Below are 41,989 nucleotides of genomic sequence, written 5' to 3'. Positions count from 1 at the left end.
ACTCTTAGGCAGTACAATGACGATAACCGATATCAGATAACATATAAACGATAACCGATAACCGATAACCGATAACCGATAACCGATAACCGATACCATACCCATTTCTTACGTAATACCTAAAAAGGTAGGCCCCGGATATGCACCCAGGCGGTGGCATATGCGGGGCCTACTTACTTCCATGGATTATTGCGGGCTATTGCTGTCTTCTTTGGCATTCCGTTTGATCAGCAAGGCCAACCGCCGATATCCAGCAGGGCACTCATGATCACGGTACGGAGGAGGTAGCGATAATCATCAAAATAGAATATAAAGAATCCCTTCAATAAAAAAACCATAGCGATAAATTTGGGCAAAGGACTTTTCCCTATTTAAAGCGAAATATGTTTGTGAAAACTACCTCGTTTTTCGATGAGGTTATTGTTTCGAGAAGTTTTTGTTTTAGGTTTAAACCAGGGGCTCCTGTGGGAGAAATAAGGCGGCGTGGGAGACGATGGACGTGAAACGGTGGTTTTCGAAAGGGAAAGAGCTATTTGATATTCGAACACTGCGAGGACTTTTTCGTTTTTTCACTCTCTTTTTAATGGCTATTCCGGCACTTTTGACAGTATTGATTGCCTATTATGAATATGACGAACATAAGCACGATGCGATCCATCATATCAACCATACCGTTTCCATGCAAAATGCGATTGTCGACAACTGGGTTACCCAAAAGGCGTCTGAGTTACGAGGATTAGCTCAAATGGAATTCGTCCAGCACTTGAATAAACCTATGATGAACCAAAATTTTCAGGCCTTTTTGAGCAATTATACCGACTTTAGTTGGGTTGCTTTTGTGAATAGAGAAGGGCTGGCGGAAATCGAAAGTCCTCGGGACAAACCTGTGGACGTGCGGGAACGCAATTACTTTCAGTTGGCTTTACAAGGACGAGAACATATTTTCGATGTTCTGATTAGCCGAGCCACGGGGGAGCCGGGGGAGCCCGTTGTTACCCTATCCTATCCCCTATTCAGAGAAACTGGAGAATTAAACGGGTTGATCGTTGGAACGATTAAGCTGTCAACGATTTCCAAACTGATGGAGAATTACCGTTTTGGTGGAGAGGAAGAAACCTATCTCGTTGACGGGGAAGGAAAAGTGATCACCCGCTCCGGTTTTTCCCAAGACGATAGAGGCCAAAATCCCTTTCCCGAGCAGAACATGGTCAATACAGAAGGGTTTCAAAAGGCACTGCGAGGTGAGACGGAGGGCTCTGCTTACTGGGACTACCGGGGTCAGCGAGTCATCGGGGTCTCTCAATTTATACCGAAACTGGGCTGGGTCGTTATCAGTGAAATGGATGAGCAGGAACTGTTGGGCCCCTTTTATCGGAAGCTTGCCTTTTTCTTTGGCACCTATGTAATCCTTCTGCTGGTGGTTCTACCGTATATACGCCGGCTATCTGATCGGATAGAGATACCGATCCAACGAATGATGTTAGTCTCTCGAATGATACAGGCGGGAAAGTTTGAACAACTGAAGTGTGACGATAGCTGCGACTCGGAGCCGCGAGAGTTGAGCTTGTTGTGTCAAACGATTCAGCAGATGGCGACGACGATCGTGGGGGACATGGAACTCCTTAATCAATCAAACCGGACCTTGATGGAATCGGAAACGAAATACCGGAGTCTTGTTCAAAACACGATCGTCGGTGTTTATGTCCTGCAAAATGAACGTTTCGTTTTCGTAAACCCCCGGTTCTCTGAGTTTTTTGGCTACACCGAAGAAGAAGTTCTAGCTATGTCCAACTATCTGCAACTGATCCACTCGGAAAGCCGAGAGATGGTTCAAGGAAATGTTCACCGCCGACTGACAAGCCAGGCCGAACCGAATCCGTACGAGATTCGAGGCCTTAAAAAGGATGGCACATCGATTTATCTGGAAGTATTGGGCACACCGGTCAGCTACGAAGGGAAACCAGCCATTTTAGGGACAGTCGTTGACATTACTCGGCGAAAATTGGCCGATGAAGCGGTACGGGAGAATGAAGCACGCTTTCGTACCCTCGTCGAGTCTATTCGTGATCTGGTCTTTACCTTAGATATGGGTGGACGAATTACTGGCATTTATGGGGAATGGCCGGAGACTTCGGGTTACAACCCGGCTCAAATCATTGGAACGCATATCAGTCAGGTAATTACTGATGTCGAGCCCTTTTGGGACCACGAACGGCCCCAGTTGCAGACACAGTGGGGGGGACCCATTTTTGTAGAGTGGACTGTGCACCTTCCGGAAGGTGTACGCTTCTACCATATTTCCCTGTCTCCCATCGGGACGTCAACAGGTGATGTGATCGGTATGGTCGGAATCGGTCGTGACATGACCGAACGGCGACAGATGGAGGAACAACTTCGCTATTATTGCTCCCACGATCCGTTGACGGGTTTGTACAATCGAGCCCACTTTCAAGAAGAAATGAGTCGTTTGGCTGGATCTACATCGCCGGTCGGAGTCATTATTTGCGATGTCGATGGGCTGAAAAGTGTAAACGATACCTTAGGACATCCTGTGGGGGATAAACTTTTGACAGGTATTGGCCAAGCGCTTACGCGCTGTGTCCGTGCGAGCGATGTGGTGGCACGCATCGGAGGGGATGAGTTCGCCATCCTCTTGCCGGAGGGAGACGGGAAGGCGGCACAACGAATCAGCCAACGAATTCGCCTCGCCGTTGACGCACTGAACGTGGTCCATCCCGAACTGCCCCATTATGTGTCATTAGGGTATGCCGTAAAGGGCGACGCCGAAAAAAGCATGATAGAAGTGTTTCGGGACGCTGATGATAACATGTACCGGGAGAAGATGCGCCATAAGAGTCGGGTCCGTAAGATCATCCTTCGAGCGCTGACTATGAAACTGGACACGAAAGAAAGGGACTTGATGGGCCATATGCAGCGTGTCGGTGATTTAGCAGCCCAGCTCGGTGCGGCGGCCGGATTACGAGCAGACCAGGTCAATAATTTGCGCTTGGCCGGTCAATATCACGATATTGGTAAAGTGGCCGTCTCCCGGGAGATTTTAGGCAAGCAGGGTATGTTGGCGCCAGAGGAGTATTTGGAAGTGCAGCGCCATAGTGAAGTGGGCTACCGGATCGCCCAGTTGAAGACGGAGATTGCCCATGTGGCTGACTGGATTTTATTTCACCATGAGCGTTGGGATGGCAGCGGCTACCCGCAACAATTAGCCCGTGAGGGAATCCCCTTTGAATCCCGTATACTAGCGATCGTCGATGCCTATGATGTAATGACCCATAACCAGCCCTATCGGCATAGCTTGACTCCTCAGGAGGCTGTCGCAGAGTTGCGGCGTTTTTCGGGCACACAGTTTGATCCGCGGCTCGTCAGTATTTTTGTCGGTCTGATCGAATCGATCATTGAATCGACGGAAGTAGGGGAGAGTTAACCTTTTCCGATTCCATCGACGAGGTGCCAAAAGGCCAGGATGGGATGTTTCGTCAGCATTTTAGGTCCAGAAAAGCGCATGACCGCGGTGATTTTCTCCCGCATGTCTTTTTTGTAGCAGTGAACCGGGCATTTACCGCAAGTCGATTTTTGTTCACCAAATTTGCATCGCTCTAAGCGGGCGAAGGCATAGTCGATCAACTCTTGGCAATCAGGGCAGAGGCCGCCTTTCTGGCCATGGTGGGCGTCGCAAAAGAGCTGAATCATCGCCTGAACGGTTTTCTTTTCCCGGGTGATCCTTCCGTTGTTCTGCATAGTAAAGTTCCTTTCTTTTGTGGTAGGAGGACTGCGGCTGTGATCGGTAGAATTGGACGGGTATGAGGAACACACGAATTCTATGGAACTTTTCAAGAAAAAGGATGGAGTTTCAATGGTTGAAAAAATCGTACTCGGAGGCCAGGCTATCGTCGCAGGGCGAGGCGCCATAGAACACGTAAAAACGCTGGATGCCAAACGAGCCATGATCGTCACCGGCGGTCAATCGATGTTTGCCAACGGTGCCATCGGACGTATTGAAGAGATATTTCAGCAAAAGGGATGTGCCACGTCAGTCTTTATGGGTATCGGTCCCAATCCAGACACCAGCATCGTGTTACAGGGGCTCGAACAGATGCGAACCTTTGGGCCGGATGTGCTCATCGCCATCGGGGGCGGATCGGCGCTCGATGCGGCCAAAGTGATGAGCCTGTTTTATGAATACCCTGAGATTTCTTTTGAAAACGTCCTCACCATCCCGCTTCCTGAGCGGCGGCAGAAACTGACCTTTGTGGCTATCCCATCCACTTCCGGCACGGGAAGTGAGGTAACCAAAGCGTCAGTTATCACCTTCAAAGAACAGAACTTAAAAATTGGACTGAAAACAACAGCCATGATCCCCGATATCGCGATCCTGGACGGAGAGATTACGATGTCCATGCCGCCCCATGTGGTTGCCGAGACGGGTATGGATGCGCTGACGCATGCCGTCGAAAGCTACATCAACCGGAACATGGGCCCATTTATGGAGCCCTTGGCCCAGGGCGCTGTAGAGGGGATCTTTGCCAACCTACCGGCTTCGTACCTGGAAAAAAGCCCGGAAAGCCGCGATAAGATGCATTTGTACCAGTGCATGGCCGGGTTAGCTTTCAATCATTCTGGATTGGGAATGGCCCATGGGATCGCGCACGCTGTCGGTGGCAGGTTTGGTCTCGGTCACGGGTTGCTCAATGCAATTTTATTGCCTTATGTGCTGCGGTTCAATCGTCGTGATAGAGAAGTGACTTTGAAATTGCAGCGATTAGCCCATAGCATCGGCAGTGATGACTTTGTCGATTCGGTCGAGCAATTGAACAGGACGCTGCATATTCCCTCCTCCTTCCGGGAAACAGGAATCGTCCAAGAGGATTTTGAAAAAGACTTTGCGGACCTTGTGGAAAAGGCCATGAAGGGATCGACCCGTGTCAATCCGGTGCCGGTGAGGGCGGACCAGATGATCGCCTTTTTACAAGGGGTCTTCCAGGGGGATGTAACGGCTATTGAAGCGATCCCTCAGTAGGCCGCCCCTATTCAGCATCGGTTGTGCCTATGGACCCCAGTGTATCACTAAGAAAGCTGGCCGGATGACTCTTCCGGGCCAGCTTTCTTTTGTATTTACCGGGCCAGGAAAAGACACAAAAGGCTTTTGTAAAGAAATCCAGTCACCAGGTCGTTGACAAAAGCCAAACACTTTTGTATTATGTCTATGTATTAATGGACTAAAGGAGATAACATCTATGAGTAATGATTATTTTTGGGAAGCTAGCTTGGACGAGATAAAACGTGGATATCGCTGGGATGAAAAAATGAAAAGCTTTGTCTGTATTGTTTGCGGCACCGCTTTTTTGCAAGGACAGGTTTTTCCGATAGAGGATCGCTTTTTTGATGCGGAAAAGTCGGCAGAGCTGCATGTGGCCCAGGAACATGGCTCAATGTTTCAAGTCCTGCTCGAGTTAGATAAAAAGTACACGGGAATCACGGATCACCAGAAAAAACTGTTGACGTTCTTCTATAACGGCTACAGCGATAAAGAGATTTGTGACGAACTGGGCGGCAGTGCCTCAACGATACGAAACCACCGGTTTAACTTAAAGGAAAAGGAACGGCAGGCCAAAGCCTTTCTAGCCATGATGGAGTTATTGAAAGACACCCTCGATAAGGGAGACAAATCCGAGGACACCAAGGGGAACCCGAAAGGCGGCCCTGTATCTCCAGTGATTACAGAGGCAGAGGCGGAGAAGGTGTTGCGCAGCTGTTTCAAAGAGGGGCTAGAGGGACCGCTGACTCGTTTTCCAGACAAGGAAAAGCGAAGAATCATCATCCTGAACCACTTAATCAGGAAGTTTGCACAAAATCGAAAATACAGCGAAAAAGAAGTCAACGAGATCATTAAAGAAGTTTACCCCGATTATGCCATTATCCGCCGTTGTTTCATCGACTATGGTTACATGGAACGAGCCGACGATGGCAGCGCCTACTGGGTCAAGACCGACGTGAATGCGGATGATAGTATGGAAAAAGTTCAAGCGGAGAAGGGAGACAGCATGGATAAGGAACGACGTTCTCAGATTAAAAGAGAATATAAAGAGTCTTTTCGAGATATGGGGATCATTCAAATCAAAAATCAGCAAACGGGGAAGGTCTTTATCGAGACCAGCAAAAATCTCTCGGCCGCCTTCAACAAAAACCGGTTTACCTTAATGCATGGGGCTCACCGGAATAAAGAGTTGCAACAAGATTGGAACACCTATGGAGCGGATCAGTTTACCTTTGAAGTGCTTGAGCAGATTAAACCGACGGAAGAAGTCAACCGCGATTATACAGAAGAGTTGAAGATGCTCGAGGAAATCTGGATGGACAAACTGCAACCGTACGGGGATAAAGGGTATCATAAAATGCCGAAGGAGAAGTAAGACCGAAAGAGAAGAGCGATTGGGGAACAACACCGATTGTTTCATAGCAGCAGTAAGGAGAGCGACGTAAAGCATTAGGTCGCTCTCCTTATGTTTTTATTCGGTTGCATGTATATATTTTTGAAAAAATTACAGAAATTCCTTAAAAACACTTTGGCATAGGTGTTCGATATGATATAAGTAATTTGAATGAAAAGCGGCAGAAGAATATGTAATTGTGCGAACTTAACTATCTGAATAGTGATATAATTCACTTATACGTAATACTACTCGTTATACTGAAATGTTCCGATTATTGTCTGCGGCCAATGGAAAGGAGCGCTTTTATGGAACGACTCGATGATCTGAATAAAATCATCAGCCAGTACAAGGATAGCCCAGGCCAGCTGATTCGCATTTTGCAGAAAGCGCAGGAACTGTATGGATACCTCCCGGAAGATATCCTCGGCTATATCGCCGATAAAGTCGGCCTGCCTCTCAGTGAAGTGGCCGGTGTAGTCACCTTTTACAGCCTCTTTACGACGAAGCCGAAGGGCAAACATACGATCAGCGTCTGCCTTGGAACAGCCTGTTATGTTAAGGGTGCTCCCGAGGTGCTTGAAGCGATCAAAAAGGAACTGGCCGCTGACATGGATCAGACGACGACCGATGGTTTATTTACGTTGACTAATACACGCTGTGTCGGTGCTTGCGGCTTGGCGCCGGCAGTGCTGATCGATGGGGAAGTTCACGGCAGGGTCAAAGCCTCTGACGTACCTGAACTGATTCGGCAATACCGGCAGCGGGATCAGGAGGGTGCCACAACAACGGAAGCCGACACAGGTATCGATACTGTCACCGGTAAAGCCGACCGTTTGAAAAATCACCTACCGCCGACTCAGGCAGAACCGATCATCAGACCCGTACTGTCGCCGCAAAGGTTAGAACAGATCCGCCACAGCTATGCTGCGCGATACATCCAGCGGATGCACCCTGATCAAGTACCCGATTGGGTATTCCAAAAAGCCGACGATGCCTTGGCAGCAGAGCCAGCGGCCAAGCTATACCGGCACCAGATCCTCGTCTGTGCTGGTACGGGCTGTACGTCGTCTCGCAGCGTGGAAATCCAGTCCGCTTTGCGGCGGGAACTGCTGGCGCGGGGCTTAGATGGAGAAATCGCTGTTGTACATACAGGTTGCTTCGGCTTTTGTGAACTAGGACCTATCTTGGTCGTTCATCCAGAGCGCGTCTTTTACTGCCAAGTGACTCCCAACGATGTGCCGGAAATCGTAGAACGCCACATCGTTCAGGGACAGACGATGGACCGCCTTCTCTATAAACACCCGCCCGAAGGGGCGTCTCGAAATACCATCGATGAAAACGAGTTCTTCCATCCTCAGATCCGGGTCGCTTTGCGCAACTGCGGCATCATCGATCCGGAAAACATCAATGAGTATATTGCCAGCGGCGGTTATTTTGGCCTGGCGAAAGCGCTCACCGCGATGAAGCCTACAGAAGTGATCGAGACGATCACCCGCTCCGGTCTTCGAGGCCGGGGAGGTGCCGGTTTTTTAACAGGTCGAAAATGGGCCTATACGGCTGCCGTAAAAGAAACCGTAAAATACGTGGTATGTAACGCCGATGAAGGCGACCCGGGGGCCTTTATGGATCGGAGCATACTCGAGGGCGACCCCCATGCCGTCCTTGAAGCGATGACGATCGCCGGTTATGCCATCGGCGCCCAGCAAGGCTTTGTCTATGTCCGGGCCGAGTATCCCATCGCCGTTCACCGCCTTGAAGTCGCCATTGAGCAAGCCCGCCGGGCTGGGCTGCTCGGTAAAAATATCTTGGGAACCGGATTCTCCTTTGATATCGAGATTCGCCTAGGTGCGGGCGCTTTTGTCTGCGGCGAAGAGACAGCCTTGCTGAATTCGGTGAGCGGCAAACGAGGCGAACCGCGAACCCGTCCGCCTTATCCCGCCATCAGCGGCCTTTGGGGGAAACCAACATTACTCAACAATGTGGAGACCTATGCCAACATCCCTCAGATCATCTGCAAGGGTGCCGATTGGTACGCTGCGATGGGGACGAGCGGGAGCAAGGGAACAAAGATTTTCTCCTTAGCCGGGAAAATCAACAATACAGGACTCATCGAGGTGCCCATGGGGACGTCACTGCGTACCATCATCTATGGCATCGGCGGCGGTATTCCCAAGGGCAAAGCATTTAAAGCTGTTCAGACCGGCGGGCCCTCTGGCGGCTGTTTGCCTGCTGAGTATCTCGATATTCCTATCGACTACGACAGCTTGATGAAAATAGGCTCTATGATGGGCTCAGGCGGGCTCATCGTCATGGATGAGACGGATTGTATGGTTGATATCGCCCGTTTTTATCTCGAATTCACCCAAGATGAGTCTTGTGGAAAGTGTACCCCTTGCCGTATCGGCACCCGCCGTCTGTTAGAGATCATCACCCGTATCACTGAAGGAAAGGGAACCATGAAAGACCTTGACCTCTTGGAAGAACTCGGACACGACATCAAGGAGGCTTCGCTCTGCGGCTTAGGACAGACGGCTCCGAATCCAGTCTTGAGCACCCTGCGTCATTTCCGCCATGAATATGAAGCTCATATCAAAGAAAAACGCTGTCCTGCCGGTGTTTGCGCAGCCTTAAAGCCGAAAGGCAAGTATAGGATCGATGGGGAGAAATGCCGGCGCTGTGGACTCTGTGTCAAAGTGTGCCCAGTACAGGCTATTTCCGGCGAAATTCGCAAAACACTCTTTGCTATTGATGCAAAACTGTGCATCGCTTGCGGCGCTTGCGCCCAAAAATGTCCGGTCCATGTGATCGCACAGGAGGGAGAACGATGAAGATCGATCTGAAACGGCCTATTATCCCGGAGATGCCGCCGCTTACGTCTGCCGAGGTACACACCAGATCTCGTTCCTCTCATTTCTTCGGCCCTAAAAAAGTGCGCCTTGAAATCGACGGGCGCCCAGTCGAAATTGAGGCGGGCAAAACGGTGCTAGATGCGGCCCGGGAAGTGGGCATTACGATTCCCAGTCTCTGCTACCTCCGGGAAATCAACGAGATCGGTGCCTGCCGAGTCTGCCTGGTGGAAATCGAGGGGCAGCGGTCTTTACAAGCCGCCTGTGTGTACCCGGTGGCAGAGGGACTCAAGGTGTACACGAACACGCCGCGAGTCCGCAAAGCCCGTAAGCGCGTGGTAGAACTGATTTTGTCGGATCACTCGCGCGAATGTACCTCCTGTATCCGCAACCTCAACTGTGAATTACAAAACATCGCCGATAATTTAGGGATCCGCCGCATTGAGGTACAAGGAGAAGCCCACCAGATTCCCGTACAGGAGAACAACCCTTCCATTCGCCATGATCCCAACAAGTGCATCCATTGCCGGCGCTGCGAAAACATCTGTGCCAAGGTTCAGGAAAACTGTGTCATCGCTGCCCAAAATCGCGGCTTTGATACAATCATCGCCCCGGCCTTTTCCCGGGATATGGGTGATGTGGATTGCATCATGTGCGGTCAATGTGTCCTCTCTTGTCCTGTCGGTGCCCTTACGGAAAAAGAATGCATCGACGATGTTTGGAAAGCCCTCGCCGACCCAGAAGTTCACGTGGTTGTCCAAACAGCCCCTTCCATCCAGGTCACATTAGGGGAAGCCTTCGGACTACCGGTGGGAACAAAAGTGACCGGCAAGATGGTAGCGGCGCTGCGCCGCCTCGGATTCAATCAAGTCTTGGCGACAGATTTTGCGGCGGACCTGACGATCGTTGAAGAGGCTTACGAGTTTTTGCACCGTTTTCAAGCCGGTCAGTTGCCCTTCTTCACGTCTTGCTGCCCAGCCTGGATTAAGCTGGTCGAACATCACTATCCCCAGTTCATCCCAAACCTTTCGACCTGCAAATCGCCCATGTCTATGTTCGGCGCTTTGACGCGGTACACATACCATCAAGAACGAAACCTTCCCAAGGAGAAGGTCGTTTCCGTCGCCGTCATGCCCTGTACGGCGAAAAAGTATGAAGCTGCCCGCCTTGAGCACGGCTACGATGGACGTCCCGATGTGGATTATGTCTTAACCACCCGAGAGCTGGTGCGCATGATTCGAGAGGCGGGCATCGAGTTTTCCGAACTGCCCGATGAACCTTTTGATTCGGCCTTCAGGGAAGTAACCGGTGCGGGGACGATCTTTGGGGCTACAGGCGGTGTCATGGAAGCTACCTTACGGACGACAAGTTGGGTCCTTTTAGGCAATGGAACTGGGCAGAACGACAAAGTACAACCGGCGCCGATTGAGTTCCGGGAGGTTCGCGGGGAAAAGGGCTTAAAACTGCTCCATGTCAATCTCGGCGAATATGACATCCGTGTGGCGGTCGCCCACGGGACAGGAAACGCCCGTCGTGTCCTTGAGGCGATTCAGGCCGGGGAGAGGATCGATTTTGTCGAAGTGATGGCTTGTCCCGGCGGCTGTGTCGGCGGCGGCGGTCAACCGATCCTCGGCGGCCGTGATCATAAGAAAGTCTCCCTCGATTATCGTCATGACCGTGCCGACGCTCTTTATGACATCGACAGCCACAAAAATTTGCGTTACAGCCACGAGAACCCTGTCGTTCAACTCCTTTACCGGGAGATTCTCGGCCATCCGGGCAGCGAACTGGCTCACCGGCTTTTGCATACCGAGGGATACCAAGAGCGTGTGAAGTAATGACTCAGTAGTAAAGAAACTTGTTCGTGAAACTATCTTTCATAATCGACGGATTCAGTAGGGCGAGCCCTGTTTGAACCATTAAAGCGAGCTTTTGTTTGAACCCTTTATTTAAAGGAAAAGATCCTAACTGCAGGTGAAGGTTAGGAGCTTTTCCTTTTCATGAGATAGTGCACCTCTGCCTAATTCCTGAGAAGGTGAGCAAGACGGTCCACACATTGAAAATTACCGGACACTGTGCTATCCTTGTCCTGCGCTTAATACAGATAATGGCTGCAACGTGTCCAAGGCCGCAGGAGTATGAGGAGGCCCTATGGAAAAGAAAAAAGTGCTCATCATCATACCGGCCTATAATGAACAAAACAGCATACCTACGGTCTTACGCAAAATCCAGGCTTTACCGGAACACTACGATATTGTCGTCATCAACGATGGATCTAAGGATAATACTTCCCAAGCAGCCCGGGATGTCGGCAGCGTTACCGTGATCGACTTGCCCCACAACTTAGGTATCGGCGGCGCCATGCAGACCGGTTATATCTTCGCTCATCGTCGCGGTTATGACATCGCCGTCCAAGTAGATGCCGACGGGCAGCATAATCCCGATGATCTGCCTAGACTCCTCGCCCCGTTGCTGCGAGGGGACGTCAATATGACCGTAGGCTCCCGGTACGTAGAAAAAACAGCTTATCGATCGACGATCATGCGCCGACTGGGCATGGTCATTTTTTCGTTGGTCGTCAGCTTGATCACAGGTCAAAAGTTCACCGATACAACCTCCGGCTACCGCGCCGTCGATCGGGAGATCATCGCTTTCTATGCCCGTAATTACCCGACGGACTACCCGGAAGTGGAAGCACTCGTTTTGCTGAAACGAGCCGGTTTTCGCATCGCTGAGGTCTCCGTAGGCATGGACGCTCGACAAGCGGGCACCTCATCGATTACACCGGTGAAATCGATTTACTATATGATCAAAGTGCTCTTGGCGATCATGATCAATGTGGTACGGCCAAAGCTCAAGGGGGCCTAACCGATGGAGTTGACTGTTTACAACTATGCCACCGTCATCAGCGTCATTTTCCTCGGCTTTGTCCTGGAAATGGTGCGTCGCTATTCCTTAAAAGAGCAGTACTCCATCCTCTGGCTCTTCGTGGGTGCTCTCATGCTGTTGCTGTCGTTGAAGCATGAACTCCTGGAATGGATTGCCCAAGCCTTGGGCATCTACTATGCGCCGGCGGCATTGTTCTTTTTCGGCCTGATCTTTTGCTTCTCTTTGATCCTGCATTTTTCCGTGATCATTTCTAAATTAGACTCTAAGCACACCCGGGTCGTGCAAGAAGTGGCGTTGCTCAACCAACGCATCCGGGAGTTGGAGGAACGAATGGCAGATACCAACGGAATCCGCGAAAAGGAGCGTAAATAATGCGTACAAAGTCGGGCGGGTATCGATACCCACGATACTTTCTTTATGCTGGACTGTTTCTTTTTCTGTTCTTACTGATCGTGGGATGTTCGAAAACGGCACCGCCGTCGCCATCATCTACCGAAACCACGGTACCACAAGAATCGACACAGACAGAATCAAAGCAGCCGCAGGACCAGGGGCCTTTTCTAAAAAAGGGAGAACCCATCTATATTCTCATGTATCATCATTTTGCCCCGCGAGGCTACTGGCCCAAGCAGGAAGTCGCTGTCTATGTGGATGATTTTTCGGAGCAGATGGACTATTTGCAACAGGAAGGCTATCACGTGGTGGCGCTGCGGCAAGTTTGGGATCATTACAAAAACGGAACGCCGTTGCCTCAAAAGCCGGTTGTCATCACGCTCGATGACGGGTATGAATCGAGTTACCAACTGGCCTATCCCGTCTTAAAGAAACATAACTATCCTTTTACCATTTTCCCGGTGGTGAATTGGTTACAATTCGAGAAGTCTAACAAACCCTACGCTCCCGATAAGTCAGACTACCTTTCCTGGCCGCAGATGGATGAGATGGTCGCTAGTGGACTTTGTGATGTACAATCGCACACCTTTGATTCCCACGATAAGGTGAACGGAATTTCAGTACTGATCACAAAAATAAAGAAAGCGAACGGTCAACTGGAAACGACAGAAGAAGCCAACAGCCGCGTAAAAGAAGACTTGCGGCAAGCGAAAACCTTTATCGAGCAACGTTATGGCTGGGATGTCTATGCACTGGCTTACCCTTACGGAGAATATGATGAAAAAGTCATGCAGACGATGGATGAATTAGGCTATAGCATGGGTCTATGCATGAGTAAAATCAAACATAAGAACAACCTTAAAGCGATCGCCCGGATCCCGGTCGCACAGAGTGACGGTCTGAACGGGTTTATTCAACGATTAAAATCGAAGCAAGCACAATAAGAAATGGCTAGGCGTATGCCTAGCCATTTCTGCATCTTCCACAAGTCGCTATACACAAGACCATGGACGGATAACACAGTAATGTCCCTTTATCGTCGTCGATTGTCCGATTACCTCGACGATCCCGCTAATAGGCCAATCCTTGTCCGTACTCATAGTAATCGGAGTAATCTGGTTCATACCAGCGCAGGGAGATGCTGGGCCGTCCCGTGTGATCGGCGGGATTTCGAGTAATGAACTCGTCGGGAATCTGCCGATCGCCATAAAAGAGCCGAACTGTTGAGGGATCGTTGCAATAGAAGGTCGTCCCTCGTAAATCGTCAAAGGATGGTTTGAAGCTGCCCAAATGGGGGTCGTCCACAGCATCCAGAAGGATAGAGTGACCTTCGCTATCACTCTGGACTCGGAACCGGAGGAAGTTGTTCACCTGGTTGTAGCGCAACAAGCGAGAGGTTCGAGCCACAAACAAAATCCCTTGATGGAACAGTTCCGAAATGCGGCGCAATGGACCCAGTGCTTCCTCAGGAAAAGCGAGATACAGATCGGTAGGGCCGCCTAAATGCTGCGCAAGGGAACAAAAACCACCCTGTTTAATCAACTGGGACAGATTGTCTTCCGTGACTTGCCGCTGAAGCAGGTAGGGACTCCAGAGAAAATCGGGGTTTTTGGGAAACCAATGTTTCGCACAAGAGTAGCGATGAAATCCCCAGACCTTCTGACCGTCACCGAGCACGATCGGATAAATCAGATCGGAACGGCTAAAATCAACCTCATCGGCAGAAGTGGCGGAGTGCCAGACAAAGCGAATCCCGTAGGGGATCAACAAATCGGTGTGGTAGTAAGGGGATGAGGGATCGTCGCCGCCTTGATAGGTGCGGGTCGACCCTTTGTGCCCCAGATTCTGCACGTTGGAGCTGTTTCCGTGATCGATCCAGACAGTATATTGTAATCCCCGGTGCTTCCATTCGGTGATGCTTCGTTCCGCGATAGCCCGGGTGAAAGAAGTCGGGCCAGGGTCGTTCCGGTTAAAATCACCGTAGCTGTGGACCGAATCGATCCAACCGCAACGGGTATATTTTCGGATCAACAGCGCCGCATACTCTTCCTTCATCGCCGTACTGCTCCAGTAACTCATCTGCTGGCGAATCGTCTTGCCTTCACGGTCGATGGTACCGGGCCAGTCTGAATCGACGACCATCCAACAGGAATTACCTACATCCAGGCCGAGACCTTTTCCGGTTTCAGTCTCCCGGTCGGTATTTAAAAACTGGTGGATGACGCCAAACTCTTTGGGCGATGAGCCATCGATGTCCGAGGTGATGCTCATACTCGCTCGATAAGGATAGGGATGCCTGCGCAGCTCGATATCGGGTGCTTCCGATAAAGAACGGGGCGTCCACGGATTTGCCGGTTTTTGATAAAATAGATGGTGACGCTTGCTTTCCCACAAAGCCAAGGCACCGACGGCGGTAGCGCCGACGCCAGCGGCGAGAAAGGAGCGCCGGCTCATAAGTCTATTTCCCTTAAACATGTCCTTCTCCTTAAGTACGCTCCGGCTATTCCGGAAACATATAAAGAGCGTACTAAAGTCTCACGTTGAAGTCAATGGAAGCAAATAAAAGCAGAAGTAAGGTGTACGATGATAAACGTTCCGGAAGAGTTTCAATGTAGAATAAAGCAAATATTGCCGGAAGATGAATTTGACCGGTTTATGCAAAGCTATCGGGAGAATCCGGCGCAGGGACTCCGGCTGAATCCGTTAAAAGGGGTAAATCGGGAGATTCTCCCTTCCATCCCTGTTACCCCTACAGCTGTTCCCTGGTGCGACCTTGGCTATTATTACGAGGAAGGGGAGCGACCGGGAAAACATCCCTTCCATGCCGCCGGGTTGTACTATATTCAAGAACCGAGTGCCATGGCGGTGGTGGAAGCGCTTCAACCAGAACCAGGAGAACGCGTCTTGGATTTGTGCGCCGCTCCCGGCGGTAAGGCGACCCAGATCGCTGGTTATCTTCGCCACGAAGGACTGCTCGTGGCGAACGAGATCCACCCGAAGCGCAACAAAGCCCTATCGGAAAACTTAGAACGCTGGGGTGCCCGTAATATCCTCGTGACGAACGAACCGCCGGACAAGCTGTCGCGCCGGTTCCCGGAATATTTCGACCGCATCGTCGTCGATGCCCCCTGTTCCGGCGAAGGAATGTTCCGAAAGCTGCCCGAGGCGATCGAGGACTGGTCGGAGGAAAAAGTGGCTCACTGTGCTGCGTTACAGCAAGAGATCCTCCCGGAAGCCGTGAAAATGCTCAAACCGGGCGGGGTCATGGTGTACTCGACTTGTACCTTTTCCCCGGAGGAAAATGAAAAACAGATCGAAGCGTTCTTGGAGAAGTACCCGGAGTTTACCCTGGAACCAGTACCTACCGCTGATTATTTTCAAGCGGCTACTCTTCCTCACACGGTCCGGCTCTGGCCTCACAGGCTCCGTGGAGAAGGACACTTTATCGCCCGGTTGCGCAAAAGAAACTCCCTTGATGGTGTGACAGATCCGTCGGTAAGCCGAGCAAGCAGGGAGAGTGGCAAGACGAAGAAAGAGTCTGGTCGAGGGCGTAGCGAGCCAAACCTGCCTGCCGCCTATCCATCACTGCCTGCTGATGTATACCGCTGGTACGAGGCGTTTTGTAAAGAAAGTCTGAATACAGTCCCTCAAGGCCCCTATCTGCTTTTTGGCGAACAACTCTATGCGGTCTCCGGAGAACTTCCCTCTTTGGAACGCTTGAAAGTCACCCGAACAGGCTTGCATTTAGGAACGATTAAAAAAGGACGTTTTGAACCGGCCCACGCGCTGGCTCTTGCTCTTACAGCGGGGGAATGGAAAAAGAGCGTCGAGCTATCGCCGGACAGTGAAGAGGTCTATCGGTACTTACGAGGAGAAAGCCTGTCCGTGCCTAACCAGGGCGGAGGATGGACGATCGTCACCGTAAGCGGCTATCCCCTAGGATGGGGGAAAGTTGCCGGAGGACAGTTGAAAAATCACTACCCGAAAGGGCTCCGATGGACATGAGCAACTACCTCGCAAATGAAGGATGTCCATTCCCCTGATGGTATCGCTTCGAGCGATAGGGAAGTAAATTTTGCAGCGAACGAAAAAGGCGGATTGATCGGATGTACGAACAGAAGGTCCTCATCCGGCATGACAAGGGACTGCACACGCGGGTAGCGGCCATGATCGTCCAAAAATCGAGTGAGCTTCAATCCAGATACCAGGTATCATTGTTTCTACGCTGCCGGGACCGAGAGCGAATCCCGGCGACCAACCTAATGCAGATCGTAACCGCTGCCGTCAAAAAAGGGGAAATGGTCTGGGTGTCGGCCCAAGGCGACCAAACCCGTCCCGCTGTTTGGGAACTGGTACAACTTCTGGAAAGTGATTTTCCCATGTCCAGTGGACGGATGCTTAACCAGGTCGACGGGCTCCTCCAAGATAACGCCTTGACGGCGGAACATGTCTTCACCAGCATGGCCAATGGGCTCATCGTCACCGATGAAAATGACATCATCACCATCTTTAACCCTGCCGCCGAAAGAATCATGGATCGATCGGCGGCGGACGTCATCGGCAGAAAGGCCAGCCAAGTCATCGCCGGTTCGCGGATGCATATCGTCACAGAGACTCGGCAAGCGGAACTGGGATGCCGCCAAGCCCTCGGTGCTTCGACCATCATCACCAATCGCTCTCCCATCATCGTCGACGGGAAGGTGAAGGGCGCCGTAGCCATTTTTGAGGACATCTCCGTCTTGGACAAAGTGACCGGGGAACTGCAGGAAGTGAAAGAACTTAAAGAACGCCTTCAACTCCTGCTGGAATCGGTACAGGACGGCATCTCTGTGGTGAACCGGGAGGGATACATCACCTATGTGAACCCAGCCTATGAAGGCATGTTTAACAAAGGAAAAGACCTGCTCATCGGCCAGAACGTGAAAGAAACATCTCCCGATGGGGCGAGAAGCCGGGCGCTGTCGACGGGCAAAGCCGTTTCTGGAGAAATCCGACGCAAGTCCGGTATCACCGTCATCGCCGATGCCTATCCCATCATCATCGATGGGGAGGTCACCGGTGTCGTCTCAATCGTCAAAGATATCTCTGAAGTGCATTCCTTAATGGAAAAACTGACTCGTCTCGCTGCCCGCGCCGAATACCTGGAACAGGAACTGCAGCGAGCCAAAAAACCGGGCAAGGCCTTCGATCGTTACATTGGACAAAGCGGCAAAGTCCTCGACGCACTGGCGATTGCAGCCAAAGCAGCCGAAGGGCCGTCGACGGTCCTCATCCGGGGAGAGAGTGGCACCGGCAAGGAACTGGTGGCCGAGGGCATTCACGCAGCGGGACCTCGTGCCAAAGGCCCATTTATTCGCGTGAATTGCGCCGCCATTCCTGAAAACCTGCTCGAAAGCGAACTCTTCGGCCACGAAAAAGGAGCCTTCACCGGGGCCGTCAAGCGAAGAATGGGGAAGTTTGAGCTGGCTCGTAATGGCGTGATCTTTCTCGACGAAATCGGTGAAATGGATAAGAACATGCAGGTGAAACTGCTCCGGGCACTGCAGCAAAAAGAGATCACACCGGTAGGGGGAGAAGAGACCCACCGCATCGATGTCAAAATCATTGCCGCCACAAATCAGGATCTCGAGCAAATGGTCGCAGAGGGCCGGTTTCGAGAAGACTTATACTACCGGCTGAACGTGATCCCCATCCATCTCCCGCCCCTGCGGGAGCGGCAAGAAGACATTCCGCTCTTGGTGGAGCACTTTATCGAGAAGTTAGCCCGGAACTTGGGTAAGAAGATCGAAGGGATCAGTCGGGAAGCCTTAGCGATGTTGATGGAATATCCTTGGCCAGGCAACGTGAGAGAACTAGAAAATATCATCGAGCGGGTCGTCACTTTGACCGATCATGGACAGATTGACCTAAGCGATCTCCCCGTCTATCTCCGGGAAACGGGCACACAGACGATGCCCTCCTTGACTAGCAAACGGTCTGTAGTTTCCGAGACAGACAGTGATCCCGGTGAGCCCGAGGGTACGCGAGAACCAAGGAGCATAAACGAAGCGGGCAAACAGTACCCTGAAAGCAGGATAAAGAATATTTTGGGTGATTCCTCGCCGGACCTGCTGAGATGGGAGGAGTACGAAAAAGAGATCATCGCTTTGGCGTTGAAAAAACACGGCTCCTTCAACGCTGCCGGAAAAGCCCTCGGACTGACTCATAAAACGATTGCAGCAAAAGCACGCAAATATGGGATAGAAAAAACTATCGCTTGGGAAAAGGGATGAGCCTTGGGAAAATCTATCAAGCAACTTCAACGAAGTTGATACTATTTCCCCAAGTTGAGCCTTGTCTCACTGCGGTAAGCCTTGGCATGATTTTTGCATATATACCTGAGTAAGTTCGAAAAATTACATAACCATGGAGGTCAGTGAGTCTCCAAAGCAGGTACATGAAACGTGGAAGAAGCACAGAAATTAGAAAACGAACAAGATTGACGGAGGCGATTATTTGTGAAAAAGGTCATTAACGCACCAGAGCAAGTCGTCGAAGAAATGCTGCAAGGTATCGTTCTCGCCCATCCCCAGTATGTCCGTCGTCTCGAAGGATTCGATGTAATCGTTCGTACTAATGCGCCTGTAGCCGGCAAAGTAGCTTTAGTCAGCGGCGGGGGCAGCGGTCATGAACCCTCCCACGGCGGTTTTGTCGGCAAAGGGATGCTTGACAGTGCCGTCGCCGGAGCCGTCTTTACGTCGCCCACACCGGATCAGGTCTACGAAGCGATCAAAGCCGTCGACAGCGGTAAAGGGGTATTGCTCGTCATCAAAAACTACACCGGTGACGTGATGAACTTTGACATGGCTGCCGAAATGGCCGAAGCCGACGGCATCAAGGTGGCTAAGGTCATCGTCAATGACGACGTCGCTGTTGAAAACAGCACCTGGACGACAGGACGGCGTGGCATTGCCGGTACGGTTTTTGTGCACAAAATCGCTGGTGCCAAAGCGGAAACTGGCGCCGATTTAGAAGCGGTCCAACAAGTAGCCGAAAAAGTCATCGCCAATGTTCGCTCCATGGGGATGGCCCTGACCCCTTGCACCGTTCCGGCAGCCGGCAAACCTGGCTTTACCCTGGCCGAAAATGAAGTCGAAATCGGCCTCGGTATCCACGGCGAACCAGGCACACACCGGGAAGAACTGCGTTCGGTCGATGAAACGACAGCCCACCTGATGGAAAAAATTCTTGCTGACCTCAAGCTTGCTTCCGGTGACGAAGTGGCTGTTCTGGTCAACGGTCTAGGTGCAACTCCTTTGATGGAACTTTATCTGGTTAACCGAAAAGTCCATCAGATCCTCAGCGACGCCAGCGTGAAAGTTGCCAAAACCCTGGTCGGCAACTACATGACTTCCCTGGAGATGGCCGGGTTCTCTATTTCCCTGCTCAAACTGGATGCTGAAACGAAGGAACTGCTCTTTGCCGCCGCCGATACGCCGGCATTCGTTCAAGCGTAAAATCATCGGTTAAGCAAACGCCCTGTGAGATCGTCGCGTAGATTTCGCTATCTAATGTTTGGTCATCTAATTACATGGCTTTGGACATCAAAAAGTACGAAGAAAAGGCCTTTTTGAGGGAGGTGGCTTCGTGAGTTCATTCACCGTCGCGGCTCTGGAAGCCGTCGCCGATAGGATTATTCAGCATAAGGAATTGTTGACATCACTCGATGCGGCTATCGGGGACGCCGACCACGGCATTAATATGGCACGAGGTTTTGAGGCTGTGCGGGTAAAAATCCGTGCGGCAGCTCCAGAAACGGACATCAGCGGATTGTTGAAAATGACTGGCATGACCCTCATCTCGACAGTTGGCGGAGCCTCCGGCCCCCTTTACGGTACGGCTTTCATGCGGGCTGCCGCAGCCGCTCAGGGAAAAGAGACCCTCGACCAGGAGGCAATCGCCCAGATCTGGTCTGCTGCACTTCAGGGAATCAAGGACCGGGGGAAAGCCAGCCGGGGCGAAAAGACGATGCTCGATGCGATGGAGCCGGCCTACGAAGCCTTTGTCGAAGCCGCAAAAGCTGAAAAAAGCTTAGTCGAAAGCCTGGAAGTGGCCTGTGAGGCCGCCAAAGAGGGCATCGAGTTTACCAAGACGATCATCGCCACCAAGGGGCGAGCCAGTTACCTCGGTGAGCGCAGTTTAGGCCATCAGGATCCTGGCGCTACCTCATCTTATCTCATGCTGGCCGCATTGACGGAATTCTTCCATAACCAGCAGTTAGGGGCGTAAATCGTGGTTGGAATAGTAATTGTCTCCCATAGCGCGAAAGTGGCCGAAGGCATCCGAGAACTGGCCCAGCAGATGGCTAAGCCGGAACAAAAGATCATCGCTGCCGGAGGGATGGCTGACGGCTCTATCGGCACCGACGCCATGAGAGTCAGTGAAGCCATCGAGGAGGCCATGACCGAGGCAGGAGTTGTCGTCATGGTCGATCTGGGCAGTGCTGTCCTCAGCACCGACACCGCCTTGGAGATTCTCGACGAAAGCCTTCGTGCCCGTGTCCGGATCGCCGATGCACCGATTTTAGAAGGAACTATTGGCGCCGTCGTCGAGGCTTCTGTAGGCAGTTCCTTAGAACAGGTACTGGCCACCGCTGAAGGTGCTCGGGAAATGCGCAAGTGCCTGTAAGCTTGGGGGGTGTTTAACTTGACCGAAATCCAACTGGTACTAACGAATCCGACGGGCCTCCATGCCCGTCCAGCCTCCCAGTTCGTCCAAACAGCGTCGAAGTTTAAGAGTAAAGTGAAGATCCTCTCGGGCGGCAAGCAAGTAGATGCGAAAAGTATCTTGGGAGTCATGACCATGGGCCTTCGATCGGGGGCCGCCTTTACGGTGACCGCCGACGGAGAGGATGAAGCAGAATGTTTGGCTGCCTTAGCGGCGCTTGTTGAGAGCAAATTCGGCGAAGGATAGCTTCGTCATGCTTCCTTAACGGGGGATATTGGATAAACCTATTTGCGTAAAAAAGCACCGGCTTGCGGAAGATTCTCTTCCCGCGGACCGGTGCTTTTCAGTACAATAAAGAAAGAGAATAGGTGCTTTTTCGCCTGTTGAAGATATAAGCAGCAAGTGGTTCGAGCATTCAGCACTCTTTTCTTACCGTAAAAATAGGAGGTCTCTCATGATTTTTGACTCTCACGTCCATACTCGTTTTTCTACGGATTCGCAGATGTTCATCGAAGAGGCTATAGCCAAAGCAAAGAGCTTGGATATCGGCATCATCGTTACGGAACATATGGATCTGGAATACCCTCAACCGGAGTTTTTCAAATTCAATCTTGACGACTACTTTCGTGAATACGACCGCTACCGTAATCCTCGCCTGCGACTTGGCATCGAGATGGGCATGCGCTGTGAATTAGCAGAAAAAAGCCGGGAAATGGCGGCCCAGTATCCCTTTGATTTCATCATCGGGTCTGTCCATGTCGTTGACAAGAAGGAGATATACCCGGAGGCTTTCTACCAGGGCCGGAGCAAAAAAGAGGCTTACGACCGCTACTTTGATACCATGTACGCCTGTGTAAAAGGCTTTGACTTCGTCGACACACTCGGTCATATTGACTATATCTGCCGTTATGCAGCCCTAGAGGACCCGGAAATAGACTATGTAGACTTCCGAGATCGCATCGACCCCATCCTGACCTTGCTCGCCGAGCGGGGGCAGGCCATCGAAATCAACTCCCGACGATTCGATAACCCCAGGGCCGTCGAGTCACTCTTCCCGATCTACCGCCGCTTTCGAGAACTGGGCGGCCAATGGGTAACGATCGGATCGGACGCACACAATCCCAGCGATATCGGACGTCGCCTCGATAAAGCCCTCGAACTAGCTGAACGGTGCCAATTACGACCGATCTGGTTTGATAAACGAAAGCCGCAGCTCATGAAGTAGCATTCTTCTCTGGTTAGACAATGACGCAGTGATGACGGTTATAGTGCTGAAAGTGGTAACGGTGTTTTTTTTCATATCGATACGGCGGAATTGGAGGAAGAGCCGATGACGGAGATACATCGGGCTTGGTATCCTACGGCCATCGGCCTGTTGGAAATACAAGGGACGGATGAAGGGATCTTATCGGTCATGTTTGTCGAAGAGGGGGATAATTCCGGAGAAACAGGCCCTCTGACTAACGACGAACGTCCTTTACCAAGCAAAAAAGACTTTTTTCCTGGATGCGAGCGAGGAGCAGCACAGGAAGCAAGCGTTCCCGAATGTCTAACCGCCTGCCTTCAACAGCTAGACGAGTACTTCCGGGGAACTCGAAAAGATTTCAACGTAAAGCTTAACCCCCAAGGCACCCAGTTTCAGAAACAAGTCTGGCGCAAATTACCCGACATTCCCTACGGAAAGACCGCATCGTATAAGGATATCGCCGAAGCTGTGGGCAACCCCAAGGCGGTCCGAGCTGTCGGGGGGGCCAACAGCCAAAACCCCATTAGCATCATCGTTCCCTGCCACCGTATCATCGGCAGCAACGGAAAACTGACTGGCTATGCCGGCGGGCTCTGGCGAAAAGAGTGGCTGCTGGCCCATGAACAGAAGGTGCACACATCCCCAGAAGAAACCCCTCGGTGAGCTAAAAAGTGAAATCCCCTTCCGTCACTGTTCGGAAGGGGACTTTTTTCGTAAAAAAAACGTTTGCATCATAGCCTGTCGCCATGGGGTTCATGAAATTTTAGTGTCTGGGAACATCATCAAGCCCAGCATCTATTTGAGAATAAATGACACACCAGGAGGACTTTTCATCATATGGATTGAATGAATGATACCAGAGGATTATCGGAGTAGCCCGTAAAAAGCTCATCCGATTCGATGGGAGGTCAACCTGAATGGAGATCATCGTCTGTGTTAAACAAGTACCTGATACGACGGAAGTGAAAATCGATCCGGCAACGAACACCCTCATCCGCCAAGGCGTTCCAAGCATCGTTAACCCCTATGACAAGTACGCCTTGGAAGCGGCGCTACAACTTAAAGCAAAGCATGGCGGCCAAGTGACGGTCATCTCCATGGGACCGCCTCAAGCTCTGGAAGCCTTAAAAGAATGCATCGCCATCGGTGCTGATCGGGCCGTACTGCTCAGCGACCGGTCCTTTGGAGGCGCCGACACGTTAGCCACCAGCTATACCTTAGCTGCCGGCATCCGTAAACTGGGGCGTTTTGATTTGATCCTTTGCGGCAAACAAGCCATCGACGGCGACACGGCCCAGGTAGGCCCCGAATTGGCGGAGCAACTGGAGATTCCCCTGATCAGCCATGTGGCGAAGATCGACCTAGAGGGAGAGCGGGTTACCGTAGAACGGGAACAAGAAGAGAGTTATGCCGTCATCAACGCCCCGTTGCCCCTCGTCGTTACCGTTACCAAAGCCGCCTATAAACCGCGTCTGCCGAACATGAAAGGCATCATGCGGGCGAAACGGACCGAAATCCCTGTATATACAATGGCCGATCTGGACGTAGACGAACAGAAACTGGGATTAAAGGGATCGCCCACACAGGTACGCCGCATTTTTGCCCCCAAACAACGAGTGCAAGGGCAAATCATCGACGCCGACAGCCCCCAGCAAGCGGCAACTAAGCTGGTCGAAAAACTGCTGGAATCGAAAATTATCTGAAAAAGGGAGATCTTTCCATATGGCCATTCGCTTGATTGACGAAAAATGCACCGGCTGCGGGGCCTGCGAAAGCCAGTGCCCCTTTGGCGCGATCGTTATAGATGACTGTAAGGCTTGCATCACCGAAAGCTGTACCCTCTGCGGCGCTTGTGTCAGCGCTTGTCCCTTTGAAGCCATCGTCAGAGAAGAGGATTCACCGAAAAAGACGGACGAAAACAAGGACTATCGCGGACTCTGGGTCTTTATCGAACAAGAAAACGGCCAAGCCCGCAGCGTTTCCTTTGAACTGCTCGGGGAAGGCCGCAAACTGGCCAATGCTATGAGGCAGGACTTGGCTGCCGTCGTCATCGGTGACCGAGTGGAGACGCTAATCCGGGAGGCTGTCGCATCCGGTGCCGACAAGGTCTACGTCGTCGAAGGACCGGAATACAGCCATTATGACTCGGATGCCTATACGACCGCTTTGACCGATCTGGTGAATACATACCGACCGAATGTGCTCTTACTTGGCGCCACCATCAACGGCCGCGACCTTGGTCCACGGGTCGCCTGCCGCGTCGAAACAGGACTGACGGCCGACTGTACCGAACTGGGTGTCGATGCAGAGACGGGTTTGGTCGCTTGGACTCGACCTGCCTTTGGCGGTAACATCATGGCGACCATCTTGTGCCCGAATCACCGCCCCCAAATGGGGACCGTACGCCCGAACGTATTTAAGCGCCCCATCCCAGACTACAGCCGGACTGGAGAAATTATAAGAGTGCCGAGCAAAGTAAAGCCGGCTGACCTGCGCACCACCCTCGTCAACGTGGTCAATGCCTGCACGGCGGCCTGTAACTTGGAAGAAGCGGAGATCATCGTCTCCGGAGGCCGCGGCATGGGCAAGCCGGAAAACTTCCAGGTCATCGAACAACTGGCCCAGGTGCTCGGTGCTGCCGTAGGAGCCTCCCGAGCTGTCGTCGATGCCGGTTGGATGCCCCACCCCCATCAAGTGGGACAGACTGGCAAAACCGTCAGTCCGAAGATATATTTTGCCTGTGGAATCTCCGGCGCCGTTCAGCACCTTGCCGGGATGTCCTCATCAGACATCATCGTAGCCGTGAACAAAGACCCGGAAGCGCCTATCTTTAAAGTCGCCGATTTTGGCATCGTCGGCGATGTGCTGGAAATTCTGCCGGCCTTGACGAAAGAATTTGAGAAGCGTAAACAGGCCTGATAACATACAGATAAAGAGGATGGAAGAACATCCTCTTTTTGTTTTTAAAATAGGTTATTTTTTAGTGGATGAGAGAAGAAAATCTTAACCGGGACGAGGACTTTATTAAGCTTTTATAGAATACATCGTCGTATGTGAAAGTTTGCACATAGCTCATGGGCAAAGAGTGCTCGATTCGTACCCATCAACGCAACAACACAATGGAGGAGAAAACATGAACCAAAAGCGTTTGCCATTGTTCGTGCAAATCATGGCGATCTCTTTGACATCTATCATCTTATGTATGGCGATGCTGGGAACCGTAATCTACAACTATTTAAACACCACAGACAACTTTGAGCAGGTTTTCAGCAGAACTGCCTCAAGGACGTATGACATCAAAGACGCCCAGGTGGCCTTTACAGGTGCTCTTTTGGATATGCGTGGGTTTCTGTTTTACCCTGATGGAGCAGATACTTATGAAAAGGGCTATCGTGAAAAGATCTCCAAAAGCCTTCGCCTCATCCAAAAGTATAACGGCGATGCTAAACATGCCGATGTTCTAGAGGAAGGCACGATAGCGGAAAAAGCGATCACCGAATACATAAGCCTTGGAGAACGGGTAATTACTGCAAAAAAGACGAACGATCCAATTTTACCTCAACTAACGACGGAAGGTCGGAAACTGGTAACCCAAATCAACGAACAATTTGATAAGCTCAGTGACCTGCAGCGCAACAAGTATATGGTGGCCAATACAGAGGCGATGATCAAAGAAACGCGGCAGCAAACGAATGTGACACTAATTTTCACCGTCATCATTCTCGTAGCGGCTGTGACCATCAGCTACTGGTACGGGCGAAGGATGACCCGGCGTATCATCAATGTCAGTCGGGACTTGGCAACAGTCGGTAAATTAGATTTAACAGGTGCCGATGTGTTGCCTACTCGCAACGACGAGATTGGCGATATGGGAGTAATCATCATCGACATGAAAAAGTCTCTAAAAGATATGGTCGCTCACCTAATGAGCGGAGCCGATACCGTCGCTGCTTCCAGCGTGCAACTGAGTACCGGTGTGGAACAGCAGACCCAAGCAACGGTAAAAGTGTTTGAAAGTATGGCCGAGATTTCATCGGGTATGTCCCAGAGTGCGGACAACGTTACAAGCATATCGGCCGTAGTTCAAGAAGTCTCTGCAGGGGCCGAAGAAATGAGTGCGACCATGACGGAACTGGCCGCAAACACCCAGAAAGCCACGGAGGAAGCCAACACCGGTATGGTTATGCTGGAAGAAGTGGTTGCCCAGAACGAGACGATCGGCCGATCCATGCAAGACATCATTGCTGTGACAGATATTTTGGCTCGAGAATCGGGGAATATCAAAGGTATCGTCACAGTCATCACCACCATTGCCGAGCAGACCAACCTGTTGGCTTTGAATGCCGCTATCGAGGCGGCCCGGGCTGGCGAGGCCGGTCGAGGTTTTGCCGTTGTAGCCGGAGAGGTGCGTAAACTGGCTGAGCAGTGTTCTACCGCTTCGAAGCATATTGAAGAAATTATCGCCAATATGAGCAAAGAGATCGATTATGAAGTTCAAACGGTTGAGCGAGCCAATGCAGAAGCCCAAAAGGGAAGAGAGTCTGCCACGCGCACCCGGCAAGGGTTCCAGTCGATTCTAGAAAAACTGACGACCATCACCAAGGGGCTAGAAGAAGTCGTGGTAGCCGTCGATGAGACGGCGAAGGGAACCCAATCGATCGCGGAAAGTATTCAGTCTGTCAGCGCTGTCGTTGAAGAGACGAGCGCCATGACACAAACGATCACCATCTCTATCGATGAGCAAAGTACCGGTATGCAGACTATCCATAACAACGCCGAAGGACTAGCCAATCTGGGGAAAGATTTAAAAGATTTAGCCTACAAATTCAGAGTCTAAGCCGACATCGAATCATTTAAGGTGTTCAATAGTAGTACAAACAAGTCCGAATTCTTTCGGGCTTGTTTGCGTTTTATGTTTGTTACGAAGGGAGGTAGTTACTGCTGCTCATTTTGTACGAAGAACCCATAAAGGAGAAATGAAGGAACGGCAGGGAGAGATGTGGAAGATAAAGCTTACATTCTCCGGTATATAAGGGGGTACGGGATGACAATCATCTTAAAAAAACCTGTACAGACGAATGCACGAAAAAGAAGAGGTCTATGGCACGTAAGCCTGCTTCTCATCGTCATCCAACTTGTTTTGTTTATCACACCAGCCAGTGCGGCCACTGAGTCGAATCGCCAAGGTTCTCCTCTTTTATCGGGATTTGAACTTGTTGACGAGCGGCCGGTAAAGGATCTCAACGGGATCGGCAAATGGTACCGCCACCGCAAAAGCGGCGCCCAGGTCTTTTACCTGCAAAACGACGACGATAACAAGGTCTTCTCCATCGGTTTTCGCACGCCCGCACCGGATGACAGCGGAATCCCTCATATCATCGAGCACTCTGTCTTTTGTGGATCCCGGAAATATCCTGTCAACGACATGTTGAGCCAGATCCAAAAGGGATCGGTGAACACTTTTGCCAATGCCTTTACTACGGCTGACAAAACCTTCTTCCCCGTAGCCAGCAAAAATGAAAAAGAACTGCGCAACCTGATGGACATTTATCTAGACGCCGTCTTCCATCCGAACTTCTATCAATCTCCGGAGATCTTTTGGCAGGAAGGTGGACACTTCGAACTAGCAAGTCCTGCCGACGAACCGGTCTTTAACGGCATCGTCTATAATGAGATGAAAAGTCACTACACGGCTGTAGACAACCGCCTTGATCGGGCGATCCTAAAATCACTCTTTCCCGATACCCCCTACGAACGCGACGCCATGGGTGATCCGAAAGAGATGCCGAAGCTGACCCGGGACAAGCTGCTGGATTACCACCGGACCTATTATCATCCATCGAACAGCTTTATCTTTCTCTACGGGAATCTGAACATCGATGACACGCTGAAGTTTCTCGACGAGGAATATTTAGGCGATTATGACCAAAGGCAAATCAATGCTTCGATTCCGCTACAAAGGCCCTTTGAAAAGCGACGTACAGTTACCGGAGAATATCCCTTACCCAACAAGGCAGAAAGGGACGGAAATACATACCTCAGTTTAAACTATGGGATCGACGAACCGTTAAGTTCGCAACTGATCGTCACCATGACCATCGTTGATCGTCTCTTGATGGGAACGGCCACTGCACCCGTGAAAACGACCTTGTTGGGTTCTGGAATCGGTAAGGACTCCTACAGTTTTTTGCTGGCCGATATCCAACAGCCTGTCTACAGCATCATCGCTGAAAAGGTTCGTGATGATCGGATCCCCTTCTTCGAATCGACTGTAGAAAAAACCCTTCGGAACTTGGTTCACCAAGGGATCGACCGGGAGCAACTGCAAACGATCATAGACACGGTGGAATATGAAATACGAGAAAGCCAGGCGGGAGCATCTCGAGGCCTGCTGTATAATCAACTCGTCCTCAACAGTTGGATGAACGGCGGACACCCTGCAGCACTGTTGGAAGTGGGAGAAGCGCTGGCTAAAATCAAGCAAGGAGTCTCATCGGGATACTTCGAACAGTTCATCGAAGAGCACCTGTTGAATAACCCCCATAGTTCCCTCGTCACTTTAAAACCAGACTCAGCTGCTGAAAAAGAGGAGCCAATCAAAAGGTCTTTATCTGATTCAGAGAAGAAAATTCTTTTTAGACAACAAAAAGAGTTACAAGACTGGCAGTCCAAGGCGAATTCTTCCGAGAGCATCCCCCGATTGACATTGAAAGAGATAGATCGCCAGGAACAAGCCCTCCCCTTAGAGGAGCGGACGGAGGCCGGAGTCAAGGTGCTCTTTCACCGGCAGTTTACCAACGGCATCGCCTATGTGGACTTCTATTTCGATACGCAGGATGTACCGCAGTCGCAACTGCCTTATCTGTATCTGCTGGCAGAGATGCTAGGAAACGTCAGCACGGATCACCGAAACTATAGGATGATGGACCAGGAACTACATGAACATACAGGCGGGTTGGTCGTCGAACCTTATGTATTCTCACACTATAAAAAGGGAGAATTGATCGCACCAAAACTGCTCATAGGTATCAGCGCTGTGGCCGATCAACTTCCGGCCGCATTGGAACTGCTCGGGGATATGGCCGGACACAGCCGTTTTGACGACGAGCGACGATTGCAGGAGATACTCCACCAGATCCGCACGCACCGCGAAAGTGCTCTTTACGAGGGGGGAGAGTCACTTGCCCTCAGCCGCCTTCAATCGTTCCTATCGCCGGCAGGGCGATATGAGGAACAGGGCGGATACAGTTATAGTCGGTTCGTCATGGATGCAGACGATCATTTTGACAGCAAGGTCTCCGAAATCCGCCGCAACCTGGAACAAGTGGCCCAGCGGGCGTTGAACAAAGATGGATTAATCGTCAGCGTCACCTCAGGCGAAACAGAATACCCGCTCTTTCAACAGAGCGTAGGTCGGCTCGTCAGCGCCTTGAATTCTCAGTACTTTGCGCCCGAGACGTATCGCTTCCCAAAGGCCAATAAAAAGGAAGCCTTCATCACGGCGTCGGAAGTGCACGTTGTGGCGCAAGGCATAAACTACAGCGGGACAGGTCAGCAATACAATGGTCACATGGAAGTATTGCGCAATGTACTTGACCATGGATACCTCTGGGAACGGCTGCGTATGAAAGGCGGCGCCTATGACGCCTTTAGCCAAATAAATGACGGGGGGACCATTCTGCTCGGTTCTGTAGATGATCCGAACGTCAAAGAAACTATCGACGTATATGCTCAGACGGGAGAGTTTTTACGGCGGTTTCAGCCGGATGAACAGGAAATGAACAGTTACATTATTGGCGCTATCGGGGTTATGGATAACCTGTTAGAACCCTGGGAGAAAGGGCGGGTGGCGGCGGCCCACTACATGCGGGGAATAAAACAACAGGATATCCAGCAAATTCGCGATGAAATTTTATCAACAAGCCCTCAAGATATCCGGAACTTTGCGCCGCTGTTGGACACTTTCCGCAGTGCGCAGAACCTAACTGTCGTTGGTAATGGAGAAAAAATTATGCAGAATCAGGACTGCTTTGACAGTGTAGTCGATATTTTCAAATAAATTGGCTACAACCTGAAGGGATTTGGCGGTACATGCAGAAGAAGTCCTTACCGCCTCCGCTAAATAGAAAAAATGGAACTAATATTAGATACATTAAATGGATTCTAGGAATTGTTCTACAAAAAGAGGCGGAGCGGTACGCTTGAAACAAAGCGGATAACCGATTCCGCCTTTTTGCATACCCTGTGTTGGAGTCGGGTTAGGGAGTTGGGGCGATGAAACTGCTACGGGATATGAAGATGGCCTACAAGTTGGTATGCTTTTTTCTACTCATGGCATTGTTGCTCGCCGGGGTAGGTTCCGTCGGGTACTACACAAGCCAGGAAATCTCCGGAAACATGCAAGTCATGTACCATGAACGCATTGTGCCCATGCACCTGATGGACACTTGCCGATCCCAAATCCATGAAGTTGAAGCCCTGAGCATGCAACTTCTCCTAGCTCCTGTCAACCAATCCGATGAGAACAACCTGCTGCTTCGTGCTAACGAGCGATTGGCAGTCATTGATAACTTGTTGCACACCTTTGAAGAGGGGCCCTTAGACGGCCAAGAGCGAAGATGGCTGGAACAACTCCGGCAGGAACTTGGTTTGTATCAGCAAGAACGCTCCCAAGCATTAGCCATGCTGGCTGCAGGCCGGCACCAGGAGGCTTTTGAACATTACCAGAACTCTGGGGCAATTCATTTAGACAATGGGGATGCTCTGCTGCGCGTCTTGAGCGACCATGTCACGGAAATCGCGGCGGAACAAAGCCGACAAGGTGAACAGACAACCTTCTTTTCTGCCGTCATGATCGTCGCCATTTCTTCACTGGCCGTTCTATTGGCCCTGTTGTCGGGAATGTGGCTCAATCGGTTGATCACGAAACCTCTAAAAGCCATGCTGGCTGAGGTGGAAAAGGTAGCTGTTGGTGACTTATCTGGCTTAGAAAGTCAGGTTCCCGCAAAGACAAAAGACGAGATAGGCAAACTGGCGATTGGCTTTAACCAGATGGCCCGGAGCTTAAACGAATACCTCAAGCAGTTGGAAATAAAAAACCGGGAGATTCACCATCAGGCTTATCATGATTCATTGACGGAACTGGCCAACCGTCGAAAGTTTCAGGATCGACTTCAAGAGCTTCTAAAGAACGAAGAGTTAAAGGTTATGGCCATTCTTTTTATCGATCTCGACCGCTTTAAGGATATTAACGACACAATGGGACACAGCACCGGCGATATGCTGCTTAAAGCGGTTGCCCGCCGTCTAATTCATTGTTTGCCCGGAGCCGATACAGTCGCTCGACTCGGCGGCGATGAATTTACGGTAATTTTAGTGGAGCCCCGGGGCAATCTCGTCATCGAAAAAGCTTGCGAGTCGGTTATGCAATCCATCGCCCATCCTTTTGTTCTCAAAGGGCATGAATATTACATTGCTGCCAGTATCGGCATCAGCCTGTACCCGGTAAACGGCGATGATGCAGAGACGCTCGTGCGTGCCGCCGATACGGCCATGTACCAAGCCAAACAGAAAGGAAGAAACAACTACCAGTTCTTCACTTCAGGCATGCACGACGCCATCGCTAACCGGCTTACCTTGGAGAAATATTTGCGCAAGGCTGTCGAGTTTAATGAAATGGAACTGTTCTATCAGCCGAAAGTATGTCTGGAAACAGGGCGTATCATGGGAATGGAAGCGCTCCTTCGATGGAATCACCCGAAGCTTAAGCCCATTTCACCGACGGAGTTCATTCCTATCGCCGAGGAAACCGGCATGATCCTCTCCTTGGGAGAGTGGGCCTTGGTCCAGGCATGCCGGCAAACGAAATCCTGGCAAGAGACAGGGTTGCCTTTTTTGCGGGTCGCTGTCAACTTGTCGCCGAATCAGTTTCACCAACCGGATCTGCCTGAACAGATCCGCTCCATCCTTAAAGATACAGGATTGGATCCACAGTGGCTCGAACTGGAGATTACCGAGAACATCTTGATGGATAAAACGGCAAATACCCTAAACACGCTGCAACAACTGAAATCGCTCGGTGTCTGTATCTCCCTAGATGATTTCGGAACAGGCTATTCCTCCTTTAGCTACCTCAAAGGTTTTCCTATTGACTGTCTGAAAATAGATCGCACTTTCATTCAAGATATACCCCGGAGCTCGAAAGATGCCAATATCGCCAGTGCCATGATTCGACTGGCACGAAACTTGAATATGATCGTCGTGGCAGAAGGTGTGGAGACACAAGAACAACTGGTCTTTTTACAAAACCACCACTGTCACGTGGCCCAAGGCTACATCTTTAGCGAGCCCCTTTCCGTAACGGCCTTTGAGAACTTGATAGAAAAAGGCCGGTATCGGCTCGTGAAAGCGTTAAAAGAAGAAGGCCAGGAGGGTGGCTATTCTTGAGGCAAAAACAAACCAGGACAGGTTGGCCGATGCGATGGCTCGTAGCAAGCGTAATCATGAGCCTCTTAATCTTTTTGACCGGATGTCTGCCTCAAGCTCCGATGAACCCCGGCAGCTTGAAGGTCACGCTGCTCCATGATCCCGGTGGCAGGGGTGACCGTGCCTTCAACGATATGGCCTCAAACGGTGCAGACTGGGCCAAGGCGGAGTTAGGCGATCGTGTGAATCTCCAAACTTTTGCCGTTTCCAATGGCGGTGACAACCGGGAATTGTTATTAAGACTGCAGGGGGAAAGTAAAACGAATCTGGTCATCTGCGCCAGCTATACGTTCACAAAACCGGTTCAAGAAGTGGCAAAGGACTTTCCGGAGACGACTTTTGTCGTGATTGACGGCTACATCCCCGATTTAGCGGCTGACGGTAACATTCTGTGCCTTCGCTTTCGGGAACAGGAAGGGTCCTACCTCGTCGGAGCTGCCGCCGCGATGCAGAGTACAACGGGAAAGGTCGGTTTTATTGGCGGTGCTGATAACGACGTCATTCATAAGTTTGAAGCGGGTTTCGTTGCAGGCGCACATGCCATCAATCCAGCCATCGCTGTATACGTTGATTACATCGGACCGGATGTGAAAGCTTTTCAAAATCCTGATCGGGCCGAGGAGTTAGCACTCCATCAATACGACTTTGGCACAGATGTGATCTACACGGCGGCCGGCGGGTCAGGTGCCGGTGTGATCAAGGCTGCGGAAGCTCGCAAGAAGCTAGTGATCGGTGTCGATTCGGATCAATCGATGATGGTGTCGCCAGGGCAGCGCCCGTACATCCTCACTAGCATGATTAAACGGGTCGATCTGGGTGTCTACGAGATCATTAAAGCCGCCCTTCAAGGAGAATTGAAAGGCGGCTACATGGAATTGGGCATTCCCGAAAACGGTGTCGGTTATGCAGTAAACGAGTATAACCAGGCGAAGGTAGGGCCGATGAATCGCCGGTTGGAAGCTATTCAGAACGATATCGTCAGCGGAAGTATACAAGTACCGGACGAACCGGCTGGCCGCAGGCGCTCCGCAAGAGGAATATAAGTATTTCAAATAAAGCAAGTACGCCGGCCATCGCACAGGAGGAGCCTTTTCCACGAAATCATTCGGCTTCTTCGGAATCAACGACTGTTTTTCGCTGCAATATCCTATCGAGGCACTGACCGAAGCGCTGATCATCATTGGCGCTCCTTTTTTTCGGCCCTTTTGTCCGTCCGCCGCCCCGGCGAAAGCGGGCTTTCATCTCCCGTTCTTCCAACATGAACTCGATGTTGCCGCTCTGGTATTCGCGCCCGCCCGGACTCATACAGTGAACCTGTTTTCCCAGCAGCATCGCCGCCAGTCCCCAGTCTTGCGTGACGGCCACATCGCCCGCTTCGGACAGGTTCATCATCTTGATATCTGTCTCCTGGGGACCGCCGCCTACAGTGACATGATTCTCCGAATCAATCTGGTGACGGTAACTGGCCACGGTCCATACAGGAACATCATACCTTTCTCCGAGCAGCAGACATATCTGTAGCACTGACCGAGGACAGGCATCGGCATCGATGATAATTTTCATGGGTACCTCCGCAACAGTGGTAGTTTATTAAAGGGATCAATTCTTCGGTCATTAATAACCAAAATGTTTAATGACGCAAATAGTGAAATAAAGTATTTGAGACAAAGGTTAATGTATCATATATTCAACGATCCGTTGAGAAATTACATAATGAACAGCTTCACAAACTTGTTGTATTTCTATACATATGTCTTCCAATATATACAGTATACAGACGCTCAAACAGGCCTTTCAGTGGAAGTATACAATATACTTATGCGGTTTCCCACCATTTTTCCTGCGATTAACAGCATTCAGTCTCCAAATCTCTCTGTATTATTGCTATAATGTTATGAAGAAATTCACCACCCTACGGTGGTAGGTAAGGGCAAGCCAATCCGACTGTGAAGCGTGTCCTGCTGGGAGTCCCGCACTGGGGTGTGTCCATCCAACCTCACGTCGGGTTGTTTATATAGCTGCTTATCAAGCAAAAGGAGAGAAAGAGATTGCAAGAGAAGAACTTGATCGGCTTGCCCCCCAAACAGGGTCTCTACGACCCCCAGTTTGAGCGTGATGCCTGTGGCATTGGTTTTATCGCCAATATCAAGGGGAAAAAGTCCAACGAGATCGTCCACCAAGCCCTGACTGTCCTCATCAACTTGGATCACCGGGGCGGTCAAGGCGCGGAAACAAATACCGGTGACGGTGCAGGGATTTTGATGCAAATCCCCCACACCTTCATGGAGCGCGAATGTGCCGCCGTGAACGTCACTCTTCCCACCCCTGGGCAATATGGTGTCGGCATGCTCTTCTTGCCTCCAGACCCGGAACAACGGGCTAATTGTGAACAAGCCCTGGAGCGGATCATCGCCGAAGAAGGCCAAACCCTCCTCGGCTGGCGGACCGTCCCCACGGATAACTCTTCCCTCGGGGAAGTGGCCAAAGCGGCTGAACCTTTTGTTCGCCAGGTCTTCATTGAAGCCGATGCTGCGACGAAAGCCAAGCTGGCTGGCGGCGACGCCCAAGCAGTAGAGCGCAAACTCTATGTCATCCGCAAGCGGGCCGAAAATGAGATCCGCCATGCCAATATGGCCGGCGGCAACTACTTCTATTTCTCGAGCCTCTCCTCTCGGACTATCGTTTATAAGGGCATGCTTACGCCGGCCCAAGTCGATAAATACTTTGTGGAACTGAAAGACCCGGCCATCGAAACAGCGCTGGCTCTCGTCCACTCCCGTTTCAGCACGAACACCTTCCCCAGCTGGGAACGGGCTCACCCCAACCGCTATATGATCCATAACGGCGAAATCAACACCCTGCGCGGCAACGTCAACTGGATGCATGCCCGCCAGGCCATGTGCCAGTCCGATCTCTTCGGTGACGACCTGGCGAAGGTCATGCCCGTCATCGACACCGATGGCAGCGACTCGGCCATGTTTGATAACTGCCTCGAATTCCTCTACCTGACCGGCCGCTCCTTGCCCCATGCTGCCATGATGATGATCCCTGAACCCTGGGCCAATCATGAAAGCATGAGCGATGAGAAAAAGGCCTTTTACGAATTCCATAGCTGCATGATGGAGCCCTGGGACGGCCCCGCTGCTGTCGTCTTCTCCGACGGCCGATACATCGGCGCCGCTCTGGACCGCAACGGCCTCCGTCCGGCCCGTTACTATGTCACCAAGGATGACATGATCATCCTCTCTTCTGAAGTGGGCGTGCTCGAAGTGCCCGCCGAAAACGTCGCTATTAAAGAGCGCCTTCGTCCCGGTCGTATGCTCCTCGTCGACACAGAAGAAGGCCGTATCATCAGCGATGATGAACTGAAAAACACCATGGCCGCTGAGCAGCCCTACCGGGCTTGGCTCGATGAGCACATGACCCATCTGGAAGATCTGGCTGACGCACCGGAAGTGCCGGAACCGGATCATGACAGCGTGCTCCTTCGCCAGCAGGCTTTTGGCTACACCTACGAAGAACTGACCAAGACCATCGAACCGATGGGTAAAAACGGCGTTGACCCGATTGGCGCCATGGGCAACGATGCGCCGCTGGCGGTTCTTTCTGATAAGCCGCAGCTTCTCTATAACTACTTTAAGCAACTCTTCGCTCAGGTCACCAACCCGCCCATCGATGCCATCCGTGAAGAGATCATCACGGCTTCCGGCACTACTATCGGACCGGAGAAAAACCTGCTCAAACCGGAACCGGAAAGCTGCCACCAGATTCACATCAAAGCACCGGTGCTCAGCAATGAAGAACTGGCCAAGCTGCGCTTTGTCCAACAAGGCGGCTTCAAATCAGCCACCTTGCCTATCCTCTATACCGTTAAAGAGGGCAGTGCCGGTTTGGAAAAAGCCCTCGATGAACTGTGCAGCGCCGCTGACCAAGCGATCGCTGACGGTGCCAATCTGCTCATCCTTTCTGACCGCGGCATCGATAAGGACAAAGCGCCCATCCCTGCGTTGCTGGCTGTCTCCTGCCTGCACCACCACCTGATCCGCAAAGGTACCCGCCTGAAAGCGAGCCTGCTCTTAGAATCGGGCGAGCCTCGGGAAGTGCACCACTTTGCCTTGCTTCTCGGCTACGGCGTCAGCGCCATCAACCCCTACATGGCTTTCGAAACCCTTGATGACATGATCCGCCAGGGCATGATGACGGGTCTGACCCATAAAGAAGCCGTCAAAAACTATATCAAGAGCGCCAGCAAAGGCGTCGTCAAAGTCCTGTCCAAGATGGGCATCTCCACCATCCAGAGCTATCGCGGCGCCCAGATCTTTGAAAGCGTCGGCATTAGCCAGGATGTCATCGATAAATATTTCACCTGGACCCCCTCCCGGATCGGCGGCGTCGGCCTGGCCGAGATCGCCAAAGAAGCGGAAATGCGGCATTGGCGTGCCTTCAACGACCAGCCTGGCCGAGACATGACCCTCGACACCGGTTCTGTCAGCCAGTGGCGTACCGACGGGGAAGAACACCTCTTCAACCCTGAATCGATCACGAACCTACAGAGCGCCTGCCGTGCGAATGACTACAAACTGTTCAAGAAGTACTCGGCTGCCCTCGACGATCAGACCCAGAAGCTGAAAACGCTCCGGGGCTTGCTGAAGTTTAGTAAAAAGAACCCCATTTCCATCGATGAAGTGGAATCGGTCGAATCGATCTGCCGGCGCTTCAAAACCGGCGCTATGTCCTTCGGCTCCATCAGCCAGGAAGCCCATGAAGCGATGGCCATCGCCATGAACCGCATCGGCGGCAAGAGCAACACCGGTGAAGGCGGCGAAGACCCGGCCCGCTTTGTCAAAGAAGCGAACGGCGACTGGAAACGGAGTGCCATCAAACAGGTCGCTTCCGGCCGTTTCGGCGTCACCAGCCACTATCTGGTCAATGCCGACGAAATCCAGATCAAGATGGCCCAAGGCGCCAAGCCGGGTGAAGGCGGTCAGCTCCCTGGAGCTAAAGTCTATCCCTGGGTGGCCAAAGTCCGCGGCACCACGGCCGGCGTCGGCCTTATCTCGCCGCCGCCCCACCATGACATCTACTCCATCGAAGACTTGGCCGAACTGATTCACGACCTGAAAAATGCTAACCCCCGGGCTCGCATCAACGTGAAGCTCGTCTCTGAAGTCGGCGTCGGCACCATCGCCGCCGGTGTGGCGAAAGGCCGGGCCGACGTGGTGCTCATCTCCGGTTATGACGGCGGCACCGGCGCTTCCCCGCGGACCAGTATCCGCCATGCCGGCCTGCCTTGGGAACTAGGCCTCGCCGAAACCCATCAGACCTTGCTTCTCAACAACCTCCGTGACCGCATCGTCGTGGAAACAGACGGCAAACTGCTGACCGGACGCGATGTCGTTATGGCTGCATTGCTCGGTGCCGAAGAATTCGGTTTTGCTACTGCTCCCCTCGTCGTTCTGGGCTGCGTCATGATGCGCGTCTGCAACCTCGACACCTGCCCCGTCGGTGTGGCCACCCAAAACCCCGAACTGCGGAAGAAATTCACCGGCGATCCTGAGCATTTGGTCAACTTCATGCGCTTTATCGCCCAAGAAATGCGTGAATACATGGCGGAACTCGGCTTCCGCACCATCGACGAGATGGTAGGCCGTACCGATGTCCTGGAAGTCAACGATGCCATTAAACATTGGAAAACCCAAAACATCGACCTCTCGGCGCTGCTCTTCCAGCCCAACGTACCGGAGACCGTGGGTCGCTACTGCAGCCACTCTCAGGATCATGGCCTCGATAAATCCCTCGACATGCGTGAACTCGTACCCATGTGCCGCCGCGCCCTCGAACGGGGAGACAAGGTCGAAGGCAAACTCAAAGTCAAGAACACCGACCGTGTCGCCGGTACCATCCTGGGTAGTGAAGTGACTCGCCGTTATGGCGGTCAAGGCTTGCCCGAAGACACCATCAAGCTGTACTTCGAAGGCTCTGCCGGTCAAAGCTTTGGCGCCTTTGTGCCCAAAGGTATGACCCTTATCCTCGAAGGTGATGCCAACGACTACTTCGGCAAAGGCCTCTCCGGCGGCAAGCTGGTCGTCTTCCCCTCGGCCAAAGCTGATTTCGTCCCTGAAGAAAATATCATCACCGGTAACGTCAACTTCTATGGTGCAACCTCCGGTGAAGCTTATATCCGTGGCGTCGCCGGCGAACGCTTCTGCGTCCGCAACTCCGGCGTTAAGGCTGTCGTCGAAGGTGTCGGCGATCACGGCTGTGAATACATGACTGGCGGTCGTGTCGTCGTCCTCGGCAAAACAGGTCGGAACTTTGCAGCCGGTATGTCCGGCGGCGTCGCCTATGTCCTCGATGTAGACGGTCAGTTCGCGAACCGCGTCAACAAAGAGATGGTCTCCCTGGAAACGCTCGAAATCGAGGCTGAGATCCAGGAAGTCAAGGGCATGATCGAAAACCATGTCCAGTACACCGGCAGCAGCGTAGGCCGCAACCTGTTGGAAGACTGGACGGCGAGCCTCGCGAAGATCGTCAAAGTCATTCCCAAAGACTACAAGCGGATGCTGGAAGCCATCGAGCGCGCCAACCAGGCGGGCTTAAGCGGCGAAAAAGCCATCATGGCCGCCTTTGAAGAAAACAAAAACGATAAGTCTCGCGTCGGCGGGAACTGATCTGCTGACAAAATTCGAATCGCCTGCCCCTAGGAAGCGGTGCAGGCGATTCGAGCGGAACATGTCGGCAGAATCGGAAATTGAATAAATGTAGGAGGAACGGCCATGGGCAAACCGACTGGATTTATGGATTATACACGCCAGCTTCCCGCCGACCGGGAGCCGCTGGAACGGATTAAAGACTGGGGAGAATTCCACTACCACCTGTCTGAAGAAGAACTGAAAAAACAAGGGTCACGCTGCATGGACTGCGGCGTTCCCTTCTGCCACACCGGCATGATGATCAACGGCATGGTCTCCGGATGTCCCTTGCATAACCTGACCCCCGAATGGAACGATCTCGTTTACCGGGGCCTCTGGAAGGAAGCCTGGATGCGCCTGCGCAAGACCAGCAGCTTCCCTGAATTCACCGGCCGCGTCTGCCCGGCTCCTTGTGAAGGCGCCTGCACCGCCGGCCTGGCAACCAACCCGGTCACCATCAAAAACATCGAATGCTCTATCATCGATAAAGCCTATGAGGAAGGCTGGCAAGTGCCCAACCCGCCGGCTGTTCGCACAGGCAAAAAAGTGGCTGTCATCGGCTCCGGTCCTTCGGGCCTCGCTGCAGCCGACCAACTGAACAAAGCCGGTCACAGTGTCACCCTCTTCGAGCGGTCTGATCGGGTTGGCGGCTTGCTCATGTACGGTATCCCCAACATGAAGCTGGACAAGAAAGTCGTCCAGCGCCGTGTCGACCTCATGATCGCCGAAGGCGTCAATGTCGTCACCAGCTGTGAAGTCGGCAAAGACTACCCTGTAGACAAACTGAAAGCCGAATTTGACGCTGTCGTCCTCTGTGGTGGCTCCACCAAGCCCCGTGACCTGCCTGTCGAAGGCCGGAACCTCAAAGGGGTCCACTTCGCTATGGAGTTCCTGGCGGCCAATACGAAGAGCCTCCTCGACTCAGAGCACAAAGATGGAAACTTCATCTCTGCCGAAGGCAAGGACGTCATCGTCATCGGCGGCGGTGATACCGGTACCGACTGCGTCGGCACCTCCATCCGTCACCAATGCAACAGCGTCTACCAACTCGAGATCATGCCTCAACTGCCCTTGGAACGGGCCGCGAACAACCCCTGGCCGCAGTTCCCCCGGGTGCATAAGGTTGACTATGGTCAAGAGGAAGCGATCGCCCTCTATGGAGCCGATCCGCGGAACTACTGCATCACCACGAAGAAATTCGTCGGCGATGAAAACGGTCATGTCAAAGAAGTCCATACTGTCCAGATCGAATGGGTCAAAGACGAACAGGGCCGCATGATTCCGAAAGAAATCGCCGGCACCGAAAAAGTCTGGCCGGCTCAACTGGTCCTCTTAGCGATGGGCTTCCTCGGCCCCGAAGACCAACTGCTCGCCCAACTCGGCGTCGACCGGGACCCCCGTTCCAACGTCAAAGCTGAATTCGGTTCTTTCGCCACCAACGTAGAAGGCGTCTTTGCCGCCGGCGACATGCGCCGTGGCCAGTCCCTCGTCGTCTGGGCCGTCAGCGAAGGCCGTGGCGCTGCGCGGGAAGTGGATAAGTATTTGATGGGGACGACGAATCTAAAATAGTTTTTTTAGTGCATAGTATTTGCAGGGAACCCTAGATAGTTAACCTCTGAATAGTATATTAATGGGAAGCAGACCAATTATTTGGCCTTGCTTCCCATCTTCTATTGGTGTAGAATCTTGAATCTAAGGTCAAGAGCTGCCAAACGATAAAGGTTTCATGATATTTTAAGAGTAAGGTGTCTCACTATAAAAGTGGTACCATTGATGAATAAGGTTTTCCGAAAAAAGTTAGCTGGTTACCAAAAAATACATTTGACACTTCGGCGATTATCTGATAAATTTATATCTCGTCAGGACGACGGCGGCATCGCCAAGTGGTAAGGCAAAGGTCTGCAAAACCTTTATTCCCCAGTTCGAATCTGGGTGCCGCCTCCAATAAAATTTGGGCGATTAGCTCAGATGGTTAGAGCGCTTGCTTGACATGCAAGAGGTCAGCGGTTCGATTCCGTTATCGCCCACCATTTGCCTCGGTAGCTCAGTCGGTAGAGCAGAGGACTGAAAATCCTCGTGTCGGTGGTTCGATTCCGCCCCGAGGCACCATCCATCGGAGGGATTCCCGAGTGGCCAAAGGGAGCAGACTGTAAATCTGCCGGCTCTGCCTTCGAAGGTTCGAATCCTTCTCCCTCCACCATCTAATGATCCATTAGCTCAGTTGGTAGAGCACCTGACTTTTAATCAGGGTGTCGCTGGTTCGAGTCCAGCATGGATCACCAT

27 protein-coding genes, 5 tRNA genes and 1 pseudogene are annotated in these 41,989 nt (G+C 51.9%); 30 read left to right on the top strand and 3 right to left on the bottom strand.

Going from position 1 to position 41,989, the window contains the following annotated elements; genetic code table 11:
* Window positions 1–499 precede the first annotated feature (499 nt).
* Window positions 500–3,442: a PAS domain S-box protein gene (locus tag H1S01_RS16485; protein WP_188041500.1), complete on the top strand. Its 2,943-nt coding sequence runs from the start codon at window positions 500–502 to the stop codon at window positions 3,440–3,442.
* On the opposite strand, the gene H1S01_RS16480 is transcribed toward H1S01_RS16485, so the two are convergent.
* Entirely contained in the window at window positions 3,439–3,756 is a 318-nt protein-coding gene (locus tag H1S01_RS16480) for a nitrous oxide-stimulated promoter family protein (protein ID WP_188041499.1), read from the bottom strand. The genes H1S01_RS16485 and H1S01_RS16480 overlap by 4 nt on opposite strands.
* Window positions 3,757–3,871: 115 nt before the next feature.
* Here H1S01_RS16480 and H1S01_RS16475 point away from each other — a divergent pair, with 115 nt between their 5' ends.
* The 8 genes and pseudogenes from H1S01_RS16475 to H1S01_RS16445 all read left to right on the top strand — a co-directional run bounded on the left by H1S01_RS16475 (window position 3,872) and on the right by H1S01_RS16445 (window position 13,521).
* Window positions 3,872–5,035, top strand: a complete 1,164-nt coding sequence (locus H1S01_RS16475) for an iron-containing alcohol dehydrogenase (protein WP_188041498.1) — start codon at window positions 3,872–3,874, stop codon at window positions 5,033–5,035.
* A 217-nt stretch (window positions 5,036–5,252) separates the two neighbouring features.
* Window positions 5,253–6,428 carry a DUF2087 domain-containing protein gene (locus H1S01_RS16470; protein WP_188041497.1) on the top strand — a complete coding sequence of 392 codons (1,176 nt, stop codon included), beginning with the start codon at window positions 5,253–5,255 and terminating at the stop codon, window positions 6,426–6,428.
* Window positions 6,429–6,736: 308 nt separating this feature from the next.
* A pseudogene (locus H1S01_RS22755) lies at window positions 6,737–7,195 on the top strand (NADH-quinone oxidoreductase subunit NuoE family protein); the annotation flags it as partial.
* Window positions 7,196–7,393: 198 nt separating this feature from the next.
* A complete protein-coding gene (gene nuoF / locus H1S01_RS16465) occupies window positions 7,394–9,277 on the top strand; it encodes an NADH-quinone oxidoreductase subunit NuoF (RefSeq protein WP_480035608.1) in 1,884 nt (627 codons plus the stop codon).
* Window positions 9,274–11,133, top strand: a complete 1,860-nt coding sequence (locus tag H1S01_RS16460; protein ID WP_243237390.1) for an NADH-dependent [FeFe] hydrogenase, group A6 — start codon at window positions 9,274–9,276, stop codon at window positions 11,131–11,133. Before nuoF ends, H1S01_RS16460 begins: the two co-directional genes overlap by 4 nt.
* A gap of 313 nt (window positions 11,134–11,446) precedes the next feature.
* A complete protein-coding gene (locus H1S01_RS16455; protein ID WP_188041495.1) occupies window positions 11,447–12,163 on the top strand; it encodes a glycosyltransferase family 2 protein in 717 nt (238 codons plus the stop codon).
* Between the two features lie 3 nt (window positions 12,164–12,166).
* The gene (locus H1S01_RS16450; RefSeq protein WP_188041494.1) at window positions 12,167–12,556 is read left to right on the top strand and encodes a DUF2304 domain-containing protein; all 390 of its coding nucleotides are present in this window, start codon (window positions 12,167–12,169) and stop codon (window positions 12,554–12,556) included.
* A complete protein-coding gene (locus H1S01_RS16445; protein ID WP_188041493.1) occupies window positions 12,556–13,521 on the top strand; it encodes a polysaccharide deacetylase family protein in 966 nt (321 codons plus the stop codon). Before H1S01_RS16450 ends, H1S01_RS16445 begins: the two co-directional genes overlap by 1 nt.
* Window positions 13,522–13,648: 127 nt before the next feature.
* Here the strand turns inward: H1S01_RS16445 and H1S01_RS16440 are convergent, their stop codons facing one another.
* The gene (locus H1S01_RS16440; RefSeq protein ID WP_188041492.1) at window positions 13,649–15,052 is read right to left on the bottom strand and encodes a twin-arginine translocation signal domain-containing protein; all 1,404 of its coding nucleotides are present in this window, start codon (window positions 15,050–15,052) and stop codon (window positions 13,649–13,651) included.
* A gap of 108 nt (window positions 15,053–15,160) precedes the next feature.
* Here H1S01_RS16440 and H1S01_RS16435 point away from each other — a divergent pair, with 108 nt between their 5' ends.
* From H1S01_RS16435 to H1S01_RS16370, 14 genes are all read left to right on the top strand, one after another.
* Window positions 15,161–16,582, top strand: a complete 1,422-nt coding sequence (locus tag H1S01_RS16435; RefSeq protein ID WP_188041491.1) for an RsmB/NOP family class I SAM-dependent RNA methyltransferase — start codon at window positions 15,161–15,163, stop codon at window positions 16,580–16,582.
* A gap of 101 nt (window positions 16,583–16,683) precedes the next feature.
* Window positions 16,684–18,849, top strand: coding sequence for a sigma 54-interacting transcriptional regulator (locus H1S01_RS16430; protein WP_188041490.1), 2,166 nt, complete (start codon window positions 16,684–16,686; stop codon window positions 18,847–18,849).
* A gap of 225 nt (window positions 18,850–19,074) precedes the next feature.
* The gene (dhaK, locus tag H1S01_RS16425; protein WP_188041489.1) at window positions 19,075–20,073 is read left to right on the top strand and encodes a dihydroxyacetone kinase subunit DhaK; all 999 of its coding nucleotides are present in this window, start codon (window positions 19,075–19,077) and stop codon (window positions 20,071–20,073) included.
* Between the two features lie 130 nt (window positions 20,074–20,203).
* Entirely contained in the window at window positions 20,204–20,845 is a 642-nt protein-coding gene (gene dhaL, locus H1S01_RS16420; RefSeq protein ID WP_188041488.1) for a dihydroxyacetone kinase subunit DhaL, read from the top strand.
* 3 nt (window positions 20,846–20,848) lie between these two features.
* On the top strand, window positions 20,849–21,244 hold the full coding sequence (gene dhaM / locus H1S01_RS16415; RefSeq protein ID WP_188041487.1) for a dihydroxyacetone kinase phosphoryl donor subunit DhaM: 396 nt from the start codon (window positions 20,849–20,851) through the stop codon (window positions 21,242–21,244).
* A gap of 9 nt (window positions 21,245–21,253) precedes the next feature.
* A complete protein-coding gene (locus H1S01_RS16410) occupies window positions 21,254–21,529 on the top strand; it encodes an HPr family phosphocarrier protein (protein ID WP_341479120.1) in 276 nt (91 codons plus the stop codon).
* A gap of 208 nt (window positions 21,530–21,737) precedes the next feature.
* On the top strand, window positions 21,738–22,508 hold the full coding sequence (locus H1S01_RS16405) for a histidinol phosphate phosphatase (protein ID WP_188041485.1): 771 nt from the start codon (window positions 21,738–21,740) through the stop codon (window positions 22,506–22,508).
* A 105-nt stretch (window positions 22,509–22,613) separates the two neighbouring features.
* Entirely contained in the window at window positions 22,614–23,192 is a 579-nt protein-coding gene (locus H1S01_RS22070; RefSeq protein WP_207732383.1) for a methylated-DNA--[protein]-cysteine S-methyltransferase, read from the top strand.
* Window positions 23,193–23,446: 254 nt separating this feature from the next.
* Window positions 23,447–24,232, top strand: coding sequence for an electron transfer flavoprotein subunit beta/FixA family protein (locus H1S01_RS16395; RefSeq protein WP_188041484.1), 786 nt, complete (start codon window positions 23,447–23,449; stop codon window positions 24,230–24,232).
* A gap of 19 nt (window positions 24,233–24,251) precedes the next feature.
* On the top strand, window positions 24,252–25,448 hold the full coding sequence (locus H1S01_RS16390; RefSeq protein WP_188041483.1) for an electron transfer flavoprotein subunit alpha: 1,197 nt from the start codon (window positions 24,252–24,254) through the stop codon (window positions 25,446–25,448).
* 214 nt (window positions 25,449–25,662) lie between these two features.
* A complete protein-coding gene (locus tag H1S01_RS16385) occupies window positions 25,663–27,366 on the top strand; it encodes a methyl-accepting chemotaxis protein (protein ID WP_188041482.1) in 1,704 nt (567 codons plus the stop codon).
* A 207-nt stretch (window positions 27,367–27,573) separates the two neighbouring features.
* Entirely contained in the window at window positions 27,574–30,588 is a 3,015-nt protein-coding gene (locus H1S01_RS16380) for an insulinase family protein (protein ID WP_188041481.1), read from the top strand.
* Between the two features lie 215 nt (window positions 30,589–30,803).
* Complete coding sequence (locus H1S01_RS16375) at window positions 30,804–32,975, top strand: putative bifunctional diguanylate cyclase/phosphodiesterase (RefSeq protein WP_188041480.1); 2,172 nt, start codon at window positions 30,804–30,806, stop codon at window positions 32,973–32,975.
* A complete protein-coding gene (locus tag H1S01_RS16370; protein ID WP_188041479.1) occupies window positions 32,972–34,057 on the top strand; it encodes a BMP family lipoprotein in 1,086 nt (361 codons plus the stop codon). Before H1S01_RS16375 ends, H1S01_RS16370 begins: the two co-directional genes overlap by 4 nt.
* A 58-nt stretch (window positions 34,058–34,115) precedes the next feature.
* Here the strand turns inward: H1S01_RS16370 and H1S01_RS16365 are convergent, their stop codons facing one another.
* On the bottom strand, window positions 34,116–34,577 hold the full coding sequence (locus H1S01_RS16365) for a YaiI/YqxD family protein (RefSeq protein WP_188041478.1): 462 nt from the start codon (window positions 34,575–34,577) through the stop codon (window positions 34,116–34,118).
* A 485-nt stretch (window positions 34,578–35,062) separates the two neighbouring features.
* Here H1S01_RS16365 and gltB point away from each other — a divergent pair, with 485 nt between their 5' ends.
* The 7 genes from gltB to H1S01_RS16330 all read left to right on the top strand — a co-directional run bounded on the left by gltB (window position 35,063) and on the right by H1S01_RS16330 (window position 41,988).
* A complete protein-coding gene (gene gltB / locus H1S01_RS16360) occupies window positions 35,063–39,685 on the top strand; it encodes a glutamate synthase large subunit (protein ID WP_188041477.1) in 4,623 nt (1,540 codons plus the stop codon).
* Between the two features lie 105 nt (window positions 39,686–39,790).
* Complete coding sequence (locus tag H1S01_RS16355) at window positions 39,791–41,275, top strand: glutamate synthase subunit beta (protein ID WP_188041476.1); 1,485 nt, start codon at window positions 39,791–39,793, stop codon at window positions 41,273–41,275.
* A gap of 300 nt (window positions 41,276–41,575) precedes the next feature.
* Window positions 41,576–41,650, top strand: a tRNA-Cys gene (locus H1S01_RS16350).
* A 9-nt stretch (window positions 41,651–41,659) separates the two neighbouring features.
* Window positions 41,660–41,736 (top strand) — tRNA-Val (locus H1S01_RS16345).
* Between the two features lie 3 nt (window positions 41,737–41,739).
* Window positions 41,740–41,815: transfer RNA gene (locus H1S01_RS16340), tRNA-Phe, on the top strand.
* A 6-nt stretch (window positions 41,816–41,821) separates the two neighbouring features.
* Window positions 41,822–41,906: transfer RNA gene (locus H1S01_RS16335), tRNA-Tyr, on the top strand.
* Between the two features lie 6 nt (window positions 41,907–41,912).
* Window positions 41,913–41,988 (top strand) — tRNA-Lys (locus tag H1S01_RS16330).
* The last annotated feature ends 1 nt before the right edge of the window (window position 41,989 follow it).

It is taken from the genome of Heliobacterium chlorum (assembly GCF_014502795.1).
GTDB classification, from domain to species: domain Bacteria; phylum Bacillota; class Desulfitobacteriia; order Heliobacteriales; family Heliobacteriaceae; genus Heliobacterium; species Heliobacterium chlorum.
Note: the sequence above shows the minus strand (reverse complement) of the source record. Positions and strands in the feature narration are given on the sequence as shown.

Bases quoted from the DNA above. Each gene is read 5' to 3' on its own strand.
- H1S01_RS16480 (WP_188041499.1), bottom strand. From the start codon at position 3,756: ATGCAGAACAACGGAAGGATCACCCGGGAAAAGAAAACCGTTCAGGCG.
- H1S01_RS16475 (WP_188041498.1), top strand. From the start codon at position 3,872: ATGGTTGAAAAAATCGTACTCGGAGGCCAGGCTATCGTCGCAGGGCGA.
- H1S01_RS16470 (WP_188041497.1), top strand. From the start codon at position 5,253: ATGAGTAATGATTATTTTTGGGAAGCTAGCTTGGACGAGATAAAACGT.
- nuoF (WP_480035608.1), top strand. From the start codon at position 7,394: ATGCACCCTGATCAAGTACCCGATTGGGTATTCCAAAAAGCCGACGAT.
- H1S01_RS16460 (WP_243237390.1), top strand. From the start codon at position 9,274: ATGAAGATCGATCTGAAACGGCCTATTATCCCGGAGATGCCGCCGCTT.
- H1S01_RS16455 (WP_188041495.1), top strand. From the start codon at position 11,447: ATGGAAAAGAAAAAAGTGCTCATCATCATACCGGCCTATAATGAACAA.
- H1S01_RS16450 (WP_188041494.1), top strand. From the start codon at position 12,167: ATGGAGTTGACTGTTTACAACTATGCCACCGTCATCAGCGTCATTTTC.
- H1S01_RS16445 (WP_188041493.1), top strand. From the start codon at position 12,556: ATGCGTACAAAGTCGGGCGGGTATCGATACCCACGATACTTTCTTTAT.
- H1S01_RS16440 (WP_188041492.1), bottom strand. From the start codon at position 15,052: ATGTTTAAGGGAAATAGACTTATGAGCCGGCGCTCCTTTCTCGCCGCT.
- H1S01_RS16435 (WP_188041491.1), top strand. From the start codon at position 15,161: ATGATAAACGTTCCGGAAGAGTTTCAATGTAGAATAAAGCAAATATTG.
- H1S01_RS16430 (WP_188041490.1), top strand. From the start codon at position 16,684: ATGTACGAACAGAAGGTCCTCATCCGGCATGACAAGGGACTGCACACG.
- H1S01_RS16405 (WP_188041485.1), top strand. From the start codon at position 21,738: ATGATTTTTGACTCTCACGTCCATACTCGTTTTTCTACGGATTCGCAG.
- H1S01_RS22070 (WP_207732383.1), top strand. From the start codon at position 22,614: ATGACGGAGATACATCGGGCTTGGTATCCTACGGCCATCGGCCTGTTG.
- H1S01_RS16395 (WP_188041484.1), top strand. From the start codon at position 23,447: ATGGAGATCATCGTCTGTGTTAAACAAGTACCTGATACGACGGAAGTG.
- H1S01_RS16390 (WP_188041483.1), top strand. From the start codon at position 24,252: ATGGCCATTCGCTTGATTGACGAAAAATGCACCGGCTGCGGGGCCTGC.
- H1S01_RS16385 (WP_188041482.1), top strand. From the start codon at position 25,663: ATGAACCAAAAGCGTTTGCCATTGTTCGTGCAAATCATGGCGATCTCT.
- H1S01_RS16380 (WP_188041481.1), top strand. From the start codon at position 27,574: ATGACAATCATCTTAAAAAAACCTGTACAGACGAATGCACGAAAAAGA.
- H1S01_RS16375 (WP_188041480.1), top strand. From the start codon at position 30,804: ATGAAACTGCTACGGGATATGAAGATGGCCTACAAGTTGGTATGCTTT.
- H1S01_RS16365 (WP_188041478.1), bottom strand. From the start codon at position 34,577: ATGAAAATTATCATCGATGCCGATGCCTGTCCTCGGTCAGTGCTACAG.
- H1S01_RS16355 (WP_188041476.1), top strand. From the start codon at position 39,791: ATGGGCAAACCGACTGGATTTATGGATTATACACGCCAGCTTCCCGCC.